Genomic DNA, 40939 nt, shown 5'->3' with positions numbered 1-40939 from the left:
AAAACCTGCGCTCTCTTTCGCAGGTAGTTTCTTTATGCACGGCTTGCATCCCAGGTCGCGGTGCGCAACGACCCACGCGCATGCGGCTTTCGTATTGTTCCAGCAACGGTTAAATTGTTGGCATCTGGCGCAAAGCCCCCCAACCGGCAAGCGACGGCGGCGATCACGCCGCCGAAAAAACACCTGAAGGAGACGAAAGTGAAGCTGCTACTGAAATCGACGTGGATTTGGCTCGCCGCTTTGGCGCTGGCGACCGCCCCGACGCTGGTGAAAGCGCAGGACGAAGCCGCCGACCTGAAAACGGTTGCGGTCGTCTCGATCGCTCCGTTCCAAAAAGTGCTGGGCGATTTCCAATATCTGTCAGAATTGGCCGATCAAGCTAATTTCGGTCGCATGGCCGCGATGATGTCGGCCCCCTTCACGCAAGGGATTGATAAGACGCGCCCGATCGGCGTGGTCGTTCGTACCGATGGCCAGCAGTTCAGCTATATCGGCTTTCTGCCGGTCTCCGATCTGAAATCGCTGCTGTTGATCCTGCAGGACCAAGTGGGCGAACCGCAAGACATGGAAGATGGCGTCTTCCTGCTCGAAGCCCCGTTGCCGATCTATTACAAAGAAGTCGATGGCTGGGCCTTTGTCGCTCAAGACAAAGAGTCGTTGGCCAATACGCCGGCTAAGCCTGCCGATCTGCTGGGGACCTTGGCGACCGACTATGACATCGCGGTCAAGCTGAATCTGAACAACGTTCCGCAGCTCTACCACGAAATGATCATCGCGCAGATTCGGAGCGGGATCGAACTTTCGTTGGAGCAAGAGCCCGGCGAATCGGACGAGACCTTCGCCGAACGCCAAAAGATGGTCGAACTGCAAGTGGCTCAGCTAGAGCGATTGTTCACCGAAATCACCGACCTGACGATTGGTTGGAACGTTGACAAAGCGGCCGAAAAGACCTACTTCGACCTCAGCTACAACGTTCTGCCGGGCTCAAAGCTCGCCGAGCAATTGGCGATGAACATCGGCGTGACCAGCGACTTTGCCGGATTTTTGAACGAACAGGCCGCCGGCACGCTGCATATCGCCAGCAAGATTGCCCCCGAGGAAATCGAAAACTCGGTGAAGCAGTTGAACGCTGGTCGTCAAAAGGCGTTCGCCGAAATCGAGAACAACGACGACCTGGACGAAAAGTCGCGTGAAGCGGCCAATCGTCTGATCGACCTTTCGTTTGACGCGCTGATCGAAACGGTCAAAGCGGGCAAGATCGATATGGGCATGACCGTTGATCTGGCGCCGAGCAAAATGACGTTCCTGTTTGGCGCGTTCGTCTCGGATGGCAAGCGCGTCGAAGACGGCTTCAAAGAAATGATGAAGTTGGTCGAAGACCAGCCTGACTTCCCCGGGGTCAAGTGGAACGCCGATTCGCACCAAGGGGTCAACTTCCATGTCGTGGAAGGCCCGGTTCCGGCGACCGAAGAAGAAACTCGCAAACTATTTGGCGAGACGCTGACGATTGTCTTGGGTATCGGCGAGAAGTCGGCCTACCTATCGATCGGTACGGATGCGATCGCCAAGCTGAAGAAGGCGATCGACGATTCGCTCGCCAGCGCTGGTCAACCGATGACCAGTCCGGCGACCATTGTGGTTTCCTCGAAGCCAATTCTAGAGTTCATCAAGAGCATTGATGACAACGCGCCGATCGAAGCGGCTTTGGAAGCGCTCGGCGGCAAAGATGCTCAATTGACGATCAATGGAACGGTTTCTGAGACCGGCACCAAGAGCCGGGTCAGCCTGGACGTGGGCGTCATCAAAGCGGTCGCCGCCGCCATTGCGGTGCAACAGGCCGAAAAAGAAGCCGCCGATGCGGCGGAAGAAGCCGAAGAAGCGACGGAAGAAGCCGAAGAAGCGACGGACGACTTCTAAATCAACGCCTGAATTTTAAAATTCAGCCAATCTCGAGGGGAAGCGAAGCAAACTTCGCTTCCCCTTTTTTTGCCGCTACTACTACAACCCAACCCCCTCAGCCGAGCGATCTACAGCAACCGACAAATCGTTTCTTGCGATTTATACGGGTCCGCGTAACTTTTGGCCCCGATTTTGCTTCTAATATTTATCTTCTCCTCGTCAAATTCTCCCTCCCATAGGGCAGACTATCTTCTGACGACCAAGCGAACAAAAACAGCTTGGGCTGCGTCTGGAAGAACAGAGGGACAGGATGTCTTCGATTTTTGTGCGGAACCATAAGTCATGATCGCGACCAATAAACAATTTGCTCCTTCCCCTGCGTCCGAACCGAAGGTCCATGTGCTTCGCCTGGAAGTAATCGGCGGCGCGATGGACGCGCAAGAGATGTCGTTGCAACTGCCGGTTCGAATCGGTCGCGGCGCCGGCGCTAACTTGCAGCTCAGCCATCCCCTGGTCGCTGACGAGCATTGCGATATTCTGGTTCGCGGCGAAGAGATCTTGGTCCGCGATCTGGGCTCGGAGAACGGCACCTTCGTCAATCGCGATCGGATCGATCTCGCCCAACTCGCGCCGGGTCAGTTGCTGACCATCGGCGACGTCACCTTTCGAGCCGTCGTCGACTAGCGGCTTTTCAACGAACACTAACCAAACGCGCGGCTCGAAACGGGTCGCGTGTTTTTTATGCGCCGCCGTCGCCCAACTCAGACCGCGTCGAACGCCATTGCAAATTCGCTTCTCGATGAGGGCTATGGTACGATCAACGTCCCCCCTTCGTCCTCTCGCCGAGACGCTCTATGCCTGCTTCACTTCGCACTGCTTTGCTGCTGTTGTTGACCTTGGCCGCTTGTCAGTCGTCGGCAGAAGAACCCGCCGCCGGCAAACAGCATCCCGCCAACCATCTGGCCGGCGAGACTAGTCCCTACTTGCTGGCGCATGCTCACAATCCGGTCGACTGGCGCCCTTGGGGCGAAGAGGCGCTGGCCCTGGCCAAGCAAGAGAACAAGCCGATCTTTTTGTCGATCGGCTACTCGAGCTGTCACTGGTGCCATGTGATGGAGCACGAGAGTTTTACGGACGAAGAGATCGCCAAGTTTTTGAATGAGCATTTCATCTGCATCAAGGTCGATCGTGAAGAACGCCCTGATATCGACCACGTTTATATGACGGCCGTACAGATCATGACGCGCGGCGGGGGCTGGCCGTTGTCAGTCTTTTTGACCCCTGAGGGCAAACCGTTTTACGGCGGCACCTATTGGCCGGCTCGTGATGGCGATCGTGACGCGCAAGTTGGATTTCTAACCGTCATCGATCGCGTCGCCCAGTTTTGGGAAGAGAAAGAAGCTGACCTGCGCAAGAGTGGCGACGGCTTGAGCGACTTGGTCAAAGAGGCGCTGCGGCCGCGCGTGACGCTGCAGCCGCTGACGCTGGATGAGCAACTGTTGGCGACCGCCGACGCCGCGATCGCTGAAACGTTTGACGCCGAACATGGGGGCTTCAATTTCTCGGCCGACGATCCGAATCAACCCAAGTTCCCTGAACCGGCGACGCTGCAATACCTGCTGGCGCGCGCGCGATCCGGCTCTGCCGAAGCGCAAAAGATGCTCACCACCACGCTGGATGGCATCGCCGCCGGCGGCATTCGCGATCATATCGGCGGCGGGCTGCATCGCTATAGCGTCGATCGCTTTTGGCGCATTCCTCACTTTGAAAAAATGCTGTACGACAACGCCCAACTAGCGTCGCTCTACGCCGAAGCTTATCAGTTGACCGGCAATCCCCAATATCGCCGCGTCGCCGCAGAGACGTGCGACTTTGTGCTGCGAGAAATGACCGGCCCCGACGGGCAGTTCTACTCCGCCATCGACGCCGACAGTGAAGGCGAAGAAGGCAAGTACTATCGCTGGTCGCAGGCGGAACTAACGGCGATCCTTTCGCCTGCCCAGTTAGAGCTGGCCAAGTCGGTCTATGGTCTCGGCGGCTCTCCTAACTTTGAGGAAGTCTACTTTGTGCCAGAGCTACAGGCGCCGATCGCCGAGTTGCCGCAGAACCTCAAGCTGGACGCAGACCAACTGCAAACGCGATTGCAAACGCTGCGTGAAACGCTGTTGGCGGCCCGTGCAAAACGGACGCCGCCGGCGATCGACACCAAAGCGCTGACGGCGTGGAATGGGCTGATGATCGCCGGCTTGGCCGACGCCGGCCGCATTCTCCAGCGCCAAGATTATCTCGACGCCGCCGCACGCAGCGCTGACTTTATCCTGGCCAACGTCACCTCTGCCGATGGTCGTTTGCTACGGAGTTTCAAAGATGGGCAGGCGAAAATCACCGCCTACGTCGACGACTATGCGATGCTAGTCGATGGCCTAATTGCGCTGCATGAAGCGACCGGCGAGCCCAAGTGGCTGGACGCCGCAGAGCGACTTACCAAGCAGCAGATCGAACTGTTCGGCGATCCGCGTCTCGGCGGCTTTTACTTTACGGCGGCGGACGCCGAAGAAGTGATTGTGCGGGGAAAGATCGCGACCGACAACGCGATCCCGGCCGGCAATTCGGTTGCGGCCGGCAATCTACTGTACCTGGCTGACAAGCGAAACGACGCCGCGCTGCGTGAGCAAGCGATCGCGACCGTGCGCAGCGGTCAGGCTCTGTTAGAACTAGCGCCGGCCGCAGCGCCGCGTCTGCTGGTCGCCGTCGAGCAAATCGTCAACACCGGCGCCAAAGCGGATCCATAGTCGCGCTACTGCTGCGTCGCCAGCGCGAAGATGTCGACGGCGAAGCAAACATCAGGTTTGACTTGGCCTTGCTTGACTGCGCCGACGTCGACCATTTGATCCAGCAATTCGGTCCAACGCGCAAGCGTCATCCGGCCGTACTGATCGTCATGGGGAGAAAGTGCGAGCTGGCGAATCTCTTTGGCGCCAAATTCCAGTGCGGCGACATCTAGTTCCGGATTGAGCGAAGAGATCTGCTCGTTCGTCGATTTGGACGAATCGAGGTAGTGCTTCCAGCCGCGCAAACAGGCCCGGGTCATCTTGGTCGCGAGCCCTTTTTCGGCCTGCAAGAGATCGTCACTGGTGATCAAAATACTGGTGTAAGGATTGAACCCCAACTCATGCACCATCAACGACCGGGTTTTGACCCCCTTTTCCTGCGCCACATACGGCTCACTAAAGGCATACGCTTGCTGGGTGAAATTTGGATCGCTAATAAATTGGGCCAGGTTGCCGTTATAGGGAACGATCCGCACATCTTTCAGCGGCAGTTTCTTTTGCAGATAAGCCGCGAACGTGCGCCCCGTGTTCATCGCCAACGTGCAGCTGGATAACTCGTCCCAGGTTTTGATCGGCGAATTGGCATGCAGCAAGATGCAACGCGGACTCTTTTCCAACGGCGACATCAGCGCCACCACGTTGGCCATTTGCGCGCGGCCAAGAATCACCTGGTCGGCGTTCGCGACGGCGAATTCCACGTTCCCTTGCGCCACTTGCTGAATGACGGGAACGCCGGGACCGCCGGGGATGATCTCGACGTCCAGCCCTTCTTCCGCAAAATAGCCTTGTTGCTGGGCGGCGTAAAATCCGCCGTGCTCCGCTTCAGGGAACCAATTGAGCGCCAACCGCACTTTGCGCAGCACCGGGCCATCGTTGTCGGACTGCAAGTCCCCATTCTCTGGGGTTCCACATCCAATCAGCGTCAGCAGCAGCAGAATTGCGATCGAGCGCGGCATAGCGACTCCTCCAAAGTCGAAAAGCGGACGGACCAGCCGTTTCGATATCGTAGCTTTTCTGGCCGTACACGGGAGGCGAATCGCCCGATTTTGTCGGTATCGCGGTTACCGATTACTCCGGCGGATTCGCCTGCTCTGGCGGCGCCCCATCTCCCGGCGCCGCACGCTGCGACTTTTCTTTCAGCCACCACTGATAAAACTGCTCGACAACCGGACGACGATGGACGCTCTTCAGCGTTTGGGGGCGCTTACTAATTAAAAAGAGCTGCGCCTCGGTGGGGGTCATTTCTTTCGCTTTGATCAGCCAGCAGATGACAATCGTCGCGCTGCGAGCTCGGCCCGCTTTGCAATGGATGTAAACTTGCTTGCCGGCGGCGATCTGCTGATCGATGAATTCGACCCCGCGTTTCACATCTTCTAGCGATGGGGGAACAAAGTCGATGGTCGGCAAATGAAGCTGTTCGACGCCTGATTTGGCGTACGTCGCGAGGGGGCCCGCATACTCTTGGCAGGTATTCACCACAGCGGTTACGCCGGCCGCAATGATCTCTGTGGCCACTTTTTCGCTCGGCAAAGCGCCGATCAAAACGTGCTCATCGATTCGGTCCCACCATCGCCAGCGGCGAAAAAGGCGAATCATTGACCAGTTAAAGAGCAAGGATGGGTAGAAAGCGACCGCGGCGAACGAACGACTGAGGGGTCGACGCATCCGGGGGGACGGGGGCGGATCTGGCTTAGTTTCTCCGGTCATGAAGTTCGATTATCATAGTTTGGGCTGCTTTGTCGCAACCCGTCCCCGCCCCTCCTTTCTATTTCCCACACCTATCGATGAGGTAAATCTCGCATGAAACGCTTCGTTGCTCTGTTCGCAATGCTGCTCGCGGCGCCTGCCGCTTCGGCCGCCGACGCCGGCGCTGATGTAAAGCCGCCAGACGGCTTTCAGAAACTGTTCAATGGTAAAGATCTCTCTGGTTGGAAAGGCCTGGTCGCTAGTCCGCCGAAGCGGGCCGAGATGAGCGCTGAGGCCCTGGCCGCCGAGCAAGAGAAAGCGGACGCGTCGATGCGCGAGCATTGGACGATCGAAGACGGCGTGTTGACCTATGACGGCAAAGGCCAAAGCCTGTGCACCGACAAAGACTACGCCGACTTCGAGATGTACGTCGATTGGAAGATCAAAGACGATGGCGACAGCGGCATTTATGTTCGCGGCAGCCCCCAGATTCAAATCTGGGATCCGAACCACTGGAAGGTCGGCTCCGGCGGTCTCTACAACAACAAGAAGAACCCTTCCGCGCCGACGATCATCGCTGACAATCCGATCGGCGAATGGAACACGATGTACGTCCGCATGATCGGCGATCGCGTCACCGTCAAGCTGAACGGCAAGTTGGTGACCGACAACGTCGTGCTAGAAAACTATTGGGAGCGTGACAAGCCGATCTATCCGACCGGTCAGATCGAACTGCAGCACCACGGCAACACGCTTTGGTTCCGCAACATCTTCATTCGCGAATTGGCCAAGCCGGACGAGCTCAAGAAGATTGAAGAAGCGGCGCCTGCCAAAGCGACCGCGGTTCCGAAAAAAGACCGCAACGTGCTGGTCTTCATGCGTCACGCCGGCTATCGCCATAGCTCGATCCCTGTCGGGGCTCGAGCGGTGCAATTGTTGGGGGACAAGAGCGGCGCCTTCACGTCCAAGATCACCGACGATCTGACCGAACTATGGCCGGGCAACATTGACCAGTACGACGGCGTCGTGATGGTCAACACGACCGGAGAATGGATCCAACCCCGCGCCGAAGACCTCGAGCAAATCGCCGCCAAGTACGGCGAAAAGCTCTCGGCCGCCGAAGCGGAAGCGAAACTAAAGAAAAGCCTGCTCGACTTCGTGTCGAGCGGGAAAGGGCTGGTCGGCTTTCATGCCGCCAGCGACGCGAACTACAAATGGCCCGAATTCGGTCAGATGGTCGGCGGCTATTTCAACGCGCATCCTTGGCACGAAAAAGTTGGCGTCAAAGTCGATAGCCCCACCCATCCGCTGATGGCCGCTTTTGGTGGCAAAGATTTTTCGATCGTCGACGAGATCTATCAGTTCCGCGATCCCTACTCACGCAAAGCAGTGCACGTGTTGCTGTCGCTCGACGTCGAGAAGACCAACATGGATAAAAAGAACATTCGTCGCGACGATGGCGACTTCGCCGTCTCCTGGGTTCGCAACTGGGGAGAAGGCCGCGTCTTCTACAGCTCGCTCGGACATCGTGAAGAGATCTATTGGAACCCGCAAATGTTGGCGTTCTACCTCGACGGCATTCAGTTCGCCTTGGGCGATCTCGACGCCGAAGCGACTCCCAGCGTTCAATAACTCCGTTCAATCAATCCCCCTTCAACCATCATTGCCCCCCAAGGAGACGCAACCATGTCTCGATTTCGCACCTACTCGCCCGTTTGGGCATTGCTCGCCGTCTTGGCGATCTGCACGTCAGCCGTCGCCGAAGACGTGCCGAAGAAACTGAAAGGCCTGCTGATCACCGGCGGCTGTTGCCATGACTATCCGAATCAGGTGAAGATCATCACCGAAGGTCTCAGCCAACGAGTCAACATCGACTGGGACGTAGCGCTGACCGGCAGCGGTAAAGACATCAAAGTGCCGGTCTACGAGAACCATGACTGGATCAAGCCGTACGACGTGGTCGTGCATAACGAATGCTACGGCGACGTGAAAGACGTCGAATTCGTCGAAGGGATCGTCAAAGCGCACACCGAAACCGGCGTACCGGCGATCGTCGTCCACTGCTCGATGCACAGCTATCGCAACGCCGATACCGACGAATGGCGCAAACTGCTGGGCGTCACCTCGCGCAGCCATGAAAGCCATCATCCAATCGACGTCGTCACGCTGGCCTCCGACGATCCGATCATGACCGGCTTCCCCAAGGTCTGGAAACGCCCGGTCGCCGAGCTTTACAAGATCGAAAAGCAATGGCCCAAGATGAAGCCGCTCGCCCAGGCCTACGGCAAAGACACCGACAAAGACCACGCCGTCATCTGGACCAACCAGTATGGCAAAGCGAAAGTCTTTGGCACGACGCTCGGTCATCACAACGAAACGATGAACACCGACGAGTGGCTAGGAGTCGTCTCCCGCGGCATGCTCTGGACGCTTGACGCACTGAACGAGGATGGCACGGCGAAAGCAGGCTACGCCGGAACCGGCGTCGCCGAAATCGACCTCTCGAAGCCGAACCCCGACGCCGGCAAATCGCCGAAACCGGCTGGCAAGTAGTCCTTAACAACCAAGCAAAGCCGCCGTCACCCGACCGCGGCTTTTTTACTGCGCTGCTTATAGCTCCCCACTCTTCGCACTTCCCTCCTTTGGATCTTTTCGCATGTCCCACCGTATTCGTCTGCTCTTGCTTTCGGCAACCCTGTTGATTTGTCTTGCGACTTCCGCCGTCGCCCAGCCAACGGTGCGCGACTTTGGCGCCAAAGGAGACGGCGTCGCCGATGACACGGCGGCGATTCAAAAGATGGTCGACTCCGGCGCCCAGTCGATTCGCTTTCCTGCCGGCGTCTATCGACTGACAAAGACGATCACGATCCAGCTGGATGAGGCCGGCCCGGTTGCGATCAGCGGCGACGGGACGGCGACCCTTAAGATGGAAGGCGCCGGACCTGCTCTGCAATTGATCGGCACGCACGGCGGCACCGCCGCTCCTCAGACGGTCAAGCCGAACGTTTGGGAAAAACAGCGCACTCCGCTGATTGACGGGCTCGAGATCGTCGGCGCCCATGCCGAAGCGGTCGGCGTCGAAATCAACGGCGCGATGCAGCCTACGTTGACGCGACTCTCGGTTCGCAAATGCCTGCACGGCGTCGTCTTGACCGGCCGTAATCGGAACGTGCTGATCGGCGAGTGTCATCTGTACGAGAACAGCGGCATTGGGCTCTATCTGATCGATCTCAATTTGCATCAGATCAACATCGCCAACAGTCACATCAGCTACAACGCCGCAGGGGGCGTGGTCGTGCGGAATAGCGAGATCCGCAATCTGCACATCGGCACCTGCGATATCGAAGCGAACATGTCGGTCGAACATCCCGAAGCGGCGAACGTGCTGTTTGATGCGACCACTGGATCGATGCGAGAGGGCGCGATCGTCGGCTGCACTCTTCAGCACTCCTCGGTCCCCGCCTGCGCAAATGTCCGCTTGATCGGTCGCGCGGATGAGCCGCGGAAGGTCGGTCATATCACGATCGCCGATAATGCGATGAGCGACGTCGCCGTGAATATCGACCTTCTCCATGCCCGCGGCGTGACGATTGTCGGAAACACGCTCTGGAAGGGCTTCAGCGCCAACATCCGCGCGGAGAACTGCTCGAATATGGTGATCGGGGCGAACGTGCTTGATCGAAATCCCGATTACGGCGCAGCCAACAGCAACAACGGCGTTCTCCTGATCGATTGTCGTGACAGCACCATCCAAGGTCTGCACATCAACGGCGACGCCGATCCGACGGCGGCGCTGACGTTGAGAGACTGCTCACGTATCCACGTCAATGGATGCACCATTTTGGACGCCAAAAAATACCCTCTCTGGATCGATGGCGGCAACAAAATCCGGATCAGCGGCTGCTTCTTCGACGGGTACGGCGCCAAAGAAGCTATCCGCAGGACGCACGGTTCGCGCGATATTCAAGTGGACGAATCGTCCCGCAGTGGGGATGACCAATAACGGTTGGGGCTTTGCGCCGTAGCGAAAGCGCGTATCATCGAAGGCCCGCATTCGTTTCTTCCCGCAACCTCCCATCGACCGTGCCTCAGCAAACTCGTATCGTTTCGCCTGGTCCTGCCGCGAACACCGTCCGTACGTCCGATGGGCAAGTTTTGACGCCGCCGGCCGATTGGTCGCTGCTGCCGCCGGGCGACGCCGGTCTGACGCGACGCGTGAAAGCGGCCGGCCCCACTTGGACGGTGCAGGAAAAGAAGGGACGCCGCATGTTCTCGCGCGGCGTGCTGGCGCCGACCACGACAATTGCGGCGCAAAAGGCCCGGCTCGAGCAAGAGCGCTCGACCGACGCCTACGCCAAACGTCAGGCCTCGAGCGCCGCACGGCGTGAAAAAGAACAAGGCGCCTACGTCGAAGATTTTCGAGGCGCGGTTCTAAAATTCCTGGGCTTCGATAGCGGCCACCGCGCGATCGCCGATCGACTCGCCGACGCGGTGACCGAACATGCGACGCCGGTTGGCAGCGGCACCGTCGCGCGAACCAAACGAATCCCGATCGAGCAGCGCGCCGAATCGGCGGTGATCGCCTGGCTGCGTCATCAAACGACCGCCTACGATCACATGAAGATCGAGCGGGTCAAGGGAAAACGTCGCGAAGTACGGCGGATGCTAGCCGAAGAATCACGCCGGTTGCTGACCAAATACCGTCGCGGCGAAGCGGTCAACCTGGCGGCTTGCCCATTGGCCAGAGCGCTGACCAGCACCGTGAAAGCAACTTGATCGGCCCCTTCCAAGTGATGCGCTTTCTTCATAGCCGGAAGCGCATGCTTTGAAGTTGCGCTATTTTGCCAATCCACGTCCGGTTGGCCCGGATAGCTCCGCTATCTGGGCCGACGAAGTCGGTAGGAAGCATCGGGCCGCGGTCGGACTTACTGCGGTGGTGGCTGCACCGTTTGAAATGGCGAACAGACCCCGAACTGCTTACTGGGAACAAATGCTTCCTACGGCTGCGCCGCCCCGATAGCAGAGCTATCGCGGCCAACCAGGCAAATAGCGCAACTTCAATACTCGCGCTTCGGGCTACGAAGAAGAAGCGCTACGCGATGATCGTCTTGTTCGGCTGGCCCGCGATTTCTTCGACGTAGCGCGGCACTGCGTAGCCTGGCAGGCGCGCTCGTAGTTGGCGGATGAGATCAACTCCCCGCTCGCGCGGAACCTCGAAATGGGCGGCGCCTTTGACGCGATCTAATTGGTGCAGGTAATAAGGGGTTACCCGCTGATCGATCAGCCGCTCCGAAAGTTCGGCCAGCACGTCGACGTCGTCGTTCACGCCGGCCAGCAGCACCGCCTGATTGAGCACCATCACGCCGGCCTGGTTCAAGCGATCGATCGCGGCCACTACCGGGAGATCGAGTTCTCGCGGGTGATTCGCATGGATCACGACAATCGGCGTCAGTCGCGTTCCGACCAACCACGAGAGGAGCTGATCGTTGATTCGCTGGGGGATCATGATCGGCAGACGCGTATGAACGCGGATCCTCCGCAGGTGGGGAATCGCCGCGAGTTGTTGAGCCAATTGGGCCAAAGTCGCATCGGCCAGCGTGAGCGGATCCCCCCCGGAAAGTAAAACTTCCTGAATCGAAGGATCGGCGGCCAACGCGGCGATCGCATCGCTCCACGCGGCGACTCCGCTGGGGACCTCGGCATAGGGAAAGTGACGCCGAAAACAGTAGCGGCAGTGGACGGCGCACGCGCCGGTGGTCACCAACAGCGCTCGGCCGGCGTATTTCTGCAACAATCCGGGGGTCAAAACGGCCTGATCGTCGCCAACAGGATCGACCGTAAACCCTTGCGGTGAATCAAGTTCCCGCAAAACTGGCAAGACTTGCACCAACAGCGGATCGTGCGGGTCGCCCAGCGTCATCTTGGCGGCAAACTCGCGCGGGACGAACAGCGGAAAGTCGCTAGCGGCGGCGATCGCCGCTTCGCTGCAGGCCTCCGGCAGTTGTAACAAGCGGCAAAGTTCGGCCGGATCGCGCAGCGCGGCCTTCATCGCATTTTGCCAACGGACCGGATACGGAAAATCGTCGGCCGAAGCGCTGCGGACAGGATCGCCAGAGGGAGTTACAATACGCATTTTCGTATTCTATCAGCCAGTCATCTAAAGTTGGGACCAGGAGAGATCTCCCCCCGGCCCAGATAGCCGGCTGCCAAAATCGAAACGATCCCCGGCCCCGGCAGCGGCTGGTTTATTGGCGAGACGATCGTTCCTACATGTTGGCCGCCCCCCCGGGTTCATCGCCCCCGGAGCGACCTTAAGTTTACAGCGAGAACTAAAAGTGCAGTACGGTACCAGCGACTTCCGCAAAGGCTTGAAAGTCCAGATTGATGGCGAACCTTACCTGATGACGGAATGTAATTTCGTCAAACCGGGCAAAGGGAACGCGCTTTACAAATGCCGCCTGCGAAATTTGATTCGCGGTTCGTCGCTTGATCGAACCTATCGCGGCGGTGAAACGCTGGAATCGGCCGACGTTTCGGAAACCGACTGCCAGTTTTTGTACGCGCAAGGCGACAAGTTCGTCTTCATGGAAAACACGACGTTTGAGCAGTACGAGATGACCAAGGATCAGATCGACGACGCTTGGAAGTACCTGAAAGACGGCATGCAATGCATGGCCACTTTGTACAACGACTTTCCGATTACGATCAATCCTCCAATCCATGTCGAGCTGGAAATCACCTACTGCGAACCGGGCGTTCGCGGCGACACGGCGACCAACGTTTCAAAGCCGGCGACGGTCGAAACCGGCGCCGAGATTTTGGTCCCGGCGTTCGTGAATCTCGGCGATGTCATCCGCATCGATACGCGCACCGGCGAGTATGTCGAACGGGTCAAAAAATAAGCGGCCCGCGTAATCGATCGCTTTTCACCGACGTCCCGCGGAAAAAACGGGACGTCGGGCGACCGTCAACGAGCGGCCGTTCTCCTTCTTTTTAGGCTTCTCTTGATGACTGATTCGATGGAAACACGACTCGCCAAGATCGAACAAGCAATTCAGCCCCGCCGCGACGCGCTGCTGTCGCATCCGGTTTATGAACAGCTGACCGACGTCGACGAGTTGCGTAAATTTATGCAGCGGCACGTTTTCGCGGTGTGGGACTTCATGTCGCTGCTGAAAGCGCTGCAGCGCGAAGCGACCTGCGTCCACGTTCCTTGGACTCCGCGGGCGGATGGAGCCAGTTGTCGGTTGATCAACGAGATCGTCCTGGGCGAAGAGTGCGACGAAGATGGCCGCGGCGGATATTGCAGCCACTTTGAGTTGTACCTGGACGCGATGCGCGACGTTGGCGCCAACGTCGAACCGGTCGAATCGTTTATCCACATGGTCGCGGACGGCATTGATGTCGTTTCGGCCGGTTTGCATGCGGCGCTGCCCCCCTCGGTCGATCAGTTTTTGATGCAGACCTTCGCGTTGATCGATTCGCGGAACCCGGCGGTTATCGCCGCAGGCTTCACCTTCGGCCGCGAAGATCTGCTGCCCGGCGTCTTCCAAAAACTGGTCGAGCGGATCAATCTCGAAAGCCACGGAAAAGCGAACCGCTTCCTCTACTATTTGCATCGCCATATCGAACTGGACGGCGATCAGCATGGCCCGTTGTCGCGACGGCTGCTTGCGCAAATCTGCGGCGATGACGACGCCAAATGGAATGCGGCGCAACATGCGGCCGAAATGGCGCTCGACGCGCGCATGGAACTCTGGAACGGGATGGTCTCTGGTCACTAAGCCGGGGCCGCCGCTAGCAGCGTCCAGGAATCGCTCTGGTCGGTTTTCGTCACATCGTCTACGATGGCCGGCCCTAGCCAAATTGCGACGTTTTTTCGTCGTCGGTTAGAAACCAATGAGTAGTGAGGTGATCACCGCGATGACGCCGAGCAGTCCCAGAGCAACCCACCAGAAGCTCTGATTGCTCCACGGCGAATAACGGTGGATCAGGTACTCGCCGCAGTGTGGACAAACGTCGGCTTCGCTATAGATTTCGCCGCCGCACTGGGGACAGTGATCAAGATAGTCGTCTGGATCGTCGCTCGGCAAATCGTCGTCGGTCCAGGCTTCATCGTCGACGAAGGATTCGTCGTCGTCATCAAAATCATCTTCGTCCCATCGGCTCACGATATTACCTCACTATCTTTGGTCGGCGCCGCGGCAGGGCCAAGTTGAGTCATTTATCAGATAACAGAGTGCGATTTCGTCAAGGAGGACGAAAACGTGGAAACCATCAAAACCGCGTGCATGGTGATCGTCTTGATGGCGGTTGCTTACGGCGTTTACCACCATCTTAATCAACCAGAGGAGTCGGCTCCCAAGTTGGAGATCGAAGGAATAGCGAGCGGCGACATCGCTCCTAGTTTCTCCGGCTCTCCTTCGCCGAGCGGAGCCATCGCTCCCGCTTTCTCGGCAGGGCTGCAGTCGCCCAATAGCGATCAGACGTCGCTTGAGATGGCGCCGCCGCTAGGAACTTCCTCATCGCCGGCCGCAGCAAGCCACGACCATGCGTCGGGACATGATCGACAACTGCCGTTGATCGAAGCGCAGCCGGTTAGCCAAAACAATCTCGCCGATTCGACAGCGCCTTATCAACCGCCTGCGGCATCGACCTATGGTTCGTCTTCGTACGAAAATTCGTCGTATGACGCCGTCGTCTCGGATGATTCCGCCTATGCGGCGGCCAGTTCGGCCAACGCCGGTTACGGCGGCATGGAAGCGCGACCCGCATCGGCCAACATGCGTCCCAGTTTTGAATCGGACTGGCGCATGGCGAAAATGCAATTGGAGCAAAATCAATGGTCCGAGGCTCTGCGTACGCTCACGGTCTGGCGCGGACGGGCCGAGTTGACGACGGAACAAAGCGAACAGCTGAATCTGCTGCTCAGCCAGTTGGCCGGCAGCGTCGTCTATTCGACCGAACACCTGCTGGCGGAACCCTATGTGGTGCAGCGCGGCGAATCGCTAAGCGAAATTGCCGCCAAACATCAAGTTCCGACCATTCTCCTGCAACGAATCAACGGCATCTCGAATCCCGAGTTACTTTCCGCCAACGAGCGTTTGAAAGTCATGCAGGGCCCCTTTTCAGCGACCGTCAGTCTAGCGAGCCGCGAAATGATCCTGACGATTGATGGTTGCTTCGCCGGTAAGTTCCCGGTGACGATCGTCGATGCAGGCGCGGTTCAGCCGGGCGAACATCAAGTTGTTCGCAAAGAAGATCCAGCCAACCGCTATGGCGCTCAACAAAGTTCGTATGGGCAAGTCAGCGGCGGCAGCTTTGGCGAGCATGCGGTCTATTTGGACGGCGGCGTCACGCTGCATGGAGAAACAGGCGGCCCCACCGGATCGATCCAATTGAGTCCTCGCGACGCGGAAGACTTGTTCGGCATCCTTTCGGTCGGATCCAAAGTGACGATTCGCCGCTAATCCACGAGGACTTCGACCGACAAATGTCCGACGCAGCCCCCCTGCCCCCGACCGAATCTTCGCGAGATTGGTTGATCCGGCATCGACATGCCGTGACGTTGATCGCGTTGATCATGCTGATGGCCGGCGAGACGTTGCGTCCAGACTCGTCGATCGGATATTGGATCTCCGATCTGCTCCTTTCGCTTGTGATCCTGGCCACGGCGTATGACGTTTTGATCCGTCACCGACGATTACTGCTGATCGGGCTGAGCGCCGTGCCGCCAATTGTGACCATTTGGACGGTCCGCGGCATGGAAGATTTTCGTGACGCCGAGACGGCGATGCAGTGGTATTTGCTGCGAAATGTTTTGATGATCGCATTCCTCAGCACCATCGTTGGGGTGATTGGTCGAGACGTCTCCCGCGCCAACCGAGTCACGACCGACCAGGTTCTAGGAGGCGTCAGCGTTTACTTGCTGCTGGGTCTCATCTGGGCGATCGCTTATCTAAGCGTGGTCACGTTCGATTCCAGCGCAATCAAATTCTCTACCCCCAATGATGGGCATGCAGGCCGTCGCTTGGCGGCCTTGATTTACTATAGTTTTGCTACCATCACGACGCTTGGCCTGGGAGACATTCAGCCGCTTTCCAATTTGGCGCGTACGCTAACTTGGACTGAAGCGGTGACTGGGCAGCTTTATATCGCCGTTACCATGGCCAAGTTGGTCGGACTTCGACTCGTTCATTTAACCCAATCGCCCAATTCGAGCTGATACGCCGCTCGATTTCGTCTTGACTCGAGCAGTGCGTTTCGCCTATCACTTGCCTGTTCGACTTTGCGCTGGGGCATCCAATAGCACACGACCACGTTCATGCCATCTCCCGAAATTGCGGTCATCATCTCGACGTTTCAACGTCCGCAGCATCTTCGCCGATCGCTGGAATCCCTGGCGATGCAGCGCTGCGGCGCCAACGACTTTGAAGTCGTCGTCACCGACGACGGCTCCCGTGACGAAACCGAGCAGGTGGTCGCGCAATTCGCCGAGCAAGTCGACTTTCCGGTCGCCTACACCACCCATCCGCATGATGGGTTTCAGCTGGCCAAATGTCGCAACGAAGGAGTCTCGGTAGCTCGGGCTCCTTACATCCTGTTTTTGGACGGTGACCTGGTCGCGCCCCCCGACTTCGTGGCTCAGCATTTAAATCATCGTCGCCGCGGTTTCGCCATGGTGGGCGACTCGATCTGGCTGAATCAGCAACTGTCTGAATCGATCGATATCAACGAAATTCGGTTTGGTGATTTTCGCGCTTGGGCGACGGAACAAGAAGAACGACGCATGCGTTGGAAATCGCTGCGGGCCGAAATCTATAGCCGACTTGGATTGCCTGATCGCCCCCGTATGAAAGGGGGCAACATCGCACTCTGGCGCGATGACTACGAAACCGTCAACGGGTACGACCAGGACTTTGTCGGTTGGGGTCTGGAAGATAGCGATCTTCAGCGGCGACTCTATCAGGCCGGCGTCCGCTTCCGCTCCAGCATGCGTTGGACGCGAACGCATCATTTGTGGCACGCACGCGATCCGTCGTACGTCGCCAGAGCGAGCGGCACCGACAATGAGAAGCTGATGCGAGCCAACCGTCCCTCGCGCTGCTCCAACGGCTTGGCCCAGCGTGATGACATGATCTTCCGTCGACTCGGCGGCGCGCAGACATTGAAACGAGCCGCCTAGTACGGCTCTTGCTGACGACGATCTCATGAGCAGCCTACCGACCATTCCGTTTGATGACTTGCTGAAAGTCGATATCCGCGTCGGGCGGATCATCGCGGCCGATCCCTTTCCCGAGGGAAAGCATTCGACGCATCTCTTGCAGATCGACTTTGGTGAAAAGCTGGGAGTGAAAAAGTCGCTCGCCCGACTAGCCCCCAATTATGAATTTGACTCGCTTGTCGGACGACAGGTGCTCGCGGTCGTCAACCTGGCGCCGCGTCAGATTGGGGGACATCGTTCCGAAGTTTTGACGCTGGGCGTTAACGACGCCCAAGAAAACGTCGTGCTGATCATTCCCGACGGTGAAACGCCCAACGGCACGCGGCTCTACTAGCGTTTAAGTCGCAGCCTTTTCGACTCGCTTACGAAACTCGCTTCGCCATGACTCGGCCAAAACGGGACTAGCGGCCAGGATCGCGGCGTCGGCGACATTGCGTCGATCGTGATAAAAAAGTTGGTTCAAGCGCGCGATCGTCCAGTCGGGCGTAGGACGTTCGACAAGCTGCAGCGTATCGCCAACTTGGATCGCGCCTTGCTGCATCACGCGCACGTACCACCCCATGCGTCCGGTGCGTACGGCCAACGCAGTCAATTCCTTCAGTCGCCAACGACGCGCTAATTTCCAACAGGGCTGTCGCGGCTGGGAAACCTGCAGCAAGGCCGTTCCTACCTGGTAAACATCCCCCACACAAACGGTTTCTTCCGTCAGTTGCGTGACGGTCAGATTTTCGCCAAACGCGCCGGCGCCAAACGCGGCGACATCCACCTGATCGCGCAGCTCTTCGCGCCAACGCGGATAGTGCATGTCGGCGTAGATCAGCATCGCTTTATCGCGGCCGCCATGATTGATGCGATCAGCGACTCCATCTCCGACGAGCCCTTCCCAATCCAACTCGACCTGCTCACCGGTCGGCTGTTTGAAGAAGCCGGTGGTCCACTCGCGATCCATCGCATCTTCTGCGTCAGCCGAACCATACGTCTGCGGCAGCCCAAGCTGCAACTGCACAATTTTCGCAACATCGCTCATCGCAAAATCCTTACTTGATTGGCTACGACGCTTTTTTCAACATCAGAGGATGGGCGAAGTTGTTCCAGACCGCTTCGGTTCGATCACGATCAATGACGCCGTCATGGGGGATGAACAAATAGCGGGAACGATACGACGACTTTGGTTGGATGGTAAACGCGCCTTCGACTTGAGGACTGAAACTAAAATAGGGTTTGTCAGGATGCAAACGGACCGGCTGCGGAAAGCGAAAATTGTCAGGGCTCCCCATCACCGTGACGCCGGCGATTTCCGATTTCTCCGCCCGTCCAAAGACGTCAACCCAACGGGGTCGCGAATGGTTTCCCTCCCAGCGATTCTTCCCTTCACTGGTCAAAAATCCAGAACCATCGGTTTGATACCAACCGCGATTGCCGCGCACCGCCATGCCGCCGTAGTGATATTTGCGAATCTCCAGCGGCGTAGAGCCAGCGGTTCGCTGCACCGATTCGATTTCTAACAACACCGGGTCGGCGGAAGCGTAGACCCGCACCGACCAGGTTTCTAACAGGGCGTCGACCGGCTTTCCGCTGGTAAGATCGACATGCGCCAGTTGAACGTCAAAACCACCCACCACCGGGCCCGAGTATCGACGCAGTAGTTGACGATGTTCGACGCGCCCGGCTTGCTTCCCGCTATTCCAGAAATCGACATGTCGTCCGGCAAACGTCGTATCGGTCCACGCGAACATCACTCCATGTTGATGCAGATGATCCGGCGGAAAATCATCGGTCACCATCGTACCTAGCGCCGTTCGCACGGGATGTAAAAATCCACTGCGGCCATACTCTGGTTGCAAAGGGTCAGGCGAGGGAAGCAGCTCGACGTGATAGCGCAGCACTTCCTTTCCCTGAACCTGCACGACAAGCACCTCTTCCGCCTGCTCGACAGTCACGACATCCGGCGGCGCTTCACGTTGCTTGACTTCACGCACGCTCCACTGACCACCCGCAGGGATTTCGGCAGGCAGATGAACGTAGTATCTCCCCCGCTGTGCGGAATCGGCATTCGGCACGAACTGGGCGGGGAAGTCCCCTTGGGGCCCCGCCAATGTGACGATCGACTCTACCGTCAGCGAATCAACTTCGGCCGAGGCCAAAATCCCCGCTACCGGCGCTGGACCCTTATTTTCCAGGAGAAACGCTTCGTCACCGCGTGCCGTTCCGACCAGTAGGATTCCGCAAAAAAGCGGAGCCATCATCGCCGCGCGAGCAGGCCCAACAAGAGGAGTAGAACGAAGGCTGCAAATATTCTTTAGAAATTTGCCAGGTGAGCGAACCATCGACATTTATTCCTCGTATGGAAGTCGCAGCCGTATGATGACTACCGGCTGCAAGTGTTGACAGATGACAGATAGCGAATTGCCTGGGTTCTTGGTCGATCCGCTCCGGATTGCTTGGTTTTCTCGATAGCGCCAATCAATTCGGAGCGGTTTCGGCCTCCTTAAAAGCCATTGTTATTCCACGCGGCCAACCTCTCCTATCTTAACGCAGAGCAAGCGATTCTTCGCGATCTGTGGGCGATTCTATGCGCCGTCGCTGGCGGTTCTTCTTTGGAACAACATCGGCACTAAATCTTTTCTTCATTTTTTGCGCTGACAATACGGCTTTCATTTGTCGATTCGCTCGCCGGCCAGTAGTGCTGGTACAGCAGAATTTGCGCAAGCACCGGGAGCCCCCCATGCGGTCCAACGTATCACGCCGCGGTTTCACCTTGGTGGAGTTGTTGGTTGTCGTCGCTATTATCGGCATCCTGGCCGGACTGATCTTGCCGGCCGTCGGCGCCGCTCGCAGCGCGGCCCGCAGTGCCGAATGCAAAAACAATCTGCGTCAGTTTGGGGTCGGACTGCAGGCCTATTCCACGCAACGCAAAAGCGGCGATTTTTGCTCTGGCTCATTCAACTGGCAGTTTGACGGCTCGGTCACCGACGTGGGCTGGGTGGCCGATCTGGTAAACCGCAATATTCCCGTCGGTTCGATGCTCTGCCCCAGCAATCCGGCGACCTCATCCCAAACCTATAAAGATCTGACGACGCTCGACTACAGTAGTTTTGGCGCGGCGGATTGCTCGACTTCCAACAACGGCTGCAGCAATTTTTGCGGCTCCTCGGATACGACGCTGCCGGATGGTTCGATTCAAATCAACCCCTGCAAAGAGATGCTGCAAGGAGGCGTCAGTGATCGAGCCGAGTTTGTTCGTCGGCGGATTTACGACAAATTCTATAACACCAACTTTACCGCCAGCTGGTTTCTCGTACGTTCTTCGATGTCCGTCGAGGCCGACGGCAATCTCAAAGCGACCTGCGGATCTGGCGGCATCTATCAAAAAGGCGCCGGCAAAGGTCCGCTCACCCAAAGTCGCATCGACTCTGGCGTCGCGGCGGCCAACTTCGTGCCGTTTATCGGTGACGGACTTCCCGTCGAACTGTTGAGCTATCCGCTCGAAACTGACAACGGCAACCCGACAATGGTCGCATCGATGACCGGCGGCCCGCGAGTGTTTAGCACTGCCGGCACCGCAGCTGGCGCGATGAGCAGCCCAGCGATTTTGGCGACGCCGACGATGGTCGGCGGCGGCCCCAAATCAGGCTGGTGGGGCGCCTACAACAACAATACCAAGCAAGACTATCGCTGGTTCGGCGCGGTCCATAGCAGCTACGCCAATGTTCTGATGGCGGATGGCAGCGTGACCTCGTACTACGATCCGAGCGGTGACGGCATCTTGAACAACGGCTTTCCCGCCAACACCGGCGGTGATCCCCAGTTCAACAGCGGCGAAGTCGAAATCGACAGCAAACTGATCTATAGCCGCTGGGACTTGAATCCCAATAGCTTCCGCTAGGCGCCGCGTCTGCTTGGTTCCGTCAAAAATCGAATTCGACGAACACCAAGAATAGCAGGAAGGTTAACAAGATTTGACTGCGGCGTTCATCAAATATTGATTACGCCGCTGGATAATCAACGAGAGTTTAGAAGAGAGGTTTGGGTCGGAGTGGGGAAAGTCAGTTATCGGGCGACTTTCCTGGATACTTCACAGCACCTGTAAAAACAGGTCGACGCGTCCCCTGGAGAGAAACGCGTCGACCACCAAAAGCGTCTTTCAACACTTTAAGTTACATCAATTTTTGCAAGAACCCTGGAGATTTGCAATGAAGAAACGTGGTTTCACGTTGATCGAATTGCTGGTGGTCGTCGCGATCATCGGTATTCTGGCCGCCCTGTTGCTACCGGCTTTGGCTCGCGCTCGCGAAGCTGCCCGTAACGCTCAGTGCAAAAACAACCTGCGTCAATTCGGTATCGCCTTCGCCGCTCAGGTTGATAACCGTCGCGACAAGAAGCTGGTATCGGGCGCTTACGACTTCCGTCGTGACGGATGCCCCGACACCTTCGGTTGGGTTGCGGACGTCGTCAACCAAGGCGCCGGTAACGTTAGCGAAATGATGTGCCCGACCAACCCGCTGAAGGGTCTGGAAAAGCTGAACGACATGGTCGGTGGCGATACCTCGGACGATAAGGGCGCTGGCGCCGATCGCGTTTTCGCGGGCGCTTGCTCGGCTTGGGCGCCGGCTGGCGGCTCCACGATTTCGTTCGATCTTGGTTCGTCTCTGCTGAATTCGGGTGAAACGCAACGCAGTTACATCAACCGCGCGTTCATCAAAGCTGGTTACAACACCAACTACGCCATGGGCTGGTTCGGTGCTCGTGAACAGCTTCGCACCACCTCGCTCGGTTCGACCGATCGTAAAGGCGCGGCTTTCAATGCTGCTTTGAGCGCCAAAGAAGCCGGTAACGCTTCGAGCAAGCGTGGCGCCTTCTACGGTCTGCGTCTGAGCGCGATTGAGAACGCTCCGGTTCCTTCGAGTGCGATTGCGATTCTCGGTGACGGCGCCCCTGGCGACGTGAACGAAGCCGTTCTGAAATCGGACCTGAACGAAGAGCTCGGCTTGGTTGCCGGCGCCCGCCTGGCGGAATCCTTCAATGACGGCCCGGCCTTCTTGAACTCCAGCGGCAAGCTCTCGCTGATCGAAAGTGCTGACGATGGCGCCAAGTACAGCGGAAACGCTTATACGGACGGTACCGACGTCTTGTTGTCGACGATTATCGCCAACGGCGTCATCGTTGACCGTGGTATGTTCAGCGGCGACGTTGCTCCGACCATCGACGGCGAAATCACCCAGAGCGCCGGCGACGACGGCGTCCTGTTCCTGCAGGACACTCGTGACTGGTTCGCCACCCACGGCGGCGGAACCAGCGGTGGTTGCAACATCCTGATGGCTGATGGTAGCGTCAAATTGGGCGCCGACGTCAATGGCGACGGCTTCTTGAACCCCGGTTTCGACATCACTGGCGATCCGGTTGAAAACGCTCGCGACACCGGTTACACCGACAACACGGTGGAACTGGAAAGCTTCGAAATCTACTCGGGTCCGAGCATCGCTCCCGATGGATTCCAGAAGGCTCAGTTTGAAGAAAGCTAGTCGTCACTCGTGACGATTTATCCGGCCCGATTTCGGCCTTGGGAGCGAACTTTCGCTCCCAAGGTTTTTCCTTTTCCATCGCTCGTAACTATTGCCCCCTATGTTCGACAAAATACCGCTTGTGATCGCGATTGCCGTTCTCGCGCTGCTGGGAGCTTGGTGGGTCATGCCTTCCAACCCGGCGCCTACCGCTTCGCTCGCCGTCGCTACGAGTAACGAGACGACCCAGCCCTCGAACATGGCGAATTCTCGTGTCGTAGAACTTCCTGTCGAGTCATCTGAGCCCCAACCGCAACCGCAGGTGGAAGCCGAACGAACCGAGTACAACTTTGGCTCAATGGAGCGCTTCGAGTCCTCAAGTCACACTTTTAAGATTCGCAACATCGGTGATGCGCCGCTGCGACTGGAAGTGGGCGACAGCTCCTGCAGTTGCACGCTGGCCGGCCTTGAAGAATCGGATGTCCCCCCCGGCGAAAAAACGCACATCAAACTGGAATGGACTTTGAAGTTTAAGGAGGGGCCCTTTCGCCAATCCGCGACGATTCTCACCAATGATCCTAGCCGACCCGAAATTCAATTCGCCGTGGAGGGAATCATTGAAGAAGCGGTAAAGATCGTTCCTCGCGAGTTAGTTCTGTCAGGCATCTCCGCTGGAGAGCCGGTTAGTCGCATGATCGAGATCATTCCTGCGGCATTCGAAATCGGCGACGTCATTATCGAGGACGAATCATCGATTCATCCGCTGACGGTCCGTCTTCTCCCCCGAACAGACCAAAACAAAAATTTCCGCTTGGCCGTGAATGTCCCCGATACGCTACCGAGCGGTCATTTTCAAAAAGCGCTCAACATCCTCATCTCGCCGGCGGACCCGGAAAAGAAATCGATTCGCCGGACGCTTAAAATTGCCGGCAACCTCACCGGCGGATATGTCGTGCTCTCTCCCAACATGCGAAAAGATGGCATCTACGAGATTCCACCGATCAACAAGAAGGGGAGTCACGAATATCATGCGATTATCCGTATCCGTGATTCCGAAAAAAAGCTTAAAATCAAGTCGCTCAAGTGCCGGCCGGAGTTCGTCACCGCCAAACTCGAACCCCAGCCGGAAACGAGCATTAAAGGGCTCTATAAGCTTACCATGACCGTATCCCCCGACGCTCCGAACGGAGTCTATCGCGGCACCGGGGGTGGAGACGTCATCATCCAACTGGATCATCCACGCATTGAGCGCATTCGCTTCTATCTTGAATGCGCCATCAATCGATAATTACCACGCGACCATCCAAATAGTTAATGAATACGACTCAAAAAACTGTCGATCCCTACAAAGTCATTCTTCGCATTGACGAGGAAACTCGGCCGCTCAGCGCCTACCAGATTCTGCGACTTGACCTCTACGAAGACGATCCCGCCTACATTCAGATTTGCGGCGAACGAACGCGCAAAGCTCTGCAAAATTTCTTTGGAAAAATTGACCCACCGCTTTGGCGACAGGTCTTTAATGAGGTCGAAGATGCGATCGAAATCTTGCTCGATAAGCAAAAGAAAGAAGCCTACGACATCGAGCTGAAGCGGAACGCGTCGGTCAGCGTCGCGAGCAACGGAAATGGAAACAGCGTCAACGGGCATGCCGTCACAGCTCCGTCGCTCGAAGCGGTCGGCGACAAAATCTTATGCACGACCTGCACCACGCTGAATCCGCCCAGTCGGAAGTTCTGCGCCGATTGCGGCAACGCGTTGTATATCGCCTGCGCCAAGTGCGGGTGCATGAACACGGTTCATGAAAAGTTCTGCGGCGGATGCGGAAGCAACCTGGCCGATTCGGCGCAACAGCAACAAAGCCATCTTGAGCAAAAGTTTGTCGAAGCGGAAGAACTGGTCGCCGCTGGGAAATACGACGCGGCCTGCCAACTGCTGCGCGAACTGACGCGGCCGACGCACGAAGGCGAAATGAAGTTCGCCCAACGCGCTGCGTTGCGGATCGAGCAGGTCATCCAAGAAAAGGAAACCTTGCTGACGCGGGCTATTGCCGTCACCGAAGAAGCGACCGAACTCTTTGCGAACAAGCAGGCGGAAAAAGCGGTTGCCCTGATTCGTCAAATCCCGCAAACGCTCTGGCACGAAGCGCTGACAAAACTGCACGACAAAGCGAACAACGTCCGCCGCGAAATTAAGCGACTTTCCAAAGAAATCAAAATGGCGGTCGCCGAAAAACGGACCTCCCGACTGTTGCCAAAGGTTGAACGCCTGCTGGAGCTAAAACCTCACGACGTTTCGGCGCAGCGTTTGGCCGAGCGTTTGAAAAAGCATCAGCAGCAAGCCGATGTCGCCAAACGCGACAAGCTGCTGACCAAAGCGAAAGAATATGTCTCCGATTATCGCTATGAGCGCGCCTATGAGGTGCTGACCGAAGTGCCGGAAGCGGTGCGCAGCGATAATTTCCAGCGCTATTTTGATCAGGTCGCCGAACTTGCTTGGATCGCGAACGACGTCAAAAAGTCGACGCGCGTGGATCGTCCGCTGATCGGTCTGGCGAGTCGCCTAGTAAAATTAATGCCGCGCGACCGCAATGCGATCGAGAATCTGCATAAGATGTCGCAGAAGTTCGAGAATCGCTCGCTGCGAAAAATGGAACGCGATTTGAATTGGGCCGATCCTCCGAAACGGACGACGCTGGGCTCTCCCGTGTCCCTGCACGCCGGTCTGCACAAAATCAATTCGGAAAAGCTCGACGACAACGCGCACTTCCAAGACAATCGCGCCGCGTTTTATGTGGCGATTGGCTTAGCCTTGCAAGGCTTAGGCCTGACGCAAGTTGAGTTTAATCTTGCTCCGGTCAAAGCCGGTATGCTGGGCAAGCTTTCGGTCGGCCCCAAAAAAGCCTCCGGCGATCGCGCCTGGGGGATCGATCTCAGCAACTCCGGCTTGAAAGCCGTTTTGCTGAGTAAAAGGAAGCTTGGCGAAAAAGAGAATGCGAAGGTCGTTGTCGTTGCGGAAGATTGCTTTCAATGCGACCACAAACGTCCTCTGTCACGTGCGGATGACGCCGATCGCCGCGGTTTGATTCAAGAGTCGGTCGAAAAGCTGATCGCTCATCTCGGCGAAGGAGGCTTTAAAGACGCGATCGTCGCGTTGGGGCAACCAGCGTCGGAATTGATCGGCCGCTTTTTGAAGCTTCCGCCGGTCGACCAGAAGAAGCTGGAGAAAACGATTCAGTACGAAGCCCGGAATCAGATCCCCTTTCCTTTGGAAGAACTTTCAACGGGTTATCATGTCTGGGATTCTCCTCCCAAGGACGAAGACACGATCGAAGAACCGAGTCGGGAAGTCGCGTTTATCGCAACTCGCTTGCTGCAACTGCAAGAACGGCTCGCATTTCTTAAGCGGCTCGGCATTTCTCCGCACATCGTACAGGCCGATCCAATCGCGCTGCACAATTACTTTCAATTCGACGTCTACTCGGACGCCGAAAAAGAACAGAGCATGCGTGAAACCGATCAGACCGTCGGCATTTTGGATGTCGGCTCCGACGCCAGCACGTTGATCGTCAGCGGTTTGAACAGTCTTTGGTTCCGTTCGCTCGAAGTCGGCGGCGATTCGTTTACCCGCATTTTGGTTCGTCAGATGAGTCTGACTTTCACCAAAGCGGAAGAAATGAAACGCCAGCCTGACACGGCGCCGGAAGTGAGCAAGATGTACGAAGTGATGGACGCGGTCTTCAAGAACCTGACCAAGGAAACGTCGATCTCGATCAGCAACTACGCCAACGCAAACGCCGAACGGCCGATAGCCGAAATCTCCTTAATCGGCGGCGGCGGCCAACTTCACTCGCTCGTTCGCTTGCTGCAGTATGGCCGCCAGTTTGACTAAGTCGGGTGTGCGCAGCCAAAATCCTTCATTGCCCGAAGCGCGAGTGCCCAGCACTACCCTGGGAAGATCCCTTCACCGGCGATCATTCCATCGCGCATATAGATCTGGCGTTTCGCTTGTTCCGCGATATCCGGCTCGTGCGTCACCATGATGATGGTGCGACCTTCGCGGTTAAGCTTTCCTAAGATCTGCATGATCTCGGCGCCGGTTTTCGAATCCAAGTTGCCGGTCGGCTCGTCGGCCAAGATGATTTCGGGATCGTTCAGCAGCGCCCGCGCAATCGCGACGCGTTGCTGCTGACCGCCCGAAAGTTGGTACGGCCGATGGTCCAAACGATCGGACAGCCCCACCTGCTCGGCCAGGTCCAAGCAACGATTCCGATCGCGCGACGAAATCGGCGGTCTGCCTGGTCGATACTGGAGCGGAACCTGGATGTTCTCCAGCACGGTGTACTGCGCGATCAGATTGTACGACTGGAAGATGAATCCAATCAATTGATTGCGGACTTGCGACAATTGCCGATCACTGAGCGTCGAGACGTCATAGCCGCCCAGGATATATCGCCCATGAGTCGGCCGATCGAGTGCTCCCAACAGATTCAACAGCGTGCTCTTGCCGCTGCCGGAAGAGCCCATCAGCGCCACAAAGTCCCCTTCCGGAAATGCGGCCGTAACGCCGCGCAGCGCCTTCACCACCACGTCTCCCAGATGGTAGTGTTTTTCTAGGTTCTCAAATTCAGCCGCCATCCGCATCGCTTCGGTCGCTCCAGAAAAAGTCGCTATTCGTGACGCAGCGCTTCGATCGGATCCATCATCGCGGCGCGGCGCGCCGGATAAAGTCCAAACAGTACGCCGACTCCTACCGAGATCAAAAAGGAAGCGATGATCGACCAGATCGCAATGCGTGGTTGCAAATCGCGGATCGTCGTCGGCAGCGTGCTCCAAACTTCCGGCAGCCAGCGCTCCAGCCCGGTTTGCGCCAAATAGGTGACGGGGATGCAGCCAAAGCCGAAGACCACGCCGATCATTCCGCCGGCGGCCGACAGCACAATCGTCTCGGCCAAAAACTGAATGATCACGTCTTCTTGGGTCGCGCCTAACGCACGCCGAATGCCGATTTCACGCGTTCGTTCGGTGACTGTCGCCAACATGATATTCATGATGCCGATCCCGCCGACCAACAGCGAAATGCCGGCGATCAAAATCAACAAGACGTTAAACATCATTCGCAACATCTCGGCCTGTCGCAGCAGTTCGCTAGGAACCACAACCGCGTAGTCGCCCAAAGGATGGTACTTTTCCAGCAAAATCTCGATAATCCCCGCCGCTTCCTCGACTTCTTCCACTTCGCCGACGGTCACCGTAATCTGCGAAAGCTGAACGATCTCGCCTTCGCGGCTGCCGGATCGCGACGTGATGACTTGATCCCCAATCCGCAGTCGCAACGTCGTCAGCGGAATGTAGACGTCCGTATTGAAGTCGCGACCCGCAAGACTGCCGCCGATCGCCGCCGAGGGAGTGCGATCTGCAGTCTGCCCAACGACCTTGTAAACGTCCGACTTGCCGTTGAACTGAATCTCGATCTTGCGACCGACGGGATTCTCATGGGCGAACAAATTGGTCGCCGCACCCGCCGCTAAGACGCAGACGTTCTCTTCACCGATTACGTCCCGATCCGAAAGGAAGCGTCCGCGCTCGACAATCAGGTGATTCATATCGCGATAGTCGGGCGTCACCCCCAGCAATTGGATTTCGCTCTCGCGCGATCCAGCGCGAGCGTCCCCTTTGATTTCGCGCATCGGCACCGCACGACGAATCGAAGGGACTCCTTCCAGAATCCGTTGATAGTCGTCGCGCGTCAGTCCGTATTCGATGATAAAGCTGCTGCCGGTCGCCGAACCGGACGACGGCTTCATGCTGCGGACGATGACATTGGTAGCGCCCAGATCTTTGATCTGTTGCTGCGCCTGATAGCTCACCCCTTCTCCCATCGCGACCAGCCAAATCACGGCCGTCACGCCGATCATGATGCCGAGCATCGCCAGGCCGGAGCGGAGTTTGTGCAGCATCAGGCTCTTAAAACCGAGCCGAATTGTCGAGATTAGTCGCGCAATCATGAACGCGGAGGGCCTCCTGCGGGTCCGCCGGACGGCGGCGCACCGGCTCCGCTTTGCGACTTCTCTCTTTCGGCTCGTGAGGCGCTCATCTCGGCGCGGGTGATGAATCCGTCCCCATCTTTGTCGATTCGATCAAAGAAGTTTTTCATCGGCGCCGGCGCTTCGTCGCGGCTGAGCTTGCCATCTTTGTCGGCGTCATTTTGAAACGGGTCCGCGCGAACCGATCCGCCGCTTGGTGCGCCGGCAGGCGGACCGCCTGCGGTTGGTCCGCCGCTGGGACGCTTGTCGGACGGACTCGACTGTCCGCTTGCGGACTCTTCATCGCTCGCTTCCTCTTCGGCCAGCGGCTCAGGGCCTTCGTCGGCGACGATTCGTGCGTCGGCGACTACCGCGCGGGGATTGCGCAGCACTAAGTCGCCGATTTTGACTCCGTCCAGCACTTCGATCAATTTGTCGTTGGTTTGACCCAGCGTCAGCGGACGACGTTCGGGGCCGAGCGACGTTTGCACCCAACAAAAGTATTTGCCGCGTTGCTCGACAACCGCCGAGACCGGGACCGTCAGCGCGTCGCGAATATCGGCGACTTGGATCTCCACAAACGCCGTCAGACCAGGGCGCAGCGCCTCTTGCGTTCCGTCGATCGAAACGATCGTGCCATATTCTTTGACGTTGGCCGAAAACCAACCGGTTGGCTCCGGCTGATTGGCGATGCCGGTCACTTTCCCTTGAAAGGTCCGATCTTGAATCACAATTCGCGCCGGCATGCCGGTTCGAATGCGGTCAATCTTCGACTCGTGAATCGTCACTTTGACCTGCATCTTCGCCAGATCCGGAATGCGTACGATCGTCTGCCCTTCACGCACGATGGTTCCTTCGGCGATCCCCGTCTCGGTCGAACCGCGACGATCGGTCTCGTTGGCGTAAACGACCATGCCGTTTTGCGGCGCGGTGATTACGCAATTCACGAGTTGCTTTTCCAGCCGATCCAGCCGCGCCTTTTCTAGCTGGAACGCCGCTTCTTCGGATCGCATGCGCGCTTCGGCCGAATCGCGAGCCGCTTCCAATTCGCGGATCGTTTTCTGTTTCGTGAAATCGGTCAGGACGCGTTTGCTTGTTTCGGCGACTTCCAAATCTAGCTTGGCTCGCTCGACGGCGTAAACGTCCGCTTCGCGCTGCAGCGCTGTCACGTACCCTTTGCGCGACATCCGCTTGCTATAACCAAGCATGTCTTGAGCGGTGGTCAGGTTTTGCTGCGCGATCTTGATCGTCGCTTCCATCTGCTGCAGCGTTTGCAGGAAGGTCCCTTCGGCGTATTCTTGCACCGCCAACTTCGCCGCTTCAAAGGCTTCTTGCGTTTCGATCTTGGTCGCCAGCGCCTTTTCGTAAACGATCTTCTGGGCGTTCAATTGATCTTCGATCGCCGAAGTATCAATGCGGATGATCTCTTCCCCTTGGGTGACCCGTTTACCATCTTCGACGATCCACAGAATCGTGCCGCCGCCGGCGATCTCGCACTTCACGTCAATATTGCTGGCGCTCTCGACGTTGCCATCGTCGGTGACGCTGATCAACAAGCGTTCGCGCTGCACTTCGTAGGTCAGCGCGCCGCTCGCTTCGTTGGACGATCCCATGATGCCGGAGCTCGGCAGGTAATAGGCGCCAAACGCGATGCCTGCGACGAGCAGCACCAGAAAGATCGGCCAAAACCAATTGCGCCGCGAAGTTTCTAAGCGCAAGCGCGGCCGCGGTTCGGGCGCATTGTTTTCGGCAGAAGCGGACATATCGCTGGTCCTTGAAAGGCAGGCAAGTCGTCACCTGGACTTAACCCCTTCTATTATCGCAGGTTCCGCTCGAAATTCATCCGTTTTCAAGCGGGAAAAGAGGCGCCGCCGGCTGCTCCCCCTCTTTTCGGGCACGCATCTGCTGCAACATCTGCTGAATCTCGCTGTTGGTGTACCGCCGCTCGCGACTTACCTCGATTTCGTAAGACTCTGGCAGCGGTGCGACCAGCGCTTCGTCGGCAGGGCTTTTCGGCTGGTCGACGATCGCCACTTGGTCGGAATAAGCCGAAGGTTTCGGTGGGGCCGAAACGTTCTCTTTCCCCTGAGGCAACAACCGCGCCAACCAGCGATCGACGCGCCACAGCGGCGGCTCCGGCGATGCAGGCTGAGCCAGATCGGTTGACTCGGTTTCCTCCACTTCCGCTTCTTCGGGAAGCTCAAAGAACCCTTCCTGCAACCATTCCATCGGCACGGCCGGAGGCAATTCAATCTCTTCCGAAGTTTCGGGAGGCCGCAAATCCAACGGCGTATCGATCCAGATCCCCTCTTGGTCAATCTGCATAATCCCCAACTGGCGATAAAGACGCATCCGGTTCGCTTCGTAGTTGAGCCAAACGCTCATCAGGTTGTTTTGCGTATTTCGCAAGTCAGACAACGCGAACAGCAAATTCTGCGCGGCCGTGGGCCCCAACGACAACGCGGGTTGGCCTGGTTCGGCGGGCGCAACCGGTGCGCTCAGCGCTTCGCGCGTTTGATCAACGCGGCGAATCGCGATCACGACCGCTCGCCGCTGAATCTCTAAATTCAAACGAAGTTGCTCCAACGTTCGCAGCGACGCTCGCAGATCGGCGAAGACCGAGTCATCAAACTGAATCAAGTCGCGGCGATCTTGCTGATACTCGATCAGTTGCTGACGAAAGCTGTTGCGTTCGACCAACCGTGTCAGCGGCGGATCAAACTGAACCGACGCGCGCAGCGAGCCTGTTTGACTACGGAACTGAGCCGGGTTCTCGCCCAAGGTCTGCAGGTCGCCGCTAAACGCGATCGTCAAATTCGACTTCAGCGCGTTGGCGTTGTACTCGATCAAGCGCCAAGTATCGACCAACGACGCGCGATTGTTCATCCAGTCCAAGCGATTGGCGCGAGCAATTTCGAGCGCCTGTTCCGGCGTCAAATAGACGCGTTGCACGTTGATCTGCTCGATCCGAGCGCGAGCTTCGATCAATCCCAACTCGCTGACCAGGTTCTTCATTTCGACTAGGCGAGCGACCAGCTGATCCGCGACAATGTTCGGCTCGACCTGGCCGATCTGACCGGCGAGCTTCTCTACGTTCTCACGATTCGCATCGTTGCGAGACTCCAAGTCGTCGACTTCCTCGATCAAGCGATCCTTGTCGCGCTCGAACAATCCACGCTCCGACTCCGTCATTTCCAAGGTGCGCGTCGGGGTGACGCTCTCCAGCTTTTGCAGGTCCTGGGGAATCTCACTGACGCGAGTGTCGACTTGATGCTGTAACGAATCCACATCCTGGATCGACATCTGCAGATCTTCGAGCGTCGGGATATGCGGGAGGTCGCCAAACTGGGAGATGTATTCTTCGATCGCAACTTGCGTTTGCGTCGTCGCGGGATCGGTCAGTTTGAACTTTTGAATCAACTCGTCATTCAGCGCGATCGGCAAGTTCGGCGGCAGGCCCAACGTCGAACGCTTGAACGTATCGAGCGCCGTCTCGAGGTTGTTGTGCGCCTGCAGCAAGTTGGCCCGTTCCGTCTCAATATTTTGCCGAAATTGATCGACCTGCGCGATATCGATCAGACCGGCGTCGAGATTCGCTTCTAAGAGATCGAGCGTTCGCTCTTGGGCCGAAAGACTGTCTTGCGTGTTACGAATCTGCTGCAACTGTTGCAGCAAACCCAGGAACCCGCCGACCGTGCCGGCGCCGCCGCCTGCGAAACCAGATCCGCTAGCTCCTGCTCCCCCGGCGCCGTTGGCGTTGAATCCGCGCCCAAAGCCGGTCGCATCACCCACGCCGCCGAAACCGCCGCTTCCTTGTCCAGTAAACCCGGTCAAACCGGTGCCGCCAAAGAAACCGCCGCGGCGCTGGGGACCCGCAACGCCGAGCTCGCCGAACGCGACTTGCGTGTAAAACCCTTGCCGATATTGGGCGTACGCGCGCAGGTTGGCCAGCAAAGTCCGCTCGGCGATCGTTAGCTGTTCGAGGGCGATCACTCGACCGCCGGCACGCAGGATCGGCTGTACCAAACCAAAGTTCAAAATCGACGTGGTTACGCCTCGGTTGGGTCCGGCGAACTCCCAAACGGTCGAATTGGCGATGCCGACCAAAAACTCGCCTGCGGTCGCGAACCGGCGATTCATCTCCAGCCCATTGTCGAGACGCAGCTTGCTGCTTTCGCCGCCGGCGCGCTCTTGGCCCAAATGCTCGAATTGCGTGAAGTTGCCGCCAAAGAACTGCACGTCAAACCGAAAGCGTTCGGTGCTGACGTCGAGCGAGGAGAGATAAATCGTCTCCAACTGCTGTTGGTAGTCAGGCGATTGCAAGATCGCGAGACGGACCGAGTCGTCCAGGTCGAGCATGATCTCGCCTTGCTCGGTGACTTCCGAATGCTGGTAAAGCTCTTCCAACCACCGGGGGTTTTCTAAGATCGGGCGGATGCCGTTGCGTCCCCAATGACTCCATCCCTTTTTGTTGTCGACCATGTGCATATAACGATGCGAATAAGGGTCATCCGGCGGCATCGGCGGTTTGACCGGATCATACGTATCGTAGTAGCGGCTGCGCGGATTGACATCGATGTTGAAATTGTCGATCGCCCAGCGCGGATTGTTCGACTTTTGCGCCACCAGTGATTGCGCTTCGGCGTCGGCGTTGGCGACATAGCCATATCGGTTGCAGCCGCTCGACGCCCAACAGAAGAGGGTCGACAGCGCGGCGCACGTCGCAAGCTTCCCGATCGTAACTAAGGACTTGGGGTTCATAGGGTCGCCTGAGCGTCCCGCTCGCCGCGCACGAAGGGACTGGAGGAATAATCGCTATAGGCGATTAATTCGTCACAGTCGCCACGACAACTTCACGCCCACCCTGACAATCGGCGCCATCCCAATAATCGTTAAGGTCGTGCGATTAGAGCTCGCGATCGGGCGACATTGCTGGCAAAGGCAATGGCGCCGTCGCCGGTGCTGGCGCGTGATGGTGGGCATGAGGAGGCTCGAGCCAGCCGATTGCAACTGCTAGCAGCGCACCCAGCAACAACACGCTCGACAGTTTCCATTTGTCGTGAGAGTGGAACTGGATTTCCGGCAGGATGTCGGCAAGCGCGATGCAGATGAAGACGCCCGCCGCAAAGCCTAGCGCGCCGCCCACCACGTTGTGTCGCCAAGCGTCATCCAGACTGCCGATCGCAAAATAAAAGAGGACCACGCCGATCGGGCACATCAGCGAGTAGCCGAAGTTGATCAGATTCATCGATGTCGCCGACCATCCCCCGGCCCGCATGACAAAGGTGATCGACAGCGCATCGAGCGGCTTGTGCAGCACAATCCCCAAAAAGACGCCGAGGGCGAGTTTCGCCAAACCGCTTTCGGCATGCGCCGCGGCGGCGACCGCGGCCGCCAACGCGATTCCGTCAATCAGCGTATGCAACGAGAGCCCGAGAAAGATCCCTAGCCATCTCCAGACCGATTTTGGCCCCTCGTCGCCGTGATCATGATCGCAATGCGCATGTCCAGCGTGGGGATCATGATCCTGCGGATGTTCAGCGGCGGCGACTTCAGGATATTCCTTCTCGACCGGCGCATGCTGGTGCGAATGGAACACCCGCATCAGGAAAAACATCGACAAGATGCCGACGAACATTCCCCCCACGGCGACGTCGATCGATCCGCTTTCGGCGACGCCATGCGGCAACAGATGGAGCACGCCGACGCCCAGCATCAAACCGCCCACGCCGCTCATCATCAACTGCATGCGCGTATGCGTCAGTCGCATTACCGAGGGCAGTGCGCCGCCCAGCATCGAAGCGGCGACAATCAACCCGCAATAGACGGTCAGTACGACAAATTGGTCCATGGCCCTACGGGGAAGCGGCGGAACGAAACGAATTGGTCCACGATAGACGTTCAGCGTGAAAATGCAAGTGGATTGCATGAAGCGCGGAGAAGCTCAACGCCCCCAACGGGCGACCATCCCTCACAAAATCTCGATACTTTTCACGCCATCGCCGCCGCATCGCCGCGCGACTTCCATACAGCGCGTCGCGGCGTCCGCTAGTTCGCTAGACCGAAAATTCTTCGGCGCCAGCGCAATCGCAGCGGCTCCGACGCTGATCGTCAGCGGGGCCGCGCCTCCCATCTCGGCGCGTGCCTGCGCCCAACTACGGATTCCCGTCACCAGGCGTTTCGCCGTTTCCACCGCCTGCATCCGGTCCTGCGACGGCAAGACGACCATTAGAACGGCGTCGGCCGAGGCAAAGCAGCTGCCCGCATCTCCAATGATCGCGCCAACCGCTTTCTCGAGTAATTGCCAGGTATGGACGAGTTCGTCGGGTCCTGCGTGTAACAGCAAGTCATCGTACCGATCGAGGGTCAACTGCAATACCGAAATCGGCATCCGTTGTTGTCGGCAACTCTGCACTTCGACGTCCAGCCGCGCCACGGATGATTTGTCCAGCGCGATGCTCTTGGCGGATGCTTTCGCCGTTTCGATCGTCGCCACCGCGGGGGATTGTGGGGAAATTCTGGGAGCTGCGATCCGAGCCGCGTTTGGCGAACGATCATGAAAACTGGCCACGGCGGACGTCAGTTCTTTCGCTTCGCGCCAGGCCTTGTGCAGTTCCAATTCTTCCGGATCATGGCGCGCGACATCCAGCGCCGCGTCCATGCTCACTTCCGACAGACGCGCGTAGGCGGTTAGCATGATCTCTGCGTAAGACGACTTATCGTCGATGCGGACGCGCATGACGTTGGCCAATTGCTTGACCTTCTCCTCGACGCGCGTCGCAAGTTGTTCAAAATCCGTAAGATCGGACGGTCCATATTTTGCGACCGCCGTTACCCAGGAGGGCAATGCATCGAGACGCTTTCCGGCCAGAATGTCGGACAAACGGTCGGCTAAGACCAGCGCACGCGCCGTTTCCGAGAGCGGCTCCAGTTCCAACGGCGCGGCGAACGGCGACGGCTTGATAGCCGACACCGCGTCAATGATCCCAGCCGGCAATTTCCAATACGTAAGCAGGCGACTGCTCAGTACGATATGGTCAAAACCAAGCGTGCCGACTTCCATCTGCAAGAGAGACGCTTTTTCCTCGTCGGTTTTGCGGACAAAATGCGCGTACGGCGTTCCCAAGTCCTGCAACAAGACCAGCATGCCGATATCGGCCAGCAAGCCGGCGATAAACGCTTCATCTCCGTTGCGATATCCGAGAAACTCCGCAATTTCGCGGGCGGCGACCGCTTTGGTCAGCGCGATGCTCCAGTATTGGCTCAGCGAATCCGCCTCGACGCCGTCCAGCAACTCTCGCGGCAGACTAAAGCCGAGCACCAAGAGCTTCAACGGCTTCATCCCCAACAGCGCCAGCGCTTGATGCAGATCCGATACTTGCCGCGAAAGACCAAACAGCGGACTATTCACCGCGCGCAAGATCTTGATCGTCAGTGCGGGATCGCGCTCGATGCAAGCTTTCACTTGCAACGCATCGATCGAAGGACGGCCTGTTAATTCCAGCACTTCCATCGCCACGGCGGGCAAGGAATAGAGCGAACGAGCGCGCTCTACGAACTGCTGGATATAGCCAGTTTCGGCGGCAGGTTGAGAGGTCATAACACACGGGCAGAGATGAGGGAGCAGGAAAGGTAAGCCCTTGGTTTCGGGTTACCTAAAAGACTAGCTCACTCCAAGGAATTCGAACGCCCAAAATAAGCGTTGCGACCGCGCCAACCGCTACGAAACGATCGAATCCGAGTTGGACGAGGACGAAGCCTGCATCTCTTCGGACGGGGAAACTCCGGCGACTAGGGTCATGCGAACCAATTCGGCCAGACTGCGTGCGCCCATCTTGCGCATCACATTCGCTCGACGAAGTTCCGCCGTTCGCAAACCGATGTCCAATTCCTTCTTGATCACCTTGTTCGGCTTCCCTTCCAAGACGCGCAGCAAAACGTCGCGTTCGTCTGTCGAGAGCGATTCAATCCGCGAGCGATAGCCGTCTCGCTCCGAAATCAGATGAAAGCGAGTTTCCTCTTGCTCCATCGCCTGCTGGATCGCTTCAGCGATCTCGCCGGGACGTCCCACTTTTTCGAGGAACGTAGTCGCGCCTGCCTGCATGGCGCGAACCGCCAAGCGGACATCGGCGTATCCAGTGACCACGACGACCGGCAAATTCAAGTCTTTGTCTTGCAGACGATGCACAAGATCGACGCCGGAGATCCCCCCCATTCGCACATCCGCAACGACGCAGCCGCGGAGACCAGGATCAAACTGTTCGAGAAAGCTCTCCGCCGATTCAAATTCGACCGCCGGATAGCCAAGTGACTGAACGACCGATGCTAGCGAAATTCGCGCATCGCCATCATCATCCAGTACATATACGACTTTTTGTTGGTTCATTATCTGCCCCATCGAGTGAATTGCGATTCGCCGGATTGGGCGAATGTGCTCTTGAACGAAACATGACCAACGCGGTTCTAAATCACACCCGGACTATGCGATCGAACCAACGAACGTCTTCGCCCCTCACTATAGGGTTCGCAGAAATTCTTGATATGCACGAAATGATAATTGGCGCATTCCCACATTCCCTCTGCGGAGAGGCGCAATAGGTCAACGCCCTATCACCCATCGTTGATCGCCTGTTTCGCCAGCTTAACGGGGACATCGCCGACTAGTTCAACCATACCTAGCTTCGTGGGCAACACGAATTGCAACTTGCCATGTTCCACTTTCTTATCTCGCTGCATCGCCGTCATGACCAGGTCGATATCAACCTGGGGAGGAACTGTCGGCAAACCAAGCGCTGACAAGAGCTTCCGCTGACGTTGCGTGACGTCAGGCGATATCCGACCGAGCGATTCCGCCAGTCGCGAAGCGCACAACATGCCGATCGAAACCGCTTCGCCGTGCAGCAACTGGCCATAGCCGCAGGTCGCCTCAAAAGCATGACAAAACGTATGGCCATAGTTCAGTACCGCCCGCAATCCGGTGGTCTCCCGTTCGTCTGCTTGCACGACATCCGCTTTCAGCTGGCAGCACCGAGCGATCACCTGCGTCAGAACTTTCCGATCGCGTAGCTGGATCGACGCGACATTCGCTTCTAAGTAAGCGAAGAAGTCGGGGTCCAAAATTACCCCATACTTGACCACTTCTGCCATTCCGGCGCGGTATTCCCGCTCCGGAAGCGTCGCCAAGACGTCGACATCGATCAAGACTCCTTGCGGCTGCCAGAACGCGCCGACCATGTTTTTGGCCGTCGGAAGATTGACGCCGACTTTGCCTCCAACGCTGCTGTCGACTTGCGCTAACAGCGTTGTCGGAACTTGAAAAAACGAGAGTCCGCGGGCGAACGTCGCGGCGATAAAGCCGGCCAGGTCGCCGATCACTCCGCCTCCCACGGCGATGACCACCGTCTTGCGGTCGGCGCCTTCGGCCAGACATTGGTTCCAAAGCTGATCGGCCATCGCGATCGATTTGCTGGTTTCGCCGGCCGGTACGGACAACAGCGTCGTCCGCATCCCGCTCGCAGCGCAAGCGGCGGCGATTCGATCGGCGTAGAGAGGTCGCACCTGATCGTCGGTGACCAAGACCGCGTGCGAAATCTTGGCACGCGCGGAGAAAAACGGGGGCGCCGTGTCGATAATCCCAGCGCCTATTGCAATATCGTAGCTGCGTTCGCTCAATTGCACGCGAACGATTTCATGTTCCGCCGTCAACGCTGCTCGCTTCATAAGTAAAAGGAAATCAAAGTCGATCCGATTCGGTTAGGCGCGCGCGCCCACTCGATCGAGATCTTCCGCCGTCACGCTAATCATGCGGCAAAAACCGGTATGGATCCGGACATATTCCAACTGACTGCAACTCGCCGCGTCATCATGCAGCAAACGCTCAATTCGCGGGCGATCGGCCGCCGCAGTGTCGCATTCGGCCGGCCAAATGGTTCGTTCTTCTACAATCAACGCTTCGCGATATGGATCAAAATCGTCAGGCATCGATCCCACTCCCGGAGAATAGTCGACCTGCAAGCGGTCATCCGCTGCGGAAAACCCAAGTATACTATGACGCGGTCGAACGAAAAATTACCTCTATCCCGCTGCTATCGTGCATGAAAACTCGCGGAACATGGCTGGTCGCCGCTATTCTCCTGCTCGCCGCGACAATCGCCGGGCTAAATCTCGCCTACCACTGGAGTCGCACCAAGGAGGCGATCGTCTATTTTGGCCCGGATGATGTCGTCCTCATCCGCAGCGCCAAACAGGTGCAACTGGTCCGTCAGATCGATGGAAGCGAGGAACGACGCGACATTTCGCACGTCGCTGATCTCGACGATCTGCAAAAAGCGTTGGTCGAAGACGCCAGCTATCGATTTCCAGGCGTCGACTCGTCGTGCGAGCCGGACTGGCCGATTGCGTTGGAGTTTCACCATGCAGGTAAGACCTGCACCATCGCGATCGATCTGGATTGCGGTCAGATTAAATCGACGGGACGCGAAAAGGGATTAGACGCGGCGCCGATCCAAACAGGCCTGCGCGAGTTTATCGACTACGCCGTTTCGCGCTCGACGCCGATCATGGTCACGAACGGCTCGGAATAAATCCGGCGATCACGCCGGCGATCAGCCCGCAGGTATGACCCCAGTTGGCGATATTGCCGACAAAGCCGAGCCAGCAAAGGCCGAACCACAGCATCATCATCAGCACCGACTGGCTCGGCAGATAAATGCCAAACTGGGGCTCAAAAGTCGACTTCACCCAGGCGAAACCAAACAGGCCAAACAAGACGCCAGAGATGCCGATCGCATACAGCTCGCTGGCGTTGCCGGTAATAAAAATCGACGCCGACGCCGCTGCGACATTGCCAAAAATCGCCAGGCCCAGCACCATCATCAGGTAACGGCCTGATCCCAGACGGCGTTCTAAAATTCCGCCAAACGAGTACCACATGTACATATTAAACGCGATGTGCATTAGTCCGCCGTGCGGAAAGATCGGCGTGATTAATCGCCAAACTTGTCCTGCTTCGATCGCGACAAACGGATCGTGCTTGAGCATCGCCGCCGGCAGCATCGAATAGGGTGCGAAGGTCAGCCAGTCGATGAGCCAGTTTCCCCTTAAGCCGGGAAAAAAATTGGGGGCGAAAAAGCTGACCGCCGTCACGCCGATACAGATCCACATGATGGTCATCGTGACCGGCGCCATGCGGGCCATCATGCCGGCCCCCCCTAACTTGCCGCGCATGTCATGCACATTCTTACGGCGCTGTTCGTCCTTCAGGTATTCCACCTTTCGAATCGAGTTCGCCTCTTTCGAAGCGTCGGCGTAGCGCTGGTCGTTAGGGTTCGAGAGATAGGCCTGGAGTTCGCTGCGCGCCTGGTCGATATGCGATTCGTCATGAATCCAGATGGTGAACTCGCCGTTACGCGGATCGGATTTCGCCTCGATCCCTTGCGTCAACAGGTAGTCGACGAAGCGTGCCGCTTCTTGATCCGATGCAATGGCGCCGATTTGCCGCATTTCATTATTGTCGCCCCGGGGGACGCCTTATTGAGTCGCAGCGCGGCGTCACGCACTTTTCTCGTGGGCGCCGCGCTGCGTCTTGTTCCGTTCAGTTCCAATCACTCGACTATTGTAGGACAGTCGAGCGAGGATGGGCGCCGCCCCTGCGACTAATCGCGCCATCCGTAACGCAGAATGCACCAAATTGCCTGAATTGCGTCACGCATGCCGATCTTCTTGCCGCTTTTCCAACTGCGCGCGTTGTACGAAATCGGTCGCTCCACGATCC

35 protein-coding genes (1 of these 35 running past the window's edge) are annotated in these 40939 nt (G+C 57.6%); 18 read left to right on the top strand and 17 right to left on the bottom strand.

Features of this window, described 5'->3' with window-relative positions:
* The first annotated feature begins 198 nt into the window (after positions 1 to 198).
* The 3 genes from DSM3645_RS03875 to DSM3645_RS03865 all read left to right on the top strand — a co-directional run bounded on the left by DSM3645_RS03875 (position 199) and on the right by DSM3645_RS03865 (position 4691).
* A complete protein-coding gene (locus DSM3645_RS03875) occupies positions 199 to 1917 on the top strand; it encodes a hypothetical protein (RefSeq protein WP_237564750.1) in 1719 nt (572 codons plus the stop codon).
* Positions 1918 to 2241: 324 nt separating this feature from the next.
* Positions 2242 to 2583 (top strand): FHA domain-containing protein, encoded by a 342-nt coding sequence (locus DSM3645_RS03870; RefSeq protein ID WP_002650720.1) that lies wholly within the window; start codon positions 2242 to 2244, stop codon positions 2581 to 2583.
* 170 nt (positions 2584 to 2753) lie between these two features.
* Positions 2754 to 4691: a thioredoxin domain-containing protein gene (locus tag DSM3645_RS03865; RefSeq protein ID WP_040351585.1), complete on the top strand. Its 1938-nt coding sequence runs from the start codon at positions 2754 to 2756 to the stop codon at positions 4689 to 4691.
* Between the two features lie 5 nt (positions 4692 to 4696).
* On the opposite strand, the gene DSM3645_RS03860 is transcribed toward DSM3645_RS03865, so the two are convergent.
* Positions 4697 to 5686: an ABC transporter substrate-binding protein gene (locus DSM3645_RS03860; protein WP_002650718.1), complete on the bottom strand. Its 990-nt coding sequence runs from the start codon at positions 5684 to 5686 to the stop codon at positions 4697 to 4699.
* Between the two features lie 112 nt (positions 5687 to 5798).
* Positions 5799 to 6326 (bottom strand): phosphatidylglycerophosphatase and protein-tyrosine phosphatase 1 family protein, encoded by a 528-nt coding sequence (locus DSM3645_RS03855; RefSeq protein ID WP_002650717.1) that lies wholly within the window; start codon positions 6324 to 6326, stop codon positions 5799 to 5801.
* Positions 6327 to 6530: 204 nt separating this feature from the next.
* On the opposite strand from DSM3645_RS03855, the gene DSM3645_RS29195 reads away from it, so the two are divergent.
* The 4 genes from DSM3645_RS29195 (at position 6531) to DSM3645_RS03835 (ending at position 11192) form a co-directional block, all read left to right on the top strand.
* A complete protein-coding gene (locus tag DSM3645_RS29195) occupies positions 6531 to 8048 on the top strand; it encodes a family 16 glycoside hydrolase (RefSeq protein WP_002650716.1) in 1518 nt (505 codons plus the stop codon).
* 54 nt (positions 8049 to 8102) lie between these two features.
* Positions 8103 to 8969 carry a ThuA domain-containing protein gene (locus tag DSM3645_RS03845; RefSeq protein ID WP_002650715.1) on the top strand — a complete coding sequence of 289 codons (867 nt, stop codon included), beginning with the start codon at positions 8103 to 8105 and terminating at the stop codon, positions 8967 to 8969.
* Positions 8970 to 9072: 103 nt separating this feature from the next.
* Complete coding sequence (locus tag DSM3645_RS03840; RefSeq protein WP_002650714.1) at positions 9073 to 10419, top strand: right-handed parallel beta-helix repeat-containing protein; 1347 nt, start codon at positions 9073 to 9075, stop codon at positions 10417 to 10419.
* Between the two features lie 80 nt (positions 10420 to 10499).
* Entirely contained in the window at positions 10500 to 11192 is a 693-nt protein-coding gene (locus tag DSM3645_RS03835) for a DUF2293 domain-containing protein (RefSeq protein ID WP_002650713.1), read from the top strand.
* Between the two features lie 316 nt (positions 11193 to 11508).
* Here the strand turns inward: DSM3645_RS03835 and epmB are convergent, their stop codons facing one another.
* Positions 11509 to 12549, bottom strand: coding sequence for an EF-P beta-lysylation protein EpmB (gene epmB, locus DSM3645_RS03830; protein WP_002650712.1), 1041 nt, complete (start codon positions 12547 to 12549; stop codon positions 11509 to 11511).
* Positions 12550 to 12751: 202 nt separating this feature from the next.
* Between epmB and efp the strand changes: the two genes are divergently transcribed.
* Entirely contained in the window at positions 12752 to 13318 is a 567-nt protein-coding gene (gene efp, locus DSM3645_RS03825) for an elongation factor P (protein ID WP_002650711.1), read from the top strand.
* A gap of 117 nt (positions 13319 to 13435) precedes the next feature.
* A complete protein-coding gene (locus tag DSM3645_RS03820; protein ID WP_040352089.1) occupies positions 13436 to 14200 on the top strand; it encodes a DUF3050 domain-containing protein in 765 nt (254 codons plus the stop codon).
* A 105-nt stretch (positions 14201 to 14305) separates the two neighbouring features.
* Here the strand turns inward: DSM3645_RS03820 and DSM3645_RS03815 are convergent, their stop codons facing one another.
* A complete protein-coding gene (locus DSM3645_RS03815; protein WP_002650709.1) occupies positions 14306 to 14587 on the bottom strand; it encodes a hypothetical protein in 282 nt (93 codons plus the stop codon).
* Positions 14588 to 14683: 96 nt separating this feature from the next.
* On the opposite strand from DSM3645_RS03815, the gene DSM3645_RS03810 reads away from it, so the two are divergent.
* The 4 genes from DSM3645_RS03810 to DSM3645_RS03795 all read left to right on the top strand — a co-directional run bounded on the left by DSM3645_RS03810 (position 14684) and on the right by DSM3645_RS03795 (position 17974).
* Positions 14684 to 15886 carry a L,D-transpeptidase family protein gene (locus DSM3645_RS03810; protein WP_002650708.1) on the top strand — a complete coding sequence of 401 codons (1203 nt, stop codon included), beginning with the start codon at positions 14684 to 14686 and terminating at the stop codon, positions 15884 to 15886.
* 23 nt (positions 15887 to 15909) lie between these two features.
* Positions 15910 to 16641: a potassium channel family protein gene (locus DSM3645_RS27650; protein ID WP_002650707.1), complete on the top strand. Its 732-nt coding sequence runs from the start codon at positions 15910 to 15912 to the stop codon at positions 16639 to 16641.
* Between the two features lie 99 nt (positions 16642 to 16740).
* On the top strand, positions 16741 to 17601 hold the full coding sequence (locus DSM3645_RS03800; protein WP_002650706.1) for a glycosyltransferase: 861 nt from the start codon (positions 16741 to 16743) through the stop codon (positions 17599 to 17601).
* Positions 17602 to 17626: 25 nt separating this feature from the next.
* Positions 17627 to 17974 (top strand): tRNA-binding protein, encoded by a 348-nt coding sequence (locus DSM3645_RS03795; protein ID WP_002650705.1) that lies wholly within the window; start codon positions 17627 to 17629, stop codon positions 17972 to 17974.
* A gap of 3 nt (positions 17975 to 17977) precedes the next feature.
* Here DSM3645_RS03795 and DSM3645_RS03790 read toward each other — a convergent pair whose 3' ends face one another.
* On the bottom strand, positions 17978 to 18667 hold the full coding sequence (locus DSM3645_RS03790; RefSeq protein ID WP_002650704.1) for an MOSC domain-containing protein: 690 nt from the start codon (positions 18665 to 18667) through the stop codon (positions 17978 to 17980).
* 22 nt (positions 18668 to 18689) lie between these two features.
* Positions 18690 to 19883, bottom strand: coding sequence for a DUF6807 domain-containing protein (locus tag DSM3645_RS03785; protein WP_050769294.1), 1194 nt, complete (start codon positions 19881 to 19883; stop codon positions 18690 to 18692).
* 482 nt (positions 19884 to 20365) lie between these two features.
* On the opposite strand from DSM3645_RS03785, the gene DSM3645_RS03780 reads away from it, so the two are divergent.
* The 4 genes from DSM3645_RS03780 to pilM all read left to right on the top strand — a co-directional run bounded on the left by DSM3645_RS03780 (position 20366) and on the right by pilM (position 27032).
* Positions 20366 to 21526 carry a DUF1559 family PulG-like putative transporter gene (locus DSM3645_RS03780; RefSeq protein WP_002650702.1) on the top strand — a complete coding sequence of 387 codons (1161 nt, stop codon included), beginning with the start codon at positions 20366 to 20368 and terminating at the stop codon, positions 21524 to 21526.
* Between the two features lie 307 nt (positions 21527 to 21833).
* A complete protein-coding gene (locus tag DSM3645_RS30800) occupies positions 21834 to 23162 on the top strand; it encodes a type II secretion system protein (RefSeq protein WP_002650701.1) in 1329 nt (442 codons plus the stop codon).
* Positions 23163 to 23262: 100 nt separating this feature from the next.
* The gene (locus DSM3645_RS27645; protein WP_002650700.1) at positions 23263 to 24429 is read left to right on the top strand and encodes a DUF1573 domain-containing protein; all 1167 of its coding nucleotides are present in this window, start codon (positions 23263 to 23265) and stop codon (positions 24427 to 24429) included.
* A 26-nt stretch (positions 24430 to 24455) separates the two neighbouring features.
* Positions 24456 to 27032, top strand: a complete 2577-nt coding sequence (gene pilM, locus DSM3645_RS03765) for a pilus assembly protein PilM (protein ID WP_002650699.1) — start codon at positions 24456 to 24458, stop codon at positions 27030 to 27032.
* Positions 27033 to 27085: 53 nt separating this feature from the next.
* Here the strand turns inward: pilM and DSM3645_RS03760 are convergent, their stop codons facing one another.
* From DSM3645_RS03760 to DSM3645_RS03720, 9 genes are all read right to left on the bottom strand, one after another.
* A complete protein-coding gene (locus DSM3645_RS03760) occupies positions 27086 to 27778 on the bottom strand; it encodes an ABC transporter ATP-binding protein (RefSeq protein WP_315849853.1) in 693 nt (230 codons plus the stop codon).
* A 32-nt stretch (positions 27779 to 27810) separates the two neighbouring features.
* Complete coding sequence (locus tag DSM3645_RS03755; protein WP_002650697.1) at positions 27811 to 29148, bottom strand: ABC transporter permease; 1338 nt, start codon at positions 29146 to 29148, stop codon at positions 27811 to 27813.
* Complete coding sequence (locus tag DSM3645_RS03750) at positions 29145 to 30929, bottom strand: HlyD family efflux transporter periplasmic adaptor subunit (protein ID WP_002650696.1); 1785 nt, start codon at positions 30927 to 30929, stop codon at positions 29145 to 29147. The genes DSM3645_RS03755 and DSM3645_RS03750 overlap by 4 nt, the downstream gene beginning before the upstream one ends.
* A gap of 76 nt (positions 30930 to 31005) precedes the next feature.
* A complete protein-coding gene (locus tag DSM3645_RS31600; RefSeq protein WP_002650695.1) occupies positions 31006 to 33927 on the bottom strand; it encodes a TolC family protein in 2922 nt (973 codons plus the stop codon).
* A gap of 145 nt (positions 33928 to 34072) precedes the next feature.
* Positions 34073 to 35095, bottom strand: coding sequence for a ZIP family metal transporter (locus DSM3645_RS03740; RefSeq protein ID WP_202594920.1), 1023 nt, complete (start codon positions 35093 to 35095; stop codon positions 34073 to 34075).
* Positions 35096 to 35137: 42 nt separating this feature from the next.
* Positions 35138 to 36766, bottom strand: a complete 1629-nt coding sequence (locus tag DSM3645_RS27640; RefSeq protein WP_002650693.1) for an HDOD domain-containing protein — start codon at positions 36764 to 36766, stop codon at positions 35138 to 35140.
* 120 nt (positions 36767 to 36886) lie between these two features.
* Complete coding sequence (locus DSM3645_RS03730) at positions 36887 to 37552, bottom strand: response regulator transcription factor (RefSeq protein ID WP_002650692.1); 666 nt, start codon at positions 37550 to 37552, stop codon at positions 36887 to 36889.
* A 224-nt stretch (positions 37553 to 37776) separates the two neighbouring features.
* Positions 37777 to 38886: a 3-dehydroquinate synthase gene (gene aroB / locus DSM3645_RS03725; RefSeq protein ID WP_002650691.1), complete on the bottom strand. Its 1110-nt coding sequence runs from the start codon at positions 38884 to 38886 to the stop codon at positions 37777 to 37779.
* A gap of 33 nt (positions 38887 to 38919) precedes the next feature.
* Complete coding sequence (locus DSM3645_RS03720; RefSeq protein ID WP_040351584.1) at positions 38920 to 39147, bottom strand: hypothetical protein; 228 nt, start codon at positions 39145 to 39147, stop codon at positions 38920 to 38922.
* A 113-nt stretch (positions 39148 to 39260) separates the two neighbouring features.
* Between DSM3645_RS03720 and DSM3645_RS03715 the strand changes: the two genes are divergently transcribed.
* Positions 39261 to 39749 carry a hypothetical protein gene (locus DSM3645_RS03715; RefSeq protein WP_002650689.1) on the top strand — a complete coding sequence of 163 codons (489 nt, stop codon included), beginning with the start codon at positions 39261 to 39263 and terminating at the stop codon, positions 39747 to 39749.
* Here DSM3645_RS03715 and DSM3645_RS03710 read toward each other — a convergent pair.
* Together DSM3645_RS03710 and DSM3645_RS03705 are read right to left on the bottom strand one after the other, a co-directional pair.
* The gene (locus tag DSM3645_RS03710) at positions 39730 to 40668 is read right to left on the bottom strand and encodes a rhomboid family intramembrane serine protease (RefSeq protein WP_002650688.1); all 939 of its coding nucleotides are present in this window, start codon (positions 40666 to 40668) and stop codon (positions 39730 to 39732) included. The genes DSM3645_RS03715 and DSM3645_RS03710 overlap by 20 nt on opposite strands.
* Positions 40669 to 40820: 152 nt before the next feature.
* A protein-coding gene (locus DSM3645_RS03705; RefSeq protein ID WP_002650687.1) for a glycosyltransferase family 2 protein crosses the window boundary here: on the bottom strand, positions 40821 to 40939 show its final stretch. 745 nt of this gene lie beyond the right edge of the window; 119 of the gene's 864 nt are visible here — the last part of the coding sequence; its start codon lies beyond the right edge, outside the window — the gene reads right to left on this strand; the stop codon is at positions 40821 to 40823.

Source organism: Blastopirellula marina DSM 3645, assembly GCF_000153105.1.
GTDB lineage: Bacteria > Planctomycetota > Planctomycetia > Pirellulales > Pirellulaceae > Blastopirellula > Blastopirellula marina.
Note: the sequence above shows the minus strand (reverse complement) of the source record. Positions and strands in the feature narration are given on the sequence as shown.

Coding starts and splice junctions, on each gene's coding strand:
- DSM3645_RS03840 (WP_002650714.1), top strand. CDS start 9,073: ATGTCCCACCGTATTCGTCTGCTCTTGCTTTCGGCAACCCTGTTGATT.
- DSM3645_RS03710 (WP_002650688.1), bottom strand. CDS start 40,668: ATGCGGCAAATCGGCGCCATTGCATCGGATCAAGAAGCGGCACGCTTC.
- DSM3645_RS27650 (WP_002650707.1), top strand. CDS start 15,910: ATGTCCGACGCAGCCCCCCTGCCCCCGACCGAATCTTCGCGAGATTGG.
- DSM3645_RS03715 (WP_002650689.1), top strand. CDS start 39,261: ATGAAAACTCGCGGAACATGGCTGGTCGCCGCTATTCTCCTGCTCGCC.
- DSM3645_RS03855 (WP_002650717.1), bottom strand. CDS start 6,326: ATGATTCGCCTTTTTCGCCGCTGGCGATGGTGGGACCGAATCGATGAG.
- DSM3645_RS03790 (WP_002650704.1), bottom strand. CDS start 18,667: ATGAGCGATGTTGCGAAAATTGTGCAGTTGCAGCTTGGGCTGCCGCAG.
- DSM3645_RS31600 (WP_002650695.1), bottom strand. CDS start 33,927: ATGAACCCCAAGTCCTTAGTTACGATCGGGAAGCTTGCGACGTGCGCC.
- pilM (WP_002650699.1), top strand. CDS start 24,456: ATGAATACGACTCAAAAAACTGTCGATCCCTACAAAGTCATTCTTCGC.
- DSM3645_RS03780 (WP_002650702.1), top strand. CDS start 20,366: ATGCGGTCCAACGTATCACGCCGCGGTTTCACCTTGGTGGAGTTGTTG.
- DSM3645_RS03760 (WP_315849853.1), bottom strand. CDS start 27,778: ATGGCGGCTGAATTTGAGAACCTAGAAAAACACTACCATCTGGGAGAC.
- DSM3645_RS03865 (WP_040351585.1), top strand. CDS start 2,754: ATGCCTGCTTCACTTCGCACTGCTTTGCTGCTGTTGTTGACCTTGGCC.
- DSM3645_RS30800 (WP_002650701.1), top strand. CDS start 21,834: ATGAAGAAACGTGGTTTCACGTTGATCGAATTGCTGGTGGTCGTCGCG.
- DSM3645_RS29195 (WP_002650716.1), top strand. CDS start 6,531: ATGAAACGCTTCGTTGCTCTGTTCGCAATGCTGCTCGCGGCGCCTGCC.
- DSM3645_RS27645 (WP_002650700.1), top strand. CDS start 23,263: ATGTTCGACAAAATACCGCTTGTGATCGCGATTGCCGTTCTCGCGCTG.
- DSM3645_RS03795 (WP_002650705.1), top strand. CDS start 17,627: ATGAGCAGCCTACCGACCATTCCGTTTGATGACTTGCTGAAAGTCGAT.
- DSM3645_RS03860 (WP_002650718.1), bottom strand. CDS start 5,686: ATGCCGCGCTCGATCGCAATTCTGCTGCTGCTGACGCTGATTGGATGT.
- DSM3645_RS03785 (WP_050769294.1), bottom strand. CDS start 19,883: ATGGCTCCGCTTTTTTGCGGAATCCTACTGGTCGGAACGGCACGCGGT.
- aroB (WP_002650691.1), bottom strand. CDS start 38,886: ATGAAGCGAGCAGCGTTGACGGCGGAACATGAAATCGTTCGCGTGCAA.
- DSM3645_RS03740 (WP_202594920.1), bottom strand. CDS start 35,095: ATGCAATCCACTTGCATTTTCACGCTGAACGTCTATCGTGGACCAATT.
- DSM3645_RS03730 (WP_002650692.1), bottom strand. CDS start 37,552: ATGAACCAACAAAAAGTCGTATATGTACTGGATGATGATGGCGATGCG.
- DSM3645_RS27640 (WP_002650693.1), bottom strand. CDS start 36,766: ATGACCTCTCAACCTGCCGCCGAAACTGGCTATATCCAGCAGTTCGTA.
- DSM3645_RS03750 (WP_002650696.1), bottom strand. CDS start 30,929: ATGTCCGCTTCTGCCGAAAACAATGCGCCCGAACCGCGGCCGCGCTTG.
- DSM3645_RS03755 (WP_002650697.1), bottom strand. CDS start 29,148: ATGATTGCGCGACTAATCTCGACAATTCGGCTCGGTTTTAAGAGCCTG.
- DSM3645_RS03845 (WP_002650715.1), top strand. CDS start 8,103: ATGTCTCGATTTCGCACCTACTCGCCCGTTTGGGCATTGCTCGCCGTC.
- DSM3645_RS03800 (WP_002650706.1), top strand. CDS start 16,741: ATGCCATCTCCCGAAATTGCGGTCATCATCTCGACGTTTCAACGTCCG.
- DSM3645_RS03820 (WP_040352089.1), top strand. CDS start 13,436: ATGGAAACACGACTCGCCAAGATCGAACAAGCAATTCAGCCCCGCCGC.
- DSM3645_RS03720 (WP_040351584.1), bottom strand. CDS start 39,147: ATGCCTGACGATTTTGATCCATATCGCGAAGCGTTGATTGTAGAAGAA.
- DSM3645_RS03870 (WP_002650720.1), top strand. CDS start 2,242: ATGATCGCGACCAATAAACAATTTGCTCCTTCCCCTGCGTCCGAACCG.
- epmB (WP_002650712.1), bottom strand. CDS start 12,549: ATGCGTATTGTAACTCCCTCTGGCGATCCTGTCCGCAGCGCTTCGGCC.